This window comes from Cedecea davisae DSM 4568 (assembly GCF_000412335.2).
GTDB classification, from domain to species: domain Bacteria; phylum Pseudomonadota; class Gammaproteobacteria; order Enterobacterales; family Enterobacteriaceae; genus Cedecea; species Cedecea davisae.
Map to the genome: position 1 here is coordinate 91685 of NZ_KE161030.1, position 55646 is coordinate 147330.

Below are 55646 nucleotides of genomic sequence, written 5' to 3' on the forward strand. Positions count from 1 at the left end.
GTCAGCGCCGGAAGGGCCGCAGAACTGCAGGCAAAATTCTTTACCCTGGCCCGGCAGCAAGGACAGCAGGTATTCGGAGAACTCGTCTTTTAACGGGGTCGTCAGGTCGAGTGTATGTAACGGCAAGCCGCTGGTAATGACATTTTGGATGCTTTGCAGGATATCAGGATGGTTATGGCCAAGCGCCAACGTTCCCGCACCGGCCAGACAGTCGAGATAACGATTATTCTCAACGTCAATTATCCAGGCGCCCTGGGCTTTGGCTATAGCGAACGGTAATTTGCGCGGGTAACTTCTGACATTCGATTCGAATTCAGCCTGTCTTGCCAAATAGGTTTCGTTGGTAGCGTTTGCAGATTGTGCATCTAAAGTATCAATACGGACTTTATCCGTCATCATATCTCTCCTACAACCGTCGGCAGAAGCGCAACGGCTGAATTAAGTAAACTAAATGTTATTCAGGGTGCGTAAAACGCGGCCAATATATGGCTTTTTACCCCCCCGCTCAATCATTTATTTTCCTCGATATTTTTAATTTAAAATCAAATGGTTGATGACGCGTTTCGCAGATATCCAGACATCGGATCTGCCAACTATTGGCAATTGCAGGGAAAAAAGCCGCCGTAAGGCCTCTATTTTTCTCATTGCTTCAATCTGGCCAGACCAGATCAGGAGCTATCTGGAAACAATTGAGCACAAAAAGTTACCGGGGGAAATTCATCGGCAACAGAGGTTTTATTTTTGGCGTGCAGCGGGAAGCTATGGCGGCGTTTAGCGGTAAAAAATGGCTATACGTTCTTCGATAAGTTTGGTCAAAAAATCCAGCGTGGGCTTGTCACCGGACGAGCCATGTTGCAGGCAGAGGCCCAGAGCAGGGAGGCGGGGAAGGGTGTGGAGAACCGCTAAATCGTCAGGTTTACCCACCAGCGTACGTGCGGTAATCCCTAACCCGGCACGGGCTGCCGACCAGAGGCCATTAAGACTGCTGCTTGTGAATGCAATCCGCCAGCTAATACCGGCTGCATCCAGGGCTTCGAGGGCGCGGGTACGAAGTATGCAGGGGGCGTCAAAGAGCGCAAGGGGAAGCGGTTGTCCGGCGGCAAGGCACTCTGCTACTCGTTCGGCGGAACCTATCCAGTGCAGAGGGATTTTTCCCAACTCGTTCTGAAGGGAGCCGGTATTCGTTTGCCAAAGTAAAGCCATATCCAGCTGTGAACGCTGAACGGCCGATTCCAGCTCCGCATTGCGCGCAATTCTGGCTTCAACAATCACGGCGCTGTGAGCCCGGGTAAAGTCGCCCAGTATGTCGGTTAAAACACCTTCGCCAAAATCCTCCTGAAAACCCACCCGCACTTTGCCGCCCAGCCGTGCGCCGCTGGCGGCGACTATTGCGGCATCGTTGAGCGCCAGAAGGCGTTTTGCATAGCTAAAAACGATTTCACCTGTCGGCGTCAGCGTCAGGCCGCGGCCCGCCTTTTTAACAACCGGGGCACCAACCTGCTCCTCCAGTTTTTTGAGCTGGGCGCTGACCGCAGAGGTGGAGCGCCCGTGCCTGTCCGCTGCCCGCGAAAACGAGCCCAGTTCAATGCCGGAGACAAAGGTTCGCAGAACATCGAGATCTAAATGAGTCATCGCCATTGTTCCAAAAAACGGGATTGTTAGTAAAAAATTATCTGATTTTTGGAATGATAGTTGATGAGTATGCTCAGTTTGTCAACGCCAATAAGGAGACATCATGAGCGAGGAAATACAAGAGATTCAGAGGGTTTTGAGCAGGGCTCCTAAGCTTGCCAGCCTGAGTACCGAGTTGTTATTTAAAGATATATGGGAGCGACCGGAGCTTAACAAACGCGACCGCAGCTTGATAACCGTGGCGGCATTGCTGGCGCTTTACCGGCCTGAACAGCTTCCTTTTCATCTGAGCCTGGCACGTCAAAATGGTGTTCGTGACGAGGAAATCAGCGAGCTGATTACCCACCTCGCCTTTTATGCAGGCTGGCCCGCAGCGCACAGTGCATTACTAGCTTTTGATCGGCTGATTATCGCCGGTAGCAACGAGGAGAAATAATATGCCGATTATTCATCTCAGCTTACTTAAAGGGAAAACGACAGCACATCTGGATGCGGTTTCGGCCAGCGTGCAGCAGGCTTTGGTCGAGGCTTTTGACGTGCCTGCTGATGACCTGTTCCAGGTTGTCCATCAACTGGCTGAAACGGAACTGCGTTTTGACCGTCATTATATGGCTGGCCCGCGCAGTAATGCATGGTTGCTGGTTGAGATTACGGCGGGAAAGCCGCGCAATATCGAAACTAAAAAACGCTTCTATCAGGTGCTTACGGAGAGGCTGGCCGCCAAACCAGGGATCCATCCCAATGACGTTATGGTGGTTATCCGGCATAACAATCCGGAGGACTGGTCTTTTGGCGGCGGAACGGCAAGCCTGGTTCCGGCGTAGCCTCTACCCCTTAAAATCGCTGGGCGCGGGGGAGTCATCGCTGTATATTTCAATGCACAACGATTATCAGGACTCCCGCCGTGAACTTATTGACTCGCCGCCTGACTATAGGCGCTCTGTTACTGCTTTCCCCGCTCGCCGCGCTGGCGAACCGCACCATAACCGATCAACTTGGCCGCCAGGTGACTATTCCCGATGAGGTTGACCGCGTGGTGGTGTTGCAGCATCAAACCCTGAACCTGCTGGTGCAGATGAACGCTACCGACAAAGTGGTCGGCATTCTGGCTAACTGGAAGCAGCAACTGGGCGACGGCTATGCCCGGCTGGCTCCGGAGCTTGAGCATAAGGCTCAGCTTGGTGATTTGACCCACGTTGACGCGGAAAAACTGGTGGCGCTACATCCGCAGGCGGTCTTTGTCACCAACTACGCGCCGCAGGAGATGATCGACAGCATCAGCAAGCTCGGTATTCCGGTGATAGCGATCTCCCTACGGCACGACAAGCCGGGCGAGCAGGACAAGCTGAATCCTTCTATGGGCGATGAAGAGCAGGCCTATAACCTGGGTCTTAAAGAGGGCATCACGCTGATTGGCGAAGTGGTCAACAAACAGCAGCAGGCTAAAGAGCTTGTGGAGGCCACTTTCGCCGAGCGTAAGCTTGTCAGCGAGCGGCTGAAAGACATCCCTGAAAGCCAGCGCGTTCGGGCCTATATGGCTAACCCTGACCTGACGACCTACGGTTCCGGTAAATACACGGGCTTGATGATGGCTCATGCGGGGGCGCTAAACGTTGCGGCAGCCACCGTTAAAGGGTTCAAACAGGTTTCAATGGAGCAGGTGATCGCCTGGGATCCACAGACGATCTTCGTGCAGGATCGCTACCCGAAAGTAGTGAATGAAATCAAAAACGATCCGCAGTGGCAGACTATTGATGCGGTGAAGAACCACCGCGTCTGGCTTATGCCGGAGTACGCCAAGGCCTGGGGCTACCCGATGCCGGAGGCGATGGCTATAGGCGAGCTATGGATGGCGAAAAAACTCTACCCGGAAAAATTTCGCGACATTGATATGAAGAAAATCGCCGACAGCTGGTATCAGCGTTTTTATCGTACGCATTATGAGGGCGTTGAGTGATGGATTTGCAGGTGCTGGCGGCGGGAAGCCTGCGCCTTGCCTGGCAGCCGCTGATGGCGCAGTTCTGCCGTGAAACCGGCATCCATGTTGATACCCGGTTTGCTCCGGCAGGTATGCTGAGGGAACGTATTGAGGCTGGTGAATATTGCAGCCTGTTTGCCTCGGCGAATATGGCTCATCCTCAGGCGCTGCTGGAGCAGGGGATAGCTTCTGCGGTTCAGCGTTTTGCCGGGAACACGCTCTGTGTGACGGCGGCGGCGCAAGTGGTGGAGGAGAAGAGCGACTGGCTAAGCCTGCTGGCTAATCCCGCGCTTCGCATTGCCACTTCCACGCCCGGCAGCGACCCTTCAGGTGATTACACCTGGCAGCTATTTGCCGGGTTGCAGTCGCGATTTGGCGTTGAGCTACACCACCGGGCCATACCGCTGGTTGGCGGGCCGGACAGCAAACCGGTTCCGCAGGGAGAGCTTGCCGCCGCGTGGTTAATCGGCAGCGGCCAGGCCGATCTCTTTATTGGCTATCGTAGCTATGCCGGTGTTTTAAAACAGCATAAGGAGCTGAGAGTGTTTGAAATTCCTCAGCCTTATAATATTGAAGCGAATTACGGCGTGGCGCTGTGCGATGAACGGGCAAGGCCGCTGTGGGCATTTCTCGGCTCCGATAGCGCCCGGGGAATATTATTGCAGAGTGGTTTTAGCGCCTGAATAATAAAAAACCGCTGGCAGCAGCGGCTTTTATGGGTTCCCGTCAGGGCATCATGGTTGGCCATTCCGCCGGCATGCGTGAGATTACGTTCACCAGCAGCTGCTTAAAGGATGCCCAGATAAGCGGGAAATCCTCCAGCGTCAGGCCCAATAAACCCATAGCAAACCAGCATGACGCGGCGATGCCCAGCCCGCTGCAGGCAAATGCCAGTATCCGGTAGTCGGAGCGGCGAAACTGGATATTGAGGCTACTTGCCAGAAACATCAAAACGGCACTGACCAGCGGCCAGCGCAGCAAAAAAACGCCGGTAGTAATTGTTGCCATTCACCTTATTCCTCGAAAGCTGCAACTCTTCTGTTTGTTGCATCAATAATGTGAAGTCTATCACTATTGGGCATTTAATCACCAGTTTTGAGCGTGTTTTTCGTCGTTTTTATCGCCGGAAAGGCGTCTTTTTAGGCTGGAATTAGCCGCGCAGCGGTGAACATTTTGTTTATCTGACGTTTACCGCAATTTCGTTTAAATAATCATTCCCTGCTGCTTTAACCCCAGAAAAAATCATATTCACTCGGCAGGTCAAATCTTAAGCTAAACAGTCTCCCGATTTAACTTATCTTATTGTTGCGCAAATTAATTTTCGCTGAGTTAACGCCTGAATCCTATTGCTAAAACAGGCTTTATGATGCAACGTAATCGGCGGTCATCAGGTGGTTCCGGTAAGACATAAAAAATGAGCGGTTAATAGCAGGGACATGTGGGCATCATGGTGAAACGAGTCTATTTAAAGGTGTTGCGCACATCAGGATTTGTCCTGATGGTTTGCCTGCCGGTTATGCTGGCTATCTATTTTGCGCATATGCGCGCAACCAGCGACACCCAGCAGCATCTGCACTCTTTTGGCAAGCTGGTGATGGAAAAGACGGAAATTGTCATCAGCCACGTTAATGACGCCCGCAGCGAAGCCGAGAATTTTTCCGGAGATATATGTAGCCCGGAACATATGGCTAACATGCTGGATATTGTGCGCAGTAAACTTTTTGTCGCCGACTTAATTTACGCTAAAGGCAATCAGCTGCTTTGTTCTACCAGCTATAAACCGTTAAAACCCATTCCTGCCCCTCCGCCGACCTATACCCGCAAGCCGGATGTGGCAATTAACTATTATCTGGATACGCCTTTTTACGCCGGTCATAAAATGACTTATATGCGGCGTGGTAATTATATCGCGGTAATTAATCCGCTCACCTGGTCGGAAGTTTTGTCTGAGGACGATTCTTTGGTCTACGGCGTGTTTGATACCGTCACCAGGAGTTTCTTTTCTTTAAGCTCCGGCGCCGATAGCGATCTGCTGCACGGCTTTATTCTGCGTGGAGAGAAAACCTTTACCCACGATAACCGCTTTTACACCATTAACTATTCGGCAAAAAGACCGATAGCGGTCATTGTTTCGACTTCAGAAACGCTATTTAACCGCCAGTGGTATCACCAGCTGACGCTGACTTTGCCGCTGGGTGTTATTTGCAGTCTTATAATTCTTATGATGTGGTCACGAACCCGACAGCAGCTTAATTCACCACGTCGTATGCTGCAAAGAGCGCTGGCCAGAAAACAGCTTAAGCTTCATTACCAGCCGATAATTGATATTCAGAACGGCCACTGCGTTGGGGCAGAGGCGCTGCTGCGCTGGGTTAATTTTAACGGGCAGACCATCAGCCCCGGCACATTTATTCCGCTGGCTGAATCTGAAGGCTTGATTCAAAAAATATCAGACTATGTGGTGGATGCGGTATTTAAAGACTTTGGTGAGTTCCTCGCGGACCATCCGGGGCTGTACGTTTCGATAAATCTTTCGGCGGCGGATTTTCATTCTTCACGCCTGATTAATGTTCTCTCCGAACGCATTAAGACCTATAACATCAGGCCCGGGCAGATAAAAATTGAAGTTACCGAGCGTGGATTTATTGATGTTGAAAAAACCAGGCCGGTTATTCAGGAGTTTCGTAATGCCGGGTTTAAAGTGGCGATTGATGATTTTGGCACCGGTTATTCGAACCTGCACAACCTGCAATATTTAAACGTCGATATCTTAAAAATCGATAAAAGCTTTATTGATTCGGTCACCAGCGAGCGCGCCAGCCACTTACTGGTAGAACATATTATTGAAATAGCCCACAGCCTTAACCTGACGACTATCGCCGAAGGCGTGGAAACCGAAGCACAGCTTGCGTGGCTGGTGGAGCACGGCGTGGAGTTCTGCCAGGGCTGGTATTTTGCGAAGGCGCTTCCACCTCAGGAATTTATTGCCTGGCTGTATACGCCAGGCGGCATCAACCTTGCTTCCGGGCGAGCCACTCAGGCCTGATGGCGGTAGTCCGTTGGCGTGCGGTCGAATTCACGGCGAAACACGCGGGAGAAGGTTTGCTGCGAGACGTAGCCGTAGTCCATAGCGATATCAAAAATTGGCCGCTGAGTGGTTCTTAGCTCGGTAGCCGCCATCAGCAGGCGGCGCTGGCGAATATAGTCGCCCAGCGTTTGATGCATCACGGTGCGGAACATCCGCTGCAAATACCACTTTGAATAACCGGATTTTTTTGCCACCACGTCGATGTTAAGCGGCTGGTCAATATGTTCATCAATCCATTCAGTCAGCGTATAAATGATGTCCTGGTGAGCCATGAGTCGTCCTCATTTACGGGTTAGCAAGTTTCGTTGAGCCGGAGTATAATTCCTCAAGTTAACTTGAGGTAAAGAGCATTGTGGAAAAGAAAATCTCTCGACTAAAAACGTTGTTAACGCCGGGCGAAGTCGCAAAGCGCAGCGGCGTGGCGGTTTCCGCGCTGCATTTTTACGAAAGCAAAGGGTTGATTAAAAGTACGCGGAACGCGGGCAATCAGCGGCGCTACCAGCGCGATGTGCTGCGAACGGTGGCGATAATCAAAATAGCCCAGCGCATCGGCATTCCGCTCAGCACCGTAGGTGACGCCTTTGGCGTGCTGCCTGACGGGCATTCGATCAACAAAAACGACTGGAAGAAGCTCTCTTCGCAATGGCGTGAGGAGCTGAATCACCGCATTGCCACGCTGACCGCGCTGCGTGATGAGCTAAACGGCTGCATCGGGTGCGGCTGTCTGTCCGGGGTGGACTGCCCGCTGCGTAACCCTGGCGACAAACTCGGCGAGCAGGGCACCGGCGCCCGCCTGCTGGAAGACTAAATCTCTCACTGCATAAAAAACTAAAGCGCCACAAGGGCGCTTTAGTTTTATTCCCGGTCTTTGTCTTTCGCTCTATCCCGCTCTGGCAGGAGGGTTTCCCCCGACATCAACGCCCCTCAATTACGCTTTCTCAGGAGGTTCCGGTCTGCGTTGATAATTAAAGTGTAGGCCCCACCCCGAACTTCGCAAGGTCAATTTGCTCTTTTTTTGTACATTTTTTGACGGGCTTTTCGGGAGCGTGTTTCCTATAGTTACTCCATCAGGCTAAACAAAAGGTTACCGAATGCTGACGGTTCATCATCTCAATAACTCTCGCTCACAACGCGTTCTCTGGATGCTGGAAGAGCTGGAGCTGCCTTATCAAATCATTCGCTATCAGCGTGAACCGACCATGCTGGCGCCGGAGGCGTTAAAGAAAATTCACCCGCTGGGTAAATCGCCGGTGGTGGAAGATAACGGCCACATCCTCGCGGAGTCAGGCGCAATCCTCGAATACCTGCAGGAGAGTTACGACCAAGAGGGCCGCCTTAAGCCCGCAGAGATAAACGACAAGCTGCAATATCGATTCTGGCTGCATTATGCCGAAGGGTCGCTCATGCCGCTGTTGCTGCTGAAACTGGTCTTTAGTCGCCTGGGTAAAGCGCCGGTTCCCTGGCCGCTGCGTCCGGTCGGCAAAGCGCTGGGGCAGGGAGTGCAAAAGGCGTATCTCAATAAGCAAATTGCCACCCATGCTCGCTACATTGAAGGGCACCTGAGCCAGTTCCCGTGGTTTGCCGGGCAGCAGTTCAGCGCGGCGGACATCCAGATGAGCTTCCCGGTTGCCGCGCTCCTTGCTCGCGGGGAGGTGAATGATATGCCGCATACCCAGGCATGGATGAAAAACGTGCAAATGCGGCCTGCGTGGCAGCGGGCGCTGAACCAGGGTGGGCCGTTTGAGATCCCCGGCGACTAATTTTTGAATCGGGTGAAAACTGCGCCAACAGTTTGCTGTTTTGTTGCGAAATTGCGCATCGACGATAACGTTTGCGCATGATGCGGTGATTTATTCATCAGCTGGGCATATTTTCCACGAAAAGCGCAAAAGTTAGGTTGAAAATCCCGTAAGGAAGGCTGGATAATCGTTTGCCTTAATTCTGATACACCGATTTGTCTGTGCGGAGTTAAACGTTTGCTTTTTTGTGACACCCCTTTTGTCACAATCGTAGCGCAGGGAGACAACGTTTAACTGGCAGCGGGTTGTCCACCGCCCGGGCAAACGTCATTCTAAAAATCTCAGGGGATTTTTCACTATGTCTACACCTTCTCCGCGTGCCGGCGGCTCACTCGACGCCTGGTTCAAAGTTTCTGCACGTGGCAGTACCGTGCGCCAGGAAGTTGTCGCCGGTCTGACAACCTTCCTCGCCATGGTTTACTCCGTGATAGTGGTCCCGGGCATGCTCGGCAAAGCCGGTTTCCCTCCGGCGGCGGTCTTCGTCTCCACCTGTCTGGTTGCGGGCGTTGGCTCCATCGTGATGGGGCTGTGGGCAAACCTGCCGCTGGCCATCGGCTGCGCCATCTCGTTGACCGCATTCACCGCTTTCAGCCTGGTGCTCGGCCAGCACATCAGCGTGCCGGTTGCACTCGGTGCGGTATTCCTGATGGGCGTGCTGTTTACCATTATCTCCGCCACCGGCATTCGTAGCTGGATTTTACGCAACCTGCCAATGGGCGTTGCCCACGGCACCGGGATTGGCATCGGCCTGTTCCTGCTGTTGATTGCCGCTAACGGCGTGGGCCTGGTTATCAAGAACCCGCTGGACGGTCTGCCGGTTGCGCTGGGCCACTTTGCCAGCTTCCCGGTAATCATGTCGCTGATTGGCCTGGCGGTGATTATCGGCCTGGAAAAACTGAAAGTACCGGGCGGTATTCTGCTGACCATTATCGGGGTTTCGATCATCGGCCTGATTTTTGACCCGAATGTTCACTTCTCCGGTATCTTCGCTATGCCTTCCCTTAGCGATGATAAAGGCAATTCGCTGATTGGCAGCCTCGACATCATGGGCGCGCTGAACCCGATTGTGCTGCCAAGCGTGCTGGCGCTGGTCATGACCGCGGTATTTGACGCAACCGGCACTATCCGCGCGGTTGCCGGTCAGGCAAACCTGCTGGATAAAGACGGCCAGATTATCGACGGCGGCAAAGCGCTGACAACCGACTCCCTGAGCAGCGTGTTCTCAGGCCTGGTGGGTGCGGCTCCGGCGGCGGTTTACATCGAGTCAGCAGCGGGTACGGCGGCGGGCGGTAAAACCGGCCTGACAGCCATCACCGTTGGCGTGCTGTTCCTGCTTATCCTGTTCCTCTCCCCGCTCTCCTATCTGGTTCCTGCCTACGCAACCGCTCCGGCGCTGATGTATGTTGGCCTGCTGATGCTGAGCAACGTGGCAAAAATCGACTTTGCCGACTTCGTAGATGCGATGGCTGGCCTGATAACTGCGGTCTTCATCGTGCTGACCTGTAATATCGTTACCGGCATCATGATCGGCTTTGCTTCTCTGGTTATCGGCCGCGTAGTGTCCGGCGAATGGCGCAAGCTGAATATCGGCACCGTGGTTATTGCCGTGGCGCTGGTGGCGTTCTACGCCGGTGGCTGGGCAATCTGATTTTCAATTCGTGCGGGTTGCGTTCTGTAACCCGCCGCTTTTCCTCTCTTCGGGCATTTCCGGTTCCAATGTGGTGCAAAAAGTTGTTTTATTATTAAAACAACCTTCAAAGGTGGCACTTCACACATCGCTTACAAGGAAAACATGGAAATTTTCTTTACCATCCTCATTATGACCCTCGTGGTTTCGCTCTCCGGAGTGGCAACACGCATGTTGCCCTTCCAGATCCCGCTCCCTCTGATGCAAATCGCCATTGGCGCGCTGCTGGCGTGGCCGCATTTTGGCCTGCACGTTGAATTTGACCCGGAACTGTTCCTGGTGCTGTTTATCCCGCCGCTGCTGTTTGCCGACGGCTGGAAAACGCCGACCCATGAGTTTCTTAACCATGGGCGGGAGATTATCGGCCTTGCGCTGGTGCTGGTGCTGGTCACCGTGGTCGGGATCGGCTTCCTGATTTACTTCCTGGTGCCGGGTATTCCGCTAATTCCTGCTTTTGCGCTGGCGGCGGTGCTGTCGCCGACGGATGCCGTGGCGCTGTCTGGGATTGTTGGCGAAGGGCGCATCCCGAAAAAAATCATGGGGATTTTGCAGGGCGAGGCGCTGATGAACGACGCCTCTGGCCTGGTATCGCTGAAGATGGCGGTCGCCGTTGCCGTGGGTACAATGGTGTTCACCGTTGGCGGAGCATCGCTTGAGTTCTTTAAGGTAGCGATTGGCGGCCTGCTGGCGGGGATTGCCGTCAGCCTGCTGTACGGTAAGTCGCTGCGCCTGATGAGCCGCTGGAGCGGCGATGAACCGGCAACTCAAATTCTGCTGCTGCTGCTGTTACCGTTCGCCTCTTATCTGATTGCCGAACATATTGGCGTTTCGGGCATCCTGGCTGCGGTTGCCGCGGGGATGACCATTACCCGGTCCGGCGTATTACGCAGCGCACCGCTCGCTATGCGCCTGCGTGCAAACAGCGTCTGGGCGATGCTGGAATTTGTCTTCAACGGCATGGTGTTCCTGCTGTTGGGCCTGCAACTGCCCGGCATTCTTGAGACCTCCGTAGCGGCGGCAAATGCCGACCCGAACGTAGAGTTGTGGATGCTGTTCCTCGACGTGGGCATGATTTATTTCGCGTTGATTGCCGTGCGTTTCCTGTGGCTGTGGTCGATGAAGCGCATTAGCCTTCGCTTTATGAAAAAGCGCCCGCTGGAGTTTGGCTCGTTTACCACGCGTGAGCTGTGCATCGCCTCTTTCGCCGGGGTACGCGGAGCAATTACTCTCGCCGGTGTGCTCTCTATTCCGCTGTTCCTGGGAGACGGTACGCCGTTCCCGGCTCGCTATGAGCTTATCTTCCTCTCCGCTGGCGTTATCCTGTTCTCGCTGTTTGCCGGGGTCATTATGCTGCCTATCCTGCTGAGAAACGTCGAAGTGGGGGACAAAACGGTAGCGCGTAAGGAAGAGCGGCTGGCGCGTTCGGCAACGGCTGAAGTCGCGATCGTTGCCATTCAGAAAATGGAAGAACGCCTTGCAGCGGATAGCGAAGAGAACATAGATGACCAGCTTTTGAAAGAGGTCAGTTCAAGGGTTATCGGCAACTTACGCCGCCGCGCCGACGGGCGTAATGATGTTGAAAGCAGCGAGCTGGAAGAGAATCTTGAACGCCGCTTCCGCCTCACCGCGCTGCGTTCGGAGCGCGCGGAGCTTTACCATCTGCGTGCTACCCAGCAAATCAGCAACGAGACCCTGCAAAAGCTGCTGCACGATCTCGACCTGCTTGAAGCGCTGCTGATCGAACGTCAGTAAACCGCTTAGTTCTGGCCTGCCTCAAGCGCGGGCCAGAACTCTCTGCAACAATCTATCCACGCCTGCGCGCTCTGCGAAATATAAACCCCTTCGCGCCAAATCATGCCCAGTTGCCAACTTAAATCGCTGTTCAGCGGGAGCCACATCAGCGTGGTGTGATCCAGCTTCTGGCAAATTGGCTCGGGAAGGATGGCGATGCCCACGCCGCCCTGGACCATTGCGGCCAGGAAATCCCACTGCCCGCTGCGTACCGCGATGCGCGGCGTAAACCCGTGGGACTCAAAAAGCTGCATCAGCTGGCGGCTAAGGGAAAAATCTTCGTTGTAGATAAGCAGCGGGTGTTCGGCAAGTTCCGCCGGGTCAACGCTGGTGCGGCCCAGCCACGGGCCTGAGCGGGGCACCAGCACGCAAAGCGGGTGGCGAAACAGCGGCAGCACGGTGAAGACGCTTTCGTCCTCAACCGGCATGGCGGTGACCGCTAAATCCAGCTCGCCGTTAAGTACAGCCTGCTGGACAGTCAGGCCGCCAAATTCGGAGATTTTAAATTCAACGCCGGGATAACGATGCTGATAAACGCCAATCGGGCCGGTCATCAGGGTGCCGACCATCGGCGGAATACCCAGCCGTAATACGCCGTTGGTGAGCTGCTTGATGTCGTTAAGCTCGGCTTCCAGCTGGCGGAACTCGGCCAGAATAGCCAGCCCGCGCTGGAAGACCACCTGCCCGGTATCGGTAAGCAACAGGCGGCGGCCGTCGCGGATCAGCAGCGTGCAGTTCAGCTCATCTTCGAGATTACGCAGCATCTTGCTGATGGTCGGCTGCGTGACGAACATCTTCTCCGCCGCGCGAGTGAAGCTCTGCTGGCGTACCACTTCAACGAAGTAACGCAGCGTTCTGATGTCCATAACTATTCCTGTTGACTATGCATGCAATGATTTTAATTCATTTCAGTAGCGATTAACCGCTATCTATAATCGTGGCTGGTATTTTTGGAGAATGCATATCATGGCTCTGGCGTTAGGTCGTTTTACGCCTGCTGTAATTCATAGCCTGCGGGTTCCCGTCCAGGTCGCGCTGTACGCCGGGCTTTTTGTTTTTGCCGAACAGCTTGTGGCCTGGGGGCACTTGCCGCTTCCCGCCAACCTGGTTGGCATGCTGTTGTTACTGGCGTTGATTATTTTCCGCATCGTGCCGCTGAAATGGGTACGAGAAGGCTCAAAGTGGCTGCTGGCGGAAATGCTGCTGTTCTTTGTACCGGCGGTCGTCGCGGTAGTTAACTACGCCCAACTGCTTATGGTGGACGGCTGGCGCATCTTCGTGGTGATTGCGGTCAGCACGCTGCTGGTGCTCGGTAGCACGGCGTGGGTGGTGGAAAAAGTTTACCGCTTTGAACTGGCGCGCGAAGCCCGCAGGCAGACTAAACATGACTAATTTCCAGCTTAGCCTGCTGTGCCTGGCGGTGACGCTCATTTTCTATTTTGCCAACAAACGCCTTTACCGCCGTTTTCGCAAATTGCCGCTGATGCCGCTGGTTTTTACCCCGCTGCTGCTGGTGGCGATGCTGATTTTTGGGCATATCTCCTACAGCAATTATATGGGGGAGGCGCACTGGCTGCTGTGGCTGCTGGGGCCTGCCACTATTGCCTTCGCGGTGCCGGTCTATGACAACCTCAGGGTGATTAAACGCCACTGGATGTCGCTCACCGCAGGGGTGATGACTGCGATGGTTGTGGCGGTAACCAGCTCAATCTGGCTGGCGAGGCTGCTGACATTGCCGGACGACATTCAGCGCAGTCTTGCTGTGCGCTCTATTACCACGCCTTTTGCCCTTGCGGCGGCAAAACCCATTGGCGGAGAGCCAGAGCTGGTGGCGCTGTTTGTGGTCATCACCGGCGTATTTGGCATGGCGGTGGGAGACGTACTGTTTTTGCGCTTGTCGATTCGGGAAGGGATTGCTAAAGGTGCCGGGTTTGGCGCGGCCTCTCACGGGGCGGGAACCGCACGCTCTTACGAGCTTGGCCCTCAGGAAGGGGTGATTGCCAGCCTGGTGATGATGCTTTCCGGCGTGGTGACGGTGCTGGTTGCGCCGCTCGTTAGCCTGCTGATGTTTTAACCTACCGGGGCGAGTTGCCCCGGTAAGCGCTTACTTACTAATGGGCACGGCCCTGATCGATGCCGATGCCGGTCTGGGAACGAATAAACTGCGCACGGAATTTCTCGCGCTCAAGCTTACCTGCCGCCGTATTGTCGGTGATTGAGAACAGCCAGATCCCGACGAAGGCCACCAGAATAGAGAACAGAGCCGGGTATTCATACGGGAACAGCGCTTTCTCATGGCCGAGGATTTGCACCCAAATTGTCGGGCCGAGAATCATCAGCACCACCGCGGTCAGAAGACCCAGCCAGCCACCAATCATCGCGCCACGCGTGGTCAGCTTTGACCAGTACATCGACAGCAGGATAATCGGGAAGTTACAGCTTGCGGCAATCGAGAATGCCAGCCCGACCATAAAGGCGATGTTCTGATTTTCAAACAAAATGCCCAGCAGAATGGCGACCACGCCGAGCACCAGCACGGTAATTTTCGACACCTTCAGCTCGTCGCGCTCTGAAGCACCTTTGCGGAACACGTTGGCGTAAAGATCGTGTGAAACCGCAGAAGCACCGGCAAGCGTCAGACCCGCAACGACCGCCAGAATAGTGGCGAAGGCAACGGCAGAAATAAAGCCGAGGAACAGATTGCCGCCAACCGCATCGGCGAGGTGAACCGCCGCCATATTGTTACCGCCAATCAGCGCGCCAGCGGCGTCTTTGAACGCCGGGTTTGCGCCCACTAACATAATGGCGCCAAAACCGATAATAAAGGTCAGGATGTAGAAGTAACCCATAAAGCCTGTGGCATAAAACACGCTTTTACGCGCTTCACGAGCGTCGCTCACGGTAAAGAAGCGCATCAGGATATGCGGCAAACCGGCGGTGCCGAACATCAGGCCAAGGCCAAGAGACAGGGCGGATATCGGGTCTTTCACCAGCCCGCCGGGGCTCATGATGGCCGCACCTTTAGGGTGAACCGCCATGGCTTCGTTGAACAGGTTATTAAAGCTAAAGCCGACATGCTTCATCACCATAAAGGCCATAAAACTTGCGCCGAACAGCAGCAGCACCGCCTTGATAATCTGTACCCATGTGGTGGCCAGCATGCCGCCGAACAGGACATACATCACCATCAGGACGCCAACCAGCACTACCGCAATGTGGTAGTTGAGGCCGAACAGCAACTGAATGAGCTTACCGGCGCCGACCATCTGGGCAATGAGATAAAGCGCCACGACCACCAGCGAACCACAGGCGGAAAGCGTGCGGATAGGCCCCTGTTTGAGGCGGTACGAGGCAACATCGGCGAAGGTATAGCGCCCGAGGTTGCGCAGGCGTTCGGCAATCAAAAATAGAATAATGGGCCAGCCGACCAGGAAACCAAGCGAGTAAATCAGCCCGTCGTAGCCGGAGGTATAAACCAGCGCTGAAATCCCGAGGAACGAGGCCGCAGACATAAAGTCGCCGGCAATCGCCAGCCCGTTCTGGAAGCCGGTGATGTTCCCGCCAGCGGTGTAATAATCGCTGCGCGAGCGAACGCGTTTAGAAGCCCAGTAGGTAATGTACAGCGTGAAAGCGACGAATATCAGGAACATGATAATCGCCTGCCAGTTAGTTGGCTGGCGCTGAACGGCACCGGTTATGGCGTCGGCGGCTAAAGCGCCGGTGGGCAGCAGGGCAGTAGAAACCGCAAGTAAACGCTTCATTTAACCCCCGCTTCGCGCAGCACTTCTTTGTTCAGGCGGTCAAATTCGCCGTTAGCGCGCCAGACGTAAATACCGGTGAGCAGGAAAGAGATGACAATAACGCCTATCCCGATAGGGATGCCGCGCGTCACGCTGGTGCCCGGATGCAAGGGCGTACCGAGCCACGCTGGCGCAAAAGCGATCAGCAGAATAAAACCAACGTAAATCACTAACATAATTAGTGACAGGATGGCGGCAAACCGTTGCCTTTTAGTGACCAGCTCCCTGAAATGCGCACTGCTTTCTATCCGCTGATAAATGGTGTCATTCATCACAGAGTCTCCAGAGGTAAGGTAGGTAATTATTATTCCCTCTCCCTGAGCGGGAGAGGGTTAGGGTGGGGCGTTATGAAGGCATGGTTAAAGCCTGTTTTTCTTCCAGCAGTTTCTCGACCACGCCAGGATCGGCGAGGGTTGAGGTGTCTCCCAAATTGCTGGTATCGCCGGAGGCAATTTTGCGCAGAATGCGGCGCATTATCTTGCCGGAGCGGGTTTTCGGCAGCGAGTCGGTCCAGTGCAGTACGTCCGGCGTGGCAAGCGGGCCAATCTCTTTGCGAACCCAGTTGCGTACTTCGGTATACAGCTCCGGCGTCGGCTCCTCACCGTGGTTTAGCGTGACGTAGGCGTAAATCGCCTGGCCTTTAATGTTATGCGGGATGCCAACAACGGCGGCTTCAGCAATTTTAGGGTGCGAAACCAGGGCAGATTCGATTTCTGCAGTGCCCAGGCGATGCCCCGAAACGTTGAGCACGTCATCCACGCGGCCGGTTATCCAGTAATAACCGTCTTCGTCGCGGCGTGCGCCATCTCCGCTGAAATACATATTTTTGAAGGTGGAGAAGTAGGTCTGCTCGAAGCGCTCATGATCGCCAAACAGCGTGCGGGCCTGGCCCGGCCAGGAGTCGGTAATCGCCAGGTTGCCTTCGGTCGCACCCGGCAGCGGGTTGCCTTCGTTATCCACCAGAGCAGGTTGAACGCCAAAGAATGGCTGGGTCGCGGAACCGGCTTTCAGCTCGGTCGCGCCCGGCAGCGGGGTAATCATGAAGCCGCCGGTTTCCGTCTGCCACCAGGTGTCCATCACCGGGCATTTTTCATTGCCGATATGCTTCCAGTACCACTCCCAGGCTTCCGGGTTAATCGGCTCGCCTACCGAGCCAAGAATGCGCAGCGAGGAACGGTCGGTGCCTTCGGTTGCTTTATCACCCTCGGCCATCAGGGCACGGATAGCCGTTGGCGCGGTGTAGAGAATATTCACTTTGTGTTTGTCTACCACCTGGGCCATGCGGTTTGGCTTCGGCCAGTTTGGCACGCCTTCAAACATCAGCGTAATTGCGCCGCAGGCCAGCGGGCCATAAAGCAGGTAGCTGTGCCCGGTGACCCAGCCCACGTCGGCGGTACACCAGTAAACATCGCCCGGATGGTAGTCAAAAACGTATTTGAAGGTGGTTGCGGCGTAAACCAGATAGCCGCCGGTGGTGTGCAGTACGCCTTTTGGTTTACCTGTGGAGCCGGAGGTGTAGAGAATGAACAGCGGATCTTCGGCATTCATCTCCACCGGCTGATGCTGGTCGCTGGCGTTGGCGACCAGGTCGCTCCACCACAGGTCGCGATCCTGGTGCCAGTCAACTTTGCCGCCGGTACGTTTCAGGACCACAACGTGCTCAACGGTTTTGACGTTTGGATTTTTCAGCGCGTCGTCGACGTTCTTTTTCAGCGGGATGGAACGCCCCGCGCGAACACCTTCGTCGGCGGTGATAACCAGCTTCGAGCTTGAGTCGATAATACGCCCGGCAACCGCTTCAGGTGAGAAACCGCCGAAGATAACGGAATGCACCGCACCAATACGCGCGCAGGCCAGCATTGCTACGGCTGCCTCAGGCACCATTGGCATGTAGATAGCAACGACGTCACCCTTTTTAATCCCCAGATCTACCAAAGTGTTGGCAAAACGGCAGACATCGCGATGTAGCTCGCGATAGGTGATGTTTTTACTCTGAGTTGCGTCATCACCTTCCCAGATAATTGCAGTTTGATCGCCTCGTTCTTCCAGGTGTCTGTCGAGGCAGTTCGCCGCTAAATTGAGCGAACCATCCTCATACCACTTGATAGAGATGTTTCCCGGCGCGAAAGAGGTGTTTTTCACCTTTTTGTAGGGCTTTATCCAGTCGAGTATTTTGCCCTGCTGGCCCCAGAATTCATCAGGCTCCTGTATCGACTGCTGATACAGCTTTTTGTACTGCTCCGGATTTATCAGGCAACGGTCCGCAATGTTTGCGGGAATAGCATGTTTGTGTACTTGGCTCATGGCTTTTTTTCTCCTTTATGATGTTAATAATATGTCACACAAACGTTAATTGTAGGGGTATTGGCAGCTTTGTTTACTTTTTGGGCGGCAGATCACGCATTAAAATTATTGCGTAAAAAATGTTCAAACGGATGAATCGTAAGAAATAATTGCTTTTGATGATTATTGCGAAAATTGATAGTAAAACTTTTTCCATAACAATAAGTTATGACAATAAGCTCGATGAAAATCCTGTTTGTGTAAAGAATGTTAGTGTATAGCTCTGAAAATGAATGGTTGCATAGCATGCTATCGGGATGATACTGATACCGAGCTTTAAAAAACCCCACGTAACACCTGACGTTTGTCATACCCCCTTTCAGTTTGTGACGTTCTCCTTGGTCAACAGCATGGGAATGGCGCTTTTTTGAGGAACTGTAGTCGTTATGAAAAACTTTAAAATCAGCCTGGCCTGGCAAATTTTGCTCGCGCTGGTGTTGGGCATTATTCTAGGAAGTTTTCTTCATTATCAAAGTGATAGCCGAGAGTGGCTGGTTGCTAACCTGCTGTCACCGGCGGGTGATATCTTCATTCACCTGATCAAAATGATCGTCGTGCCGATTGTTATTTCTACCCTGGTGGTAGGTATCGCAGGCGTTGGCGACGCAAAACAGCTTGGCCGAATTGGGGCGAAGACCATCATTTATTTCGAAGTGATCACGACGGTTGCCATCATTCTGGGCATTACGCTTGCGAATGTGTTCCAGCCGGGTCACGGCATTGATATGTCGCAGCTTGCTACCGTGGATATTTCGAAATACCAGAGCACCGCCCAGGATGTTCAAAGCCACGCTCACGGCCTGATGGGCACCATTTTGTCTCTGGTGCCGACCAATATCATCGCCTCGATGGCGAAGGGTGAAATGCTGCCGATAATCTTCTTCTCGGTGCTGTTTGGTCTGGGGCTGTCATCGCTACCGGCGACCCACCGCGAACCGCTGGTCACGGTGTTCCGCTCTATTTCCGAAACCATGTTTAAAGTCACGCATATGGTGATGCGCTATGCGCCGGTCGGCGTTTTTGCGCTGATTTCCGTTACCGTGGCGAACTTTGGGTTCGCTTCGCTCTGGCCTCTGCTGAAGCTGGTGGTGCTGGTTTATGTCGCCATCATCTTCTTCGCGTTTGTGATACTGGGTGCGGTGGCGCGTCTCTGCGGGCTGAAAATTACTATCCTGATGCGCATTCTGAAGGATGAGTTGATTCTGGCTTACTCAACCGCCAGCTCGGAAAGCGTACTGCCTCGCATTATTGAGAAGATGGAAGCCTATGGCGCTCCGGCGTCGATAACGAGTTTTGTGGTGCCAACCGGCTATTCGTTTAACCTCGACGGCTCAACGCTTTATCAGAGCATCGCGGCTATCTTTATCGCCCAGCTGTACGGCATTGAACTGTCGCTGTGGCAGGAGATAATCCTGGTGCTGACGCTGATGGTGACTTCGAAAGGGATTGCTGGCGTACCGGGCGTTTCTTTTGTCGTGCTGCTGGCAACGCTTGGGAGCGTAGGTATTCCATTGGAAGGGCTGGCGTTTATTGCCGGTGTTGACCGAATTCTCGACATGGCGCGTACCGCGCTGAACGTGGTCGGGAATGCGCTGGCGGTGCTGGTTATTGCTAAATGGGAACACAAGTTCGACAGTAAAAAAGCCCGGGCCTATGAGCGCGAGCTTTTTGGTAAGTTTGACAGTAAAGCGAGCAGTTAAGTAAAACCCCTCACCCCGGCCCTCTCCCCAAAGGGGCGAGGGAGGAAAACATGTTCTTTATCCCCTCTCCCCTATGGGGAGAGGGTTAGGGTGAGGGGATGTATTATCCCCTCGCGCTCTCGCGCAGACGGGCCTTCAGTTTGCTGTACTCATCTATCACGTACTGCTCGGCGGCCTGCTGATCGGCAATCGGCTCAACGCGCACGGCGCAGTACTTGTACTCCGGCGTTTTGGTTATCGGGCTAAGGTTTTCCGCCACCAGTTCGTTACAGGCGCCAATCCACCATTGATAGGTCATATAAACGGCCCCTTTATTAGGGCGTTCACTGACCTCTGCACGGGTGATAACCCGACCTTTGCGCGAACTCACCCACACCAGCGCCTGATCCTCAATGCCCAGTCTTGCGGCATCTTCAGCGTGGATTTGGGCGTATCCCGGTTCGTCCGCCAGCGCCGCCAGAGCCGCGCAGTTGCCGGTCATCGAACGGCAGGAGTAGTGGCCGACTTCGCGCACCGTAGAGAGCACCATCGGATATTCTTCGCTAACGCGATCGATAGGCGGAGCCCAGTCGCAGGTGAAGAACTGGCCCAGGCCGTTAGGGCGCTCGAATTTGCTCTCATACAGATAAGAGGTTCCCTGATCCGCTTCGGACGTATCGCGGCACGGCCACTGGATGTAGCCCAGTTCGCCCATTTTCTCGTAGGTTGCGCCGTAGAAGTCCGGGCACAGGTGGCGCAGCTCATCCCAGATTTCCTGGGTGTTGCTATAGCTCATCGGGTAACCCATGCGGGTAGCGATTTCGCTGATAATCTGCCAGTCCGTTTTCAGATCCCACTTCGGTTCAACCGCTTTGAAGAAGCGCTGGAAGCCGCGGTCGGCTGCGGTAAACACGCCTTCATGCTCGCCCCATGAGGTTGACGGTAAAATAACGTCGGCCTCGGAGGCGGTTTTGGTCATGAAGATATCCTGCACAATCACCAGTTCCATGTCGGCAAAAGCCTGGCGCACGGCGGAAAGCTCGGCATCCGTTTGCAGCGGATCTTCGCCCATAATATAGGCGGCGCGAACTTCGCCGTGGGCGACCCTGTGCGGCATCTCGCTGATGCGGTAACCGTTCTGTTCCGGCAGAGCATCCACTCCCCAGGCGGCGGCAAATTTGCTGCGCGTTTCCGGGTCTCTGACGTACTGGTTGCCGGGGTACATGTCCGGCAGTGCGCCCATGTCGCATGCGCCCTGAACGTTGTTCTGGCCGCGAACCGGGTTAACGCCAACGTTAGGCTTGCCGAGGTTACCGGTCATTAATGCCAGGCTTGTCAGCGAGCGGACGGTTTCCACGCCCTGGTAGAACTGGGTTACGCCCATGCCCCAAAGGATGGTGGCCGTTTTAGCTTTGGCGTACATACGCGCGGCAGCGCGAATGTCTGCGGCGCTGATGCCGGTTATCTCTTCTACCGACTCAGGCGTATAGCCTTCGACGATTTTGCAATACTCATCAAAACCTTCGGTACGTGAAGCGATAAAGGCGCTGTCGTAGAGCTTCTCTTCAATAATGACGTGGCCCATCGCGTTGAGCAGCGCAATATTAGAGCCGTTCCGCAAGCGTAAATGCATATCGGCGATGCGCGAAGTTTCGATTTTTCGCGGATCGACAACGATAATCTGCGCCCCTTTCTGCTTCGCCTTAATCACACGATTGGCGACGATAGGGTGTGAAACTGCCGGGTTATACCCGAATACAAAGACTAAATCCGTATCCTCAATCTCGACGATTGAGTTACTCATCGCGCCATTTCCGACCGACTGGTGCAGACCTGCAACCGAAGGGCCGTGTCAGACACGTGCGCAGCAATCGACGTTATTGGTTCCAATAACGGCGCGCGCAAATTTTTGCATTACATAGTTGGTTTCATTCCCGGTGCCGCGTGACGAACCGGTCGTCTGGATGGCATTTGGGCCGTATTTTGCTTTGATTGCGCTCAGGCGTGAGCTGACGTAATCCAGGGCTTCATCCCAGGAAACGGCTTCCAGCTTGCCGCCGCGCTCGCGGCGAATCATAGGTGTTTTAAGGCGCGGAGTAAGAATTTTGGTGTCAGTGATAAAATCCCAACCGTAATAGCCTTTCAGGCACAGGTCTCCCCGGTTAGTTTTTCCCTGAGCGCCTTCCGCCCTGACGATTTTGCCGTTATCCACCACCAGGTTTATTTTGCAACCCGAGGCGCAATAGGGGCAAACCGTGACGACTTTTTCCATCATGTTGCTCCAGTCAGTGCTGTAATTTGAGTACGACGACGGGAACGCCGTCGCATCCGTGCACCTCTGAATGCATTATCTATGCCACAACAAGTAAAGGGCTATTGGGCGGCTGTTTCGGGGCCGATGGGTTAAAAATATGACGAAAGCAGGCTCGTCGTCAGAAATGACGTGTCGAAACCCCCGGCATTTGTGACAGTGATAGAAATTTCCACATGCGTCTGTGTTATTTCTCCGGCGCGCAATCAACAATCGCTCACACTTAGAAGAACGCTCACCTCCGGAGAAAATAATGAAACCTGCAATCCTGGTGGTGGATGACGATACGGCCATCTGCGACGTACTGCGCGACGTGCTTAATGAGCACGTTTTTGATGTGCTGGTGTGCCACACCGGAAACGAGGCCGTGGAAGCCGTTGCCGGGCAGCCTGCCATCGCGCTTATCCTGCTGGATATGATGCTGCCGGACACCAACGGTCTGCTGGTGCTCCAGCAGGTACAAAAACTGCGTCCGGCGCTGCCGGTCGTGATGCTTACCGGTATGGGAAGCGAGTCGGATGTGGTGGTAGGGCTGGAAATGGGCGCGGACGACTACATCGCAAAACCGTTTAATGCCCGCGTGGTGGTTGCCCGTGTAAAAGCGGTGCTCAGGCGCAGCGGGGCGCTGGCGCTGGAAAGCAGCGGCGCTAAAACCAGCGGCCTGCAATTTAACGGGTGGCGGCTGGACACCGGGCGCTGCCAGCTAATGAATGCTCAACAGCAGCAGGTTGATCTCACCCAGGGCGAATATGGGCTACTGCTGTCGCTGGTGCAGAACGCCCGCAAGGTACTTTCCAGGGAAAAACTGCTTGAGCTAACCCATAGCGAAAGCCTTGAGGTGTTCGACCGAACCATTGATGTGTTGATTATGCGGCTGCGGCGCAAAATAGAGGTGAATCCTCACCAGCCCACGTTAATCCGCACAATACGCGGAGTCGGATATGTTTTTGCCGCCGACATTATTCATACAGAAAATAACTTAGCGTAATAAGATGGGTGCTTAAGGCGTTCCCGTATTCCCGGCAGGTCGGGCGGAGAAAATAACTCCGCCCGGTTAGTCTTACCGAATAGAGCAGGCAAGCTTGGCTATTATTTCCTGGTTGTCGTTTTTCATTTTCACTTCACAAAGATCGCTACGTGATAATAAAGTTAGCGCTATTAACGTTATACAAATAATTAACAGGCAGCCGAAAACCAGTTCTCTGTGCTTCATGCCTTTTACTCCTTGCTTTGCAGCGGGTAAGAGGCTAACCTCAACTTGCTGGGTTGAGGGGTAGCCTCGGGTTAACGAAAGTTGCCCGGGGCTTTCTTTTATTCCCTCACTGATATTACTTTGCTCAGGACCGAAAGCCCTAAGCACCCGCCTGCTAGTTTACTGTTATTCTTATTTAAATCGCAGATGTAATTTGTTTTGGTGAAATTACATTTTTATGGAACAGAATTCGCAAAAAATAATTAACAGATAATTTAAATTAATCTATTTGCCAGTTTAACTCGCGACTTATTTAATTTCGTTAAATAAAGTGGCGATATTCATTGCAGAGTAATATTTCCGGCGGCTGGTCTTCGCTAAGTGAATTAAAGCGTTCGAGAGGCTCCAGAAAGCGGTTGTCGTGCTCGTCGTCGTTAACCATCGAAACCTCGCCGACCAGCACATCACCGTAGCCTGCCTCGCCCCAGAAACTGTGGTAAATCCCCGGCGGCAGGCTGATGCTTTCCCCCGGAGACAGGCGTAGCCGGCTGCCCGCGGCGTGCGTTTGGCTGCAACCGTCAATCACTACCGTGATATCCGACTCTTCGGGTTGTTCAAACGGGTCAGAATTCCACAGTTCGACGATAAGATTTCCGCCGCCGCGGTTGATGATGTCTTCCTGCTTGCACCAGTGGAAATGCATCGGCGTAAGCTGATTCTCACGGACGTGCATCACCTTTTCGGCGTAGGGTTTGGCATAAGGAGATCCTTCAGGCGAGCCGTTGCGCAGGGTAAAAAGCGTGAGTCCCATGGTGAGAAAGTCGCTGCCGCCGAAGGCGGTGATGTCCCATCCCAGTTTCAGGTCGAAAACTTCCTGCCAGCAGAGAGGGTCGAGCTGTTGCCACTTTTGCGGCGTGAAGCTGGCAAACGGAGGGAGCTGGATGTCGTGGCGCGCAAAAAATTGGCGGGTTTGAGTAAGAAACTGATTAACCTCGGAGCGTTTCATCTGGCCTCCCTTTGATATGGCCCTCACCGCAAGCCTGGAATGGTTACGGTGAGGGCAGGGGTGAGGGGAAAATTATTTCACCGTCCATCCTTTGTAAGTGCCGATGTTGTTCTTATCAATCATCGTCACCGGGATCAGCACCGGGCCTTTCGGCGCGGATTTGCCCTGCAGAATGTCGTAACCAATCTCTACTGCTTTTGCCGCCATCACCTGTGGATCCTGAGCCGGTGTGGCAACAAACAGCGAGCCGCCGCCGCGTTTCAGCGCTTCTTCGCCGTCCGGGCTGCCGTCCACGCCGACGATGAAGAATTCATTACGCTGCGCCTGCTTAGCCGCCAGATCGGCACCGATCGCCGTCGGATCGTTAATCGCAAATACACCGTCGATCTTCGGATTCGCCGCCAGCAGAGAAGTCATCACTTCGAGGCCGCCTTCACGGCTGCCCTTAGCATTCTGGTTGGAGGAAAGGATCTTAATGTCCGGGTGTTTTTTGAACTCGGTTTCACAGCCTTCAACGCGGTTCTGCACGGCGGAAACCGGCGGCCCGTTGATGATGACCACGTTGCCTTTGTCTTTCAGGCGGTCGGCTATGTATTTACAGGCCATTTGCCCCGCTTGGGTGTTATCCGAGGTGATCGTCGCATCGGCACCGTCTGCCGCTACGTCAACCGCCACAACCACGATCCCGGCTTCTTTCGCCCGCTTCACTGCCGGGCCGATGCCTTTAGAATCCGCGGCGTTCAGGATAATCATGTCCACCTTCGCGGCGATAAAGTTATCGATCTGTGCCACCTGCTGACCAAGATCGTAGCCGCTGGATACCAGCGTCACTTTAACGTTATCACCCGCCAGTTTTCGGGCTTCCAGTTCGGCACCTTTGGTTATCTGCACGAAGAACGGGTTGGCCAGATCGCCGACCGTCACGCCGATCGACTTTAACTCTTTCGCCTGAGCGAACGGTGCGCCAGCGATCATCGCACCAGCCAGTAACGCGGTAACTATCGGTTTCAAACGCATGCTGTTTTCCTCACTCGTAGGGTTTTGTTGTTATGCACTTTGATGGTGACGGGTACGGTATTTATCGATCAGCACCGCTATGATGATCACCGCCCCTTTGATCACCAATTGCCAGAAGTAGGAGACGCCCATCAGCGTCATACCGTTATTGAGAGTGGCGATGATCAGCGCGCCCACCAGCGTGCCGGTGATGGTGCCGATGCCGCCCACAAAGCTGGTGCCGCCGAGGATAACCGCGGCAATCGCGTCCAACTCATAACCCATACCGAGGTTGCCGTTGGCGCTATAGAGGCGCGAGGCGCTCATCACGCCGCCGAGGCCCGACAGTAGCCCGCTCATGCCGTAAACAAACAGCAGCACCAGCCAGACCTTGATGCCGGTCAGGCGGGCCGCCTGCATATTGCCGCCCACCGCGTAAATATGAACCCCGAGCGTGGTGCGGCGCAGAATGAACCAGCACACCGCAATAACCAGCAAGGCGATGACCACCAGCCAAGGGATGGGGCCAAGATAGGCGTTGCCGATCCACTCGAAGTTAATATTGGAGTTGATAACCGTTGTGCCGTCCGCCAGCAGGTAAGCGGCGCCTCGTAGCGCGGTATAAGTGCCCAGCGTGACGATGAACGGCGGCAGCCCGGCCCAGGCCACCAGCATGCCGTTAAACAGGCCAAGCCCGGTTCCCATCAGCAGCGCGGCCGGAATAGAAAGCCCTTCCCAGCCCGGCATCAGCGAAACCACCATCGCGGTGACCGCCGTGGTGCCCAGAATCGACCCCACGGAAAGGTCGATGCCGCCGGTGAGAATAATGAACGTCATCCCTGCGGCCAGCACGATGTTGATTGACGACTGCCGGGCGATGTTGAGCAGGTTAGACTCGGTAAAGAAGTTTGGCGCGATAAACCCAAAAACGGCGATGATCAGCACAAGAATTGGCAAAATGCCGACGGTTTGCAGCAAATCGCCAAACAGCGCCTTCTTCAGCGAGGCGGACTTAGCCGCCGGTTGGGTGCCTGAGTTAGTCATGATGAACCTCTTTCTTATGGGCCTCGGTCACGCCGGTAGCCAGCGTCATAATATTTTCCTGAGTAATGTCGTGGCGCAGCAGCTCTCCGGCGATGCTGCCTTCCCGCATGACGTATACCCGGTCGCTCATGCCGACCACTTCGGGCAGCTCGCTGGAAATCATCAGAATGGCAACGCCCTGGCGTGCCAGCTGGTTCATGATGCGGTAAATCTCGCTTTTGGCGCCGACGTCAACGCCGCGCGTTGGCTCATCGAGGATCAGGATTCGCGGGCCGATGGCGACCCAGCGCGAAATTAATAGCTTCTGCTGGTTCCCGCCGGAAAGGCCGCCGGCCCGTACCTGAGCATGCGGCACGCGGATGTTGAGCAGGCTGATGGCGTCATCGGAAATGGTTTGTGCTTTTTTACGGTCGAGCATGCCGTAGTGCGCGTCGCGCTCCAGCGTTGCCATGGTGATGTTGTCCTGCGCGGCGAGTTCGAGGAACAGGCCTTGCTCTTTACGGTTTTCGGTCAAAAAACCGATGCCGTGGCGAATCGCCTCGCGTGGAGAGTGAAGGTTGACCGGTTCGCCGTCGATCTCAATCGATCCGCCCGTTGCTTTGCGTACCCCAAAGATCAGCTGCGCCAGTTCCGAACGGCCTGCACCGACCAGCCCCGCCAGCCCGACGATTTCCCCCGAGCGTACATGCAGGCTGACGGGCTGGATCTTCCCGTTGTCCGTCAGGTGATGGACGTTAAGGCGCGGGCTGCCAAGCGGAATATTGTGTTCTTTATTAAACAAGTCGCTAAGCGGGCGGCCAACCATCATGCGCACCAGCTCGCTGGCATTGAGATTTTCACGCGTCAGGCTGCCGACATATTGCCCGTCGCGCAGCACGCTAACCCGGTCGGACAGCTCGTAGATTTCGGCCATGCGGTGGCTGATATAGATAATCGCCATGCCCTCATCGCGCAGCCGCAAAATAAGCTCAAACAGGCGGTGCGTTTCCCGGGAAGAGAGCGCCGCGGTGGGTTCATCCATCACCAGAATACGGCTGTTGCGGTGCAGCGCCCGGGCGATTTCGACCTGCTGCTGTTCGGCAATGGTCAACTTCATTACCAGGTCGCTGGCTTTGAACTGCGCGCCAAGGCGGTCGATAACAGCCTGAGCCTGGGTCAGCATCTCTTTACGCTGCACCAGCCCGCCTCGCGCCAGCTCGCTGCCGAGGAAAATGTTCTGTGCAACGGTCAGATTTGGGGCCAGCTGCATCTCCTGGTAAATAAGGGTGATACCGGCCTTCAGCGCGTCTTTTGGGCCTTTGATGGCATAGGGCTGGCCGTCAATCAGCACCTCGCCGCTGGTGGCGATATAGGCCCCGGCGAGGATTTTCATCAGAGTGCTTTTTCCTGCGCCGTTCTCGCCCATCAGAGCGTGGATTTCGCCGGGAAAGACCGTTAAGTCGACGCCTTTTAGCGCATAAAATTTGCCAAAAGATTTGGCAATATTGCGCATTTCCAGAATGGGGACTCTGCTCATAGCGCGCCGCCTGTTTTGATTATCGGGAGTTGCCAGTCAACCACACGTCGGTAAACACAAAATGTCAGCGGCCGTTCATAATTGTCATAGAGTTGAATAGTTAACCTGGATCACATTACCGTTGCGGAAATATTTATCAAAATCCGTGCAATGCTTAACTGGAGTGAATGCTTGACCCTCATCCCGGCCCTATCCCTGAAAGGGAGGGGGGAAAAGCGGCGCGCTAATCTTTCTCCACTTCGCCAGGGGAGAGGCAACCTCTTTTTTCCCCTCTCCCCCGGGGGAGAGGGTTAGGGTGAGGGGGCATAAACAACCACGGAGCCTCTATGACCCAAGCCCGCACCGCCTTTTTCGCCAGCGCCCGTGGCCGCCTGCTGTTTTTCAATTTGCTGGTGGTGGCGGTGACGCTAATGGTATGTGCGATGGCGGTTCTCGGCTTTGAGCACGCCAGCCGTATTCAGGAACAGGTGCAGGGGCAAACGCTGAGCGATATGTCGGGCAGCATGGAGCTGGCGCGTGATACGGCAAACGTGGCGACGGCGGCGGTACGGCTGTCTCAGGTTGTGGGCGCGCTGGAATACCAAAGCGAGGCCGCAAGCCTGAAGCAAACCCAGCTGGCGCTGCAAAACTCGCTCTCTCAGTTAGCCAACGCGCCGCTGGCCGCCCGCGAGCCGCAGCTGGTTAGCCGCATTATCGAACGCAGCAACGAGCTGGAAAGCAGCGTCACCAATATGCTGGTGATGGGCCATCGCCGCCATTTGCAGCGCAACCTGCTGCTGAGTGCGCTGTATCAAAATCAGAGCTACCTTGAGCATCTTCAGGAAGTTAACGAGCGTGAGGGGCTGAACGTGCCCGACGCCGACCTGCTGAAACAGATGGATCGCCTGCTGGTGGTAGCCATTCAATCTTCATCCCCGAGGCCCGCCGTGCGGCAGCTCAGCGAGGTCATGCGGCAACTGCCCGAACAGGCGTCGTTCCCGCTGGCGGACAAAATTCTTCAGCAGTTCAGCGCCGGTCTGCGCGAGCTGCCGCCGCTTTCGGTCCAGCTTGAGGAGAGCGACTTAGGCATCGCCTGGCATATGTACCACATCAAGGCGCTGGTGGCGTTTCTAAATCAGGACATCAACCTGTACGTGCAAAAAGTCGGGGAGGAGTCGCAGCAGCGCAGCCAGCAGAGCCATAAAGATTTGCAGTCTATTATCGCCTTTATCGGCCTGTTTGCCCTGCTGGCGCTGGTGATAACCGGGTTTGCAGGCTGGTATATCTACCGCAACCTTGGTTCTAACTTAACGGCGATTTCCCAGGCCATGACGCGGCTGGCAAAAGGCGAGAAAGAGGTGAGCGTGCCCGCCCAGCAGCGCCGCGACGAGCTGGGCGAGTTGGCCAGGGCGTTTAACGTTTTTGCCCGCAACACGGCTTCGCTGGAGCACACATCCCGGCTGTTAAAAGAGAAAAGCACCCTGCTGGAAACCACGTTCCACGCCATGCGTGACGGTTTTGCCCTGTTCGACAGCGAGGGTTTTTTAGTGGTCTGGAATCAGCAATATCCGCTGTTGCTGGGGCTTGAACCCCATCGCCTGCAGCGCGGGCAGCATTATCTTGGCTTGCTCAAACAGGTGAGACCGCTTCAGGAGCATATTCTGGGGAATCTCTCGCGGCCGCTGCCAAAACCGCAGGAGTTAAGGCTGGAGGATGGCCGCACTATTGAGCTGCGCTTCAGCCCGGTACCGGGGCGGGGTATGGTCAATGTGGTGCTTGAGCGCAGCGAACGCAAAGCGCTGGAAGAGGCGCTGGTTCATAGCCAAAAAATGAAGGCCGTGGGGCAGCTTACCGGCGGGCTGGCGCACGATTTTAATAACCTGCTGGCGGTCATTATCGGCAGCCTGGAGCTGACCGCTACCGATTCACCTGATGCGGTGCGCATTTCACGGGCGCTCAAAGCCGCCGAGCGCGGCGCACAGCTCACCCAAAGGCTGCTGGCCTTCTCCCGCAAACAGTCGCTTCACCCGCGGGCCGTGGCGATGAAAAGCCTGCTCGATAATCTCGACCCGCTAATGCGCCACTCGCTGCCCTCTCAGTTAACGCTAACGATTGAAGCCCAGCAGCCCGCCTGGCCCGCGTGGATAGACGTTAACCAGCTGGAAAACGCGATTATTAATCTGGTGATGAACGCCCGAGACGCGATGGAAGGGCGCAGCGGCGAAATTAAAATTCGCACCTGGAACCAGCGTGTGGTGCGGGGAGAAGGGCGCAAGCAGGACATGGTTGTGCTGGAGGTCGCAGACAGCGGCCATGGCATGACCGCGGAGGTAAAGGCTCAGGTATTTGAACCGTTCTTTACCACCAAGCAAACCGGGAGCGGAAGCGGGCTGGGGCTGTCGATGGTTTACGGCTTCGTGCGTCAGTCCGGCGGGCGGGTGCAAATAGATAGCGAACCGGGCAAAGGCACACAGGTTCGGCTGCAACTGCCGCGTGCGCCTTCTCTTGAGCTGGCGGAAGCGTTGCCCGCGCCGGGCAGGCTGGACGATATTTCTGACCAACTTGTGATGGTGCTGGAAGACGAGCCCGACGTGCGCCAGACCCTCTGCGAGCAGCTGCACCAGCTCGGCTACCTGACGCTGGAAGCGGGCGATAGCCAGCAGGCGCTGCGGCTGATGGCAGAAGTGCCGGACATCAGCATTGTTATCAGCGATTTAATGTTGCCCGGCGAGCTGAGCGGGGCCGATGTGCTCCACTCGGCCCGCGTCGCTCATCCCCACCTGAGCCTGTTGTTGATAAGCGGCCAGGATCTACGGCGCAGCGAGAAGCGGCTGCCCGACGTGGAACTCTTGCGTAAGCCCTTTACCCGAGCGCAGCTTGCTGAGGCGCTACATAAAGCGCGGGCAGGAAGCAGGAGCGGGCAAGCGTAGCCGCGCCCTGAGCGCCGTTAAACGACGACGATGAAGCATCAATAAAACACACGGAGTCGTGAGGCAGCGGGCGGCGCAGATGTTGTTTGATTTGCGCGACCAGCACTTCGCGAGGGAAAGCGGGCATATCCATTACGCCGCCGCCGAGGATAACCGCGTCCGGGTCAAACAAGTTGACGCTGGTGGCGATAGCGCGTGCGGCGTGGGCCAGCAGGGCAATGACAAAAGGCTCCTGCTGCGCGTGGCTAAACAGCTCGCCAATTTCATAGCCGCGCGGGCTGGCATCGTACCAGCGCTTCAGGGCAATCCCGGAGCAAACCGTCTCCAGGCAGCCTGCATTACCGCAGCCGCAGGTTAACTGCATATCGCCCTGCGGAATATGCCCCAGCTCCCCGGCCACGCCGTGCGCTCCGGTCCAGGGCGCGCCGTTAAGCCAGATGGCAAAACCCATGCCGGTGCCGAGGTAAGCGCCAAGTACCTGCTGGTGCTGAAGGCCATTCTGCGCGACGTCAAACGAGAGCTGCAGGTTCACATCACGTGAAAATTCAACCGGACAGTCGAGGGCATCCTCAAGCTTACCGGCCAGCTCGCCAAGTTCTGCGGGGCTAAGCGGCAGGTTGGGCGTGGAAATAATCGTGCGCCTGTCTTTGCCAACCAGCGCCGGAAACCCCATCACCATTCCCCGGCAGCGGGCGTTCAGCCTGTCGAGCTGAGCCCCCAACAGTTTAGCTATTCCGCACACCACGCCGCCCGCGATCACTTCTGCGGTACGCAGCTTTTCGCAGTGCAGCACCTCTCCGGCTTCATCTTGCAGGCAGAGCCGGATATGGGTGGCGCCCATATCCACTCCGGCCACCACATTAAGCGGTTTTGGCATGGGGCATAACCTCGTTTTTGGCCGTCAGGATTTGCTCGCTCATCACCTGCCAGGCCTCGTCGATATCCCGGGCGTGATTAAACAATCCGGAGGTGCCAACGATAAACACATCTGCCCCGGCGGCCATGAGTCGTTCATAGGTTGCCGCGTTGCAGGAGCCGTCAATCTCAATCTCGTAGCTCAGCCCTTCGCGCTCGCGCCAGGCCTTTAGCTCGGCCACCTTTTCCAGCATTTCAGGAATAAACGGCTGGCCTGCAAATCCCGGATCAACGGTCATCACCGTCACCTTGTCTGCCTTATGAATATAGTATTTCATCGCCTCGACAGGGGTTTCCGGGTTCAAAATAAGGCCGACTTTCATGCCGTGGCGGCGGATCTCTTCGATCAGGCGGAAGGCCTGGCCGTTAATGGTTTCCGGGTGCAGGGTAATAATGTCCGCCCCGGCCTGCGCCAGCTGGCTGATGTAATCCTGCGGGCGGGTCACCATTAAATGGCAGTCCAGCGGTTTGCTGGCAAGTTTCTTAACCTGACCGACGAAGAACGGGGACAGCGTCAGATTAGGCACAAAGTGGCCGTCCATAATGTCGATATGAAAGTAGTCCGCGTGCTGGTCGATAAAAGCTATCTGTTCCTGGAATTTCGCCAGATCCATGCACATCAAAGAGGGGGAAATTTTCACTATAAGCTCCTGTAATTCTATGGATTTCGGACGACAGAAAGGCGGCCAGGCTGCGAGTCCCCAGGAGCATAGCTAACTATGTGACTGGGGTGAGCTGATGCAGCCAACGCATCTGCCGTTCGAAAGACGACGAATTTACTTGCTGATTAACCGATCCAGGGCCACCGCGGCGATGATCAGCCCCCCCATCACCACCAGCTGGTAATAGGTTTGTACCTGGAGAATATTGAGGCCGTTGTTGATGGTGCCGATGATCAGGCCGCCTATCACCACCGAGAAGATGCGCCCTTTGCCGCCGAAGAAGCTGGTGCCGCCGATTATCGCGCTGGCGATGGCATAGGTTTCAAAGCCCATGCCTGCCAACGGCTCTGCGGCACCAAGACGCGCGGTAGAGACCACGCCAGCCAGCCCGGCGCAGATGCCGGAGATGATAAACACCACCAGCATGTGAAATTTCACGTCGATGCCGGAGTAGAATGCCGAGTTTTTATTGCCGCCGAGGGCGTAAATATTGCGGCCCAGGCGCGTTCGGGTGGTCAGGAACCACAGTATCCCGGCGACAATCAGCGAGAATATCACCGGCACCGGAATGCCTAACGGCGTGGCGGCGAAGAAGTTCACGAAGTCAAACGAGAAGCCGTAAACCGAGTTGGCATCTGAGATTACCAGCGTAATACCGCGGAAGATGGCGTTGGTGCCGAGTGTGATGATGAACGGATGCAGCCCCGTCCAGTTTACCAGGCAGCCGTTAATCGCCCCCAGCAGCCCGCCAACCAGCACGCCGCCGATCAGCGCCGCGAGAAACGGATCCACGCCGGCCAGCATCAGTTTGGCCGTCACCATGCCGGACAGCGCCAGAATCGCGCCCACCGACAGGTCGATACCCGCCACTAAAATTGCAAAAAACTCACCCATGCCAATCAGCACCGTGACCGAGCTTTGCACGAAGATGGCGCTGATATTGCTGGCCGTCAGGAAATATTCCGCCGACAGCGTGCCGAAGATACTGACGATGATCGCGAGGATGAAAAAGGTGCCGTACTTGTCCCAGAACTGCGCGAAATTAAACGGCTTTTTCTCGCTTTCGTCGCGCTTCATTCTTGTGGTAATGCCCATGCCATAATCTCCTCTTCGCTGATATCGTCGCGATTGCTCAGGATTTGCGTCAGTCGCCCTTCGCAGAACACGGCAATGCGGTCGCAGACGGCGATAATTTCGGGAAGTTCGGATGACACCATCAGGATGACTTTTCCGTCATCGGCCAGCTGGCGCATCACTTTGTAAATTTCAGCCTTAGCGCCCACGTCGATGCCGCGCGTTGGCTCATCGAAAATGAGAACCTCCGGGTTGCAGCATAACCATTTGGAAATCAGCACCTTTTGCTGGTTACCGCCGGAAAGTTCGGTGATATTTTGCTCTACGCTGTGGCACTTCAGCGCCAGCAGCTGCCGCTGTGCTTCGGCGGTTTTACGCTCCTCGGCTTCACTGAATAGCCCCATCGCGCCTTTGTAGCCGCCGTGCTTGAGGCTGCGGCTGATAGCCATATTTTGGGCTATCGAAAAGTTGGCGAAGAAACCGTTGTCGCGTCGGCTTTCGGTGATGTAGCCCATACCTTTTTTCAGGGCGTCCATTGGTGAACGCGGAGAAATGTTTTTGCCGTTAAGCAGAATTTCACCGCTGGCGCGTTTATCCACGCCAAACAGGCAGTCCATCAGCTCGGTACGCCCGGAACCTACCAGCCCGGAAAAACCGAGGATCTCGCCGCGATTCACGCTGAACGAAATGTCTTTCACCTTTTTACGGTCGCGGCTGGTGACGTTTTTCACCTCAAACACCGTGTCGCGCTCAACGTTTCCGGCGCTTTCTTTCATGGCGTTGAAGCGGTTTTGCAGCTCGCGTCCCACCATCAGACGTACGATATCGTCGTTAGAGACGTCGCTGACCATGCCGCTGCACACGCTGCTGCCGTCTTTCATTACCGTGTAGCGGTCGCAGATGCGGCGGATCTCTCCCAGCTTGTGGGAGATATAAACAATCGCCGTTCCCTCTTTGCGCAGCTGGTTCATTATCAGGAAGAGATAATCCACCTCTTTATTTGTTAAAGACGAAGTGGGTTCATCCATAATAATGACTTTGGCATCAAGCATTAAGGTCTTGGCTATTTCCAGCATCTGCTTATGGCTAATGGATAAATTTGCTACCTTTTCATCAAGGCTGACTTTTAACCCCACGCGCAATAACATCATTGCGGCGCGAATACGCATTTCATTCCAGTCCACAACATTGATGCCAAAAAATTTTTTAGTCGCGTGGCGGCCAATATAAAGATTTTCCAGCACGGTTAATTCATCAATAACGCTGAGTTCCTGATAAATAATGCCAATGCCGAGTTTTGCTGCCAGCTTATGGTCGAGTTTATCGTAATTAATTTCATTAATAACAATAGTGCCTTTGCTCGGCTCATGAATACCCGACAGGACTTTCATTAAGGTTGATTTACCTGCACCATTTTCCCCGAGTAAAGCATGGATCTCGCCGGGGAATATTGTTAAATCAACCGATTTTAATGCGTGAACCGGACCAAAGGATTTGCCGATCCCCGCCATTGAAATATATGGCGTGACCATGACGAGCCTCAATCATTTTTAGCGAAGGTTTCCCCTCACCCTAGCCTTCTCCTCATAAGAAGAGGGCTACCTTTTTTCCCCTCTCCCTGTGGGAGAGGGCCGGGGTGAGGGCACCAGACGACTCGGGTTTAAAACTATTTCGTCACCAGAACCGAGTCCACGAGGCTAAACTGAGGCGCTTTATCCTCGGCAATAACCTTCCCGGTCTTCGCCGCATCCACCAGAAGTTTCAGGCCCGTGGCACCAATATCCGCCGGGTTCTGGGCGACGGTGGCGGTCATCTGCCCGGCATCAATCATTTTGCGTGCTTCCGGGATGCCGTCGGTGCCGACTACCAGCACTTTCCCGGCTTTTCCGGCATTGGCAACCGCCTGGGCAACGCCCATTGCCATGGTGTCATTCGCGCAGTAGAAGGCTTTCAGGTTCGGGTTGCGTTGCAAAACGTTAGTGGCAACGTCGAGCGCTTTGATACGGTCCCAGTCGGCAGGCTGGCTGGCGACCAGCTTTATCTGACCCGCTTTTTTGAAGGCGTCGCTGGCACCTGTGCGGCGCGCTTCACCGGACGCGTTGCCCGCTTTACCTTCGATAATCGCCACTTCGCCGCCCTGGGCGCCGAGCTTGTCGATGATAAAGCCTGCACCTTTTGCCCCGACCGCGACGTTATCGGTGGTAACAAATGCTTCCACATTGCCGCCGGCTTTTTTCAGGTTATCCATATCGATTTTTTCATCGAGGTTGACCAGATAAATCCCTTTTTTCCAGGCGTTGGCAACCGGCACTACCAGGTTAACGGAAGAGAGCGGTGCAAAGGCGATGCCTTTATATTTTTTATTACTGAGATCTTCGAAAAGCTGTAGCTGGGACTGAAAATCACCTTCCGAAGGTGAAGCAAAAATATCGACGCTGACGCCCAGCGTTTTTGCTTCATTTTCTATCCCTTTTTTCATATCGACCCAGTAAGGGTTGGATAATGTTTTTAATATCACCGCATAATCGGCCGCTGCAAAAGCGCTGGTGGATAACATCAGGCCCATAGCAGCGCCGCTGAATATTTTCAGATATTTATTCATAATAATATTCTCAGTGTAGGGTACAGTCAGATCCCGCGATAACGGGATCTGTTATTTTTACTTCAGTGCGCCAGGTGAAAAGAAATCCACAATAGCGCCGGTCTTTTGCATATTTAAAGTTGCCTGCTCAATGTTTTGCTGGGCTACAGAAACAAAAAGTGCATCTAATAATGTTAGTTGTAATATACGCGCGGAAGCGTTTCTGCCCAGTAAAGGCGTCTCTGGTGCTGGCGAACAAATAATAAAATCAGCCAGGCGTGCAATCGGTGAATGGTAGCTGTGGGTAATACAAATAATTTTGGCCCCATTCTTTTTCGCCAGTTCCACCGCCGCTTTTAAATCGCTGGTGCGCCCGGAATGGGAAACCACTAGCACCACATCACCTTCTTTTAGCAACGACGCCGACATCATCATGATGTGCGCGTCCTGGTAGGCCTGGCAGCGCACGCCGATGCGCAGAAATTTGTGCTGAATATCGTCGCAGATGGCGTTTGAACCACCGACGCCGTACAAATCACGCTGTTTTGCCTTCGCGAAGTAGCGAGCCGCGCGGTGGATCTCGTCCACGTTAACGATCGACTGCCCTTCCATAATGGTACGCAGCGTGATGTTAAACACTTTGTTGACCACATCCTGCGGCGCTTCATCAAATGCCAGTTCGGTTGGCAGTACCTGCTCCGACTCGGAAAAATAGGCCACCAGCGCGCTGCGAAGATTACGAAACCCGCTGAACCCCAGCAGTTTTGAAACCTTAACGATCATTGCTTCCGACACGGAAAGCGCTTCGGCAACGTCTTTTATTGCCGGGGCATCACTCAGGTTGCCGGGCTTCAGCAGCCAGTCGACGATGCGGCTTTCGTTGTCCGTCATCCCTTCCTGCTTCATGCGCAGCCAGGGGGCGAGGCCGATGCCGTTCGGCAACTGTGAATCAATTTCAGACTGACTCATCATGTTCTCTTGATGTCCATAAAGTGAAGGCACAACTATAACATCACAGCGTGGACAGAAAATATGCTATCAACTTCACAAAAACAATTAATTCATAAAGTTTAATTTTTTGTGAAGTTTTACCTATCAAATAAATTGAAGTAACTACATGAAAATAAATAAGTTAATTTTATTTTGATGATGATTGCAACGCTGAGTGAATCACGTTTACTGGCAAAAATACCATTGCGCTGTAAAGCTCATCGGTGTAGAAATGTCCACGAACCCGGCGATTTTGCCGATAAATTGGGCAGTGAACCGGTCTTAAATCACAGAAGTTGCCGGGTTCGTAAAGTTACCCTAACTGTGAGGCTGACGATGAAAAAAATTGCGTTTGGGTGCGACCACGTAGGTTTCCTGCTGAAAGAGGAGATAGTCGCGCACCTGCTGGAGAAGGGGATTGAAGTGGTGGACAAAGGAACCTGGTCCGGGGAGCGCACCGACTATCCGCAGTACGCCAGCGCGGTGGCCGGGGCCGTTGTGAGCGGTGAGGTGGAAGGCGGAATTTTGATTTGTGGCACCGGCGTGGGTATTTCCATTACCGCTAACAAATTCCCCGGCATTCGCGCGGTGGTATGCAGCGAGCCTTACTCGGCGCAGCTTTCTCGCCAGCACAATAACACGAATATTCTGGCCTTTGGCTCAAGAGTGGTGGGCCTGGAGCTGGCAAAAATGATTGTGGATAGCTGGCTTGCCGGGCAGTTCGAGGGCGGTCGTCATCAGGCCAGGGTGGAGGCGATTAGCGCCCTTGAGCAGCCGCGAATTTGAGATTCCTCCGCTACTTCCCCCTGCGGCCGCTGTCTAACCTGAGGCCAGTCCAACCCAGAGACTGACCTCATGAAAAAATATACAACGGCGCTGCTGTTCGGCGTGCTTTATCTGGCGGCGCCTTTCGCTCAGGCGGATGCTATCGATGATGCTATCGGCAATATTCAGCAGGCGTTTAGCGACGCGTACAAACCAGGCGATGACCGCGTTTACCACGACGATCGCGATGACGGCGATCGGCAGGATCGTGCGCTAAGCCGTCAGAATGAAGAACGTTATCGGCAGCTGGAATCCCGCCGCCGTCAGCTTGACGACCGTCAGAACCAGCTCGATCGCGAACGCCAGCAGTTGGACGATGAAGAGCGGCGGCTTCAGGATGACGAAGACCGCTAATCCAGCACTATCTCCAGGCCGTCAAACCCCGCTTCAAAGCCCGCAGGCAGGTTATTGTGCATCAGCCATTCGTCGAACTGGTGGCTGATGTGTGTCAACACCACCCTCGGGCTGCCTATTTGCTCATTCAGCGCTATCACCGTCGATAAATCGCAGTGATTTTTTGGCGTTTCCGGCCTCGGTTCACGGCTGCAATCAATTACCACGACTTCCGGGCGGTTGGCGGCAAGAAACTTGAGCGTTTTCTCCGGCAGCCCGGCGGTATCGCTGAGCCACGCCAGCCTGCTGTAGGCCGTTTCAAAGAGGTAGCCGAAGGTCAGCTTGGAGTGGATAAGCGGCAGCGGCGTTACGCGCAAAGCCTGGAGAGTAAAGGCGACAAACGGCTCGACGGTGTGGCTGAAGTCCAGCATACCGGGGTGCTTAAACAGATCGTCGCACCCCTGCTCGTCGGGTGGGCCATAGACGGGGATTTTATCGCCCACGCCCCAGCGCAGCGGAAATAGCCCCTGCACATGGTCCATATGGTAGTGGGTAAGTAAAAACTGCTGAAATTCACCCGGCTGCCAGCTGTCCATCAGGCCGGGCAGCCCGGCGTCCAGCAGCGTGACGGCTTCGTTATATTTCACCACCGCGCTGCACGGGCGGCGGCGGTGAGCGGGAGTGTGGCGCGCGCGTGAACAGGCCGCGCAGCCGCAGCCCCAGGCGGGGACGAGCTGCGCTCCGCCGGTGCCGCTAAGCGTTAACTTCAGCGTCATTGGGGGTCTCCACCGGTTTGGTAAACCGCAGATGAGTTGCGCGGTAGCCTTCCCGTTCGTAGAAGCGGTGCGCGTCTTTACGACCGGTGCTGGTAGAAAGCTCGGTCAGCTCCGCATCGGCTTTTCGAGCCTGCGCTTCGGCCCAGGCTAGCAGCTGTTTGCCCACGCCGTGCCCGCGAGCCTCCTCCATGACAACCAGTTCCTGAATCTCGCCGATGCGGCGGCCATGATGCAGATGATATTGCAGATGCAGGCTAATCATGCCCAGCGCTTTATCGCCCAGCCATGCCAGCTGATAATAAATGTTTGGGTCGCGCAGGTTCTCGGCGAAGCAGGCGTTAAAGCCAGGGCGGTCGGCTTTGGCCTGCTTTAACTCGCAGATCATGCGGTAAACGGTATCACTGTCTTCGATAGCGGCGGCTTTTAACTTAACAACATCAGACATGGCGAGGCTCCTTGCGGTGGAGAGGGATGACGTTCGAGCGGTGCCGGGCCAGCAGCCGCATAAATAATTCGGCTGACTGTAGCAGACTCCCGTCGTTGTTGAGTACCAGACAATCATCCCCCTCCGGCGCGTAAAGTGCCGCCCGTTGCAGCCGCTGCTCGATTTGCTCCGCATTTTCCCGCCCACGCTGTTCCAGGCGATAGCGCAGAACGTCGGTAGAAACTTGCAGGCAAATCGGCACCAGCGCTTCCGCATAGCGCTCCCGAGCCTGTTGTAAATGCTGCCGGGAGCCGTTAACCACCACATCAAATCCGGCTTCGAGCCATATATCCATCTCCACGCCGACGCCGTATGACTGGTGATGCGCCTGCCAGCTCAGGGCAAACAGACCCTGCTGCTGGCGCTGGTCAAACTCTTTCGCGCTTAGCGCGACGTGGTTTTCGCAACCTGCGTCGGCGGCGCGCGTGATGTAGCGATGCGCCACCAACAGTCTTTCGTGCTCCTGCTGGCGCAGAGCGCTCAGCAGGCTGTCTTTGCCGGAGCCGGACGGGCCCATCAGCCAGATTAGTTTACTCATCAGAACACCCGAATTCCCTGGCGCCAGACGTGATCGACGTGGATGTGGTCGCCGTGCATATGCGCCAGCACCAAATCCGCCCGCTTCCCTTCCGCCAGCGTGCCGCGGTCCTTCAGATTCAGCGCCCGTGCCGGGTTGCGCGTCACCAGGTTCACCGCCTGAGCTAACGTGAAGCTATTGCCGTCGTCGTGTGCCACGCGGAATGCCGCATCCAGCAGGCTTGCCGGATAGTAATCTGAGGAGAGGATGTCCAGCAGCCCGGCCTGCGCCAAATGGCTGGCCGCCACGTTGCCGGAGTGGGAGCCGCCGCGCACGATGTTGGGTGCGCCCATTAATACGCTCATGCCGTGGCGGCGTGAGGCTTCGGCTGCTTCCAGCGTGGTCGGGAATTCAGCAATGACGCTGCCAATTTCATGCGACTCAACAACGTGTGCCGAGGTGGCGTCGTCGTGGCTGGCAAGCGCGATATTGCGGTCACGGCAGCGGGCGGCAATGGCCTGACGGTTTGGCTGCGACCAGCGTGCCGCCAGCGTCAGTTGCTCTTCCTCGAAGCGGTCCATCTGCTCGTTCGTCAGGTGATATTTGCCCTGGTAGTAATCGCGGTATTTCGACAGTTCGGCGTACTGGCGCTGGCCCGGCGAGTGGTCCATCAGCGACACCAGGGAAACCAGTTCGCGGTCGACCAGCTTGTCGAACAGCGGCAGCGTGGTGTGGTGCGGCAGCTCGCAGCGCAGGTGCAGGCGGTGCTCGGCGCGGTTGAGGCCGCGTTTTTGCGTGTCCTCCACGGCGTTGATCATTTTTTCGAGGTTTTCCAGCCTGTCGCCGCCGTCGCGCACGTCGCCAATGGCTACCGCGTCCAGCACGGTGGTGATGCCGCTGGCGACCATCAATGCGTCATGACTGCTCATTGCCGAGTGTGCCGGCCAGTCAACTTTTGGACGCGGGGTAAAGAATTTATCCAGATTATCTGTGTGCAGCTCAATCAGCCCCGGCAGCAGCCAGCCGCCGCCGCCGTCGTGTGCGCCCGGCAGCTGGCTCTGGGTTTCGGCAAAGTTGCGAATCACACCGTCGGCCACTTCCAGCGAGCCACTGACCACTTCATCTTCCAGTACCAGGCGAACGTTATTGACTATCATGTTGAGGCTCCATCGCTGTCATCTCATGCAGGCGGTCGGCCACCTGTTCACGCACTGCTTCGTCGTGGAAGATGCCGACGATGGCCGCTCCACGCGCTTTTGCCTGCTGAATTAAAGCCACCACGGCGGCGCTGTTTTTGGCGTCCAGCGAGGCGGTTGGCTCATCCAGCAATAAAATGGGGTAATCGACGATAAAGCCGCGAGCGATGTTGACGCGCTGCTGCTCGCCGCCGGAAAAGGTGGACGGTGCAAGGTGCCACAGGCGCTCGGGCACGTTCAGCCGGGTCAGCAGTTTGGCGGCTTTTGCCTCGCATTCTTCACGCGGTACGCCCAGATCCAGCAGCGGCTGCATCACCACTTCGAGCGCCGAAATACGCGGGATCACTCGCAGAAACTGGCTTACCCAGCCGATGGTCTGGCGGCGTACCGCCAGCACTTCCCGCGCCGGAGCCTGCACAATATCCAGCCATTCGCCGTCGTGCTTCACCCAGATGTGTCCTTCATCCGGCAGATAGTTGGCGTACAGCGAGCGCAGCAGAGTGGACTTGCCGCTGCCCGAGTGGCCGTGCAGCACCACGCATTCTCCGCCTTCAACTTCCAGCGAGGCGTTTGCCAGCACCGGCAGGCGAATGCCGTGCTGATGGTGCAGGACAAATGTTTTGCTCAGGTTTTGAACCCGTATTCTGGTCATAGTGAGTACCTAATTCTGAAGGACGGAGGACACCAAAAGCTGGGTATACGGATGATGCGGATCGTCCAGCACGCGGTCGGTCAGCCCACTTTCCACCACTTTGCCCTGCTTCATGACCAGCAGGCGGTCGGCCAGCAGGCGGGCAACGCCCAGGTCATGGGTGACAATCACCACGGCCAGGTTCAGCTCCATCACCAGGCCGCGCAGCAAATCGAGCAGGCGGGCCTGCACCGACACATCCAGCCCGCCGGTTGGCTCATCCATAAATACCAGCTTCGGGTGGGTGACCAGGTTGCGGGCGATTTGCAGGCGCTGCTGCATGCCGCCGGAGAAGGTAGTTGGCAGATCGTCGATGCGTGAGGCCGGGATTTCTACCTCTTCAAGCCAGCGCTGGGCGGTTGCACGGATATCGCCGTAGTGGCGCGCGCCGGTTGCCATTAAGCGTTCACCGATATTGCCGCCGGCAGAAACGTGGCGACGCAGGCCGTCCATCGGGTGCTGGTGTACCACGCCCCATTCGGTGCGCAGCAGGCGGCGGCGGTCGCCTTCCGACATCTCATACAGCGAGCGGTCGAGGTAAATCACTTCCCCTTCCTGCGGCGCGAGGCGGGCGGAGATGGCTTTTAGCAGCGTGGTCTTGCCGGAGCCGGACTCGCCGACGATACCCAGCACCTCGCCGGGCCACAGGTCAAACGACACATCCATAAAGCCTTTGCCGGGCGCATAGAGGTGGGTCAGGTTATTCACCGAAAGTAACGGGCTGGTCATGACTGAGAGGCCTCACTGTTCTGGCGGCAGTAGTCGGTATCGGAGCAAACGAACATGCGGTTGCCCGCGTCGTCGAGCACCACTTCATCAAGGTAGCTGTGGCGTGAACCGCAGATGGCGCACGGCTCTTCCCACTCCTGGACCTGGAAGGGATGATCGTCAAAGTCGAGGCTTTCTACGCGGGTAAACGGCGGCACGGCGTAAATACGTTTTTCGCGGCCTGCGCCAAACAATTGCAGCGCGGGAGACATATTCATTTTCGGGTTATCAAATTTTGGGATTGGCGACGGATCCATCACGTAGCGATGGTTTACCTTCACCGGGTAGGCGTAAGTGGTGGAGATATGGCCAAAGCGGGCGATATCCTCATACAGCTTCACCTGCATCACGCCGTACTCTTCCAGGGCGTGCATGGTGCGGGTTTCCGTCTCACGCGGTTCGATAAAGCGCAGCGGTTCGGGGATAGGAACCTGGTAAATCAGGATCTGGTCTTCCGTCAGCGGCGTTTCCGGGATGCGGTGGCGGGTTTGCACCAGCGTCGCGTCTTCCGTGCGTTCGGTGGTGTTTACGCCGGTTACGCGTTTGAAGAAATTGCGGATAGAGACGGCGTTGGTGGTGTCGTCCGCGCCCTGGTCAATGACCTTCAGCACGTCGGCTTCGCCAATCAGGCTGGCGGTCAGCTGGATGCCACCGGTGCCCCAGCCGTAAGGCATCGGCATTTCGCGGCCGCCAAACGGCACCTGGTAACCCGGGATCGCCACCGCCTTAAGGATGGCGCGGCGGATCATGCGTTTGGTTTGCTCGTCCAGATAGGCAAAGTTATAGCCGCTCAGGTTAGCCATTTGCTCGCTCCTTTATCAGGCGGTTAAGCAGCTCCAGTTCGGCCTGGAAATCCACGTAGTGAGGCAGCTTGAGGTGGGAAACAAAGCCTGCCGCTTCGACGTTATCCGCGTGGGATAACACAAATTCTTCGTCCTGGGCCGGGCCTGCGACGGTTTCGTCGTAGTCGGGAGCCTGGAGCGCGCGATCAACCAGCGCCATCGCCATGGTTTTGCGCTCGCTCATGCCGAATGCCAGACCGTAGCCGCGGGTAAAGTGCGGGGCTTCATCTTCGGGAGCGACAAAACCGTTCACCATTTCGCATTCGGTCATCAGCAGTTCGCCGATGTTCACCGCAAAACCCAGCTCTTCCGGCACAATTTCGAGATCTACATAGCCGCTGCGGATCTCAGCGGCAAACGGGTGGTTACGGCCATAGCCGCGTTGGGTCGAGTAGGCCAGCGCCAGCAGATAACCTTCGTCGCCGCGCACCAATTGTTGCAGGCGTGAAGAGCGCGAGCAGGGGTAAACCGGTGGATCACGGGTAATATCGTCCGGCTGCGCGCCGTTATCTTCTTCGGCTTTCGCCAGCCCCTGTTTAGCCAGCATGCTGAAAACATGCGGTGAGGGAGCGCTTTGCTCATCTGCGGTATCCAGCTCGGGCGCTTCGCCGTTCGCCAGCAGCGTGAAGTCCAGCAGCCGGTGGGTATAGTCGTAAGTCGGGCCGAGTAACTGGCCGCCCGGAACATCTTTATAGACGGCGGAAATACGGCGTTCGAGGCGCATTTCCGCCGTATTCAGCGGCTCGCTAACCGCAAGGCGCGGCAGAGTGGTGCGGTAGGCGCGCAGCAGGAAAATCGCCTCAATCATATCGCCGCTGGCCTGCTTGATAGCCAGCGCCGCCAGTTCGCGGTCGGCGATACCGCCTTCGGTCATCACGCGGTCAACGGCCAGGCCAAGCTGCTGCTCAATTTGCGCGACGCTGAGTTCTTTTAGCGTTTCATCGCCGCGTCGATTCTGCTCCTGCAGGGCATGGGCGGCGGAGATTGCCTTCTCGCCCCCTTTGACGGCAACGTACATCAGCACACCTCCACATGGGTGGTCCGTGGGATCGCCAGCAGACGATCGCCGCAGGTTAAAATCAGGTCGATGCCCAGCGGGAACGGGTGCGGGCGCTCGGTCAGCTCGTGCAGCACGCATTCAGGAAGCTGGGGGGCAATCATCCGCTCCTCGTTGATCCCGGCTCCGGTCAGGCGCAGCATGCGGCCTCCGCTGAGGCTGGAAACCTGCAGGACAAGCGTGGCGCTGGTGTCGGGAGCAATATCGCAGCCCTGAGCCAGCAGGTTCAACTGACTGGAAGAGATGGCCTCGCTCGCCACGGCAAATTGCGCCTGCTCGGGCTGCTCGCACAGCGGGGCGTTGGTATGGAAGCGAATATTCTGGATGGCAGATTCGTTGCTCAGCGCGTCGTCTATCCACACCGGCGTGTCGTTGTCGGCAAGGGTTAACAGCACGCTGGTGGTGGCAACGTTCAGAGGCTGCCAGCCCTGCTGTAGCGAGGTTAGCGCAACAATCACACCCGGCTCGCTCATCGCTTTTAGCAGGCGACGAAAACTCTGCTGGGCATCCTGCACCGGGAGGGTAAAAGCGGTCATTAGTGTCATGCGTTATCTCCGCGAACCAGCGTGAAGAAGTCCACGCGGCTGCTGTTAACTTCGGCGCGGCGGGCGGCAAGGCGTTGTTCACGATTGGCCGCCAGCGGTGCGATGAGGGTTTCTTGTAACGTCTGAAAGTGAGCGGATTCCTGCATCAGGGCGTCGATAACCGCGCAGCATTCGGCGTGTTTCTTGTCGCGGCCCAGCAGGTAGCTGTAGCCGTAGGTGCCGCTTGCCAGCTTCACCACCGTGCGGGTCAGCGTGGCGTCGCCGGTAAAAAAGCGCTGGCCGGTGCCGCCCATACGAGCCTGAACCTGCACCAGGCCGATTTCCGGGGCGCGAATAAGCGTGTACTCCGGGGCAATGTTCAGGCTATCCCAGCGCGCCTGTAGCTCGCTGGCCTGGCTGTGGGACAACACCGCCATCCACGCGCGGCGCTGTTCGGTGTTGAAATGGCTGGCGTCCATCTAGTGCTCCATTGTGAGTTCAATCATGTCGGCGCGGGTCAGGCTGACGGAGTATTCCGCCGGGCTGGCTTCGCCTTCACGATGGTTAAGGGTGCGTACGCAAAGCAGCGGAGCCATGTTGGGGATTTCCAGCAGGCGGCTCTCTTTAGCCTGGGAACGGCGGGCGCTGATGCGGGTTTGGGCGCGGGTTAAAGGCGTGCCCAGCTGGTCGTGAATAAAGTCATGCAGCGAACCGCTGTGGAAGCTTTGTAGAGCGGGCCACCAGTTCAGCTCGGAAAAATAGTGGTCGATGATGCACACCGCGATGCCGTTGACCCGGCGCAGGGTGCGCAGGTGGATAACGTTATTGCCCTCTGCAAGGCCAAGCGCGTCGGCTACGTCCTGAGATGCCGGGCGCAGTACCGCCAGCAGACGCTCGCTGGTCGGGTGGCTGCCCTGGTCAAGCAGGTTTTGGCTAAAGCGGGCCTGGGCGTTTAGCGGGTAGTCGAACGGGCGCATCAGCACCAGGACGCCAACGCCCTGGCGACGCTGAACCCAGCCCTTGTTCACCAGCTCATCGATGGCGCGGCGCAGCGTGTGGCGGTTGACTTCGTAGTGCGCGGCAAGCTGGCTTTCTGCCGGCAGATAGTCGCCGCAGCGGTAGTTGTTACGCAGCTCTTGCTCGAGCCGGGCGGCAATTTCTTGATAGCGGGTTGGGTAACTGGTCGGATGTCTGGACAAGTGCATCGCGGGCCTCCTTCAAAAGTTGCCTTATGGTGCAGGGGGAAAGTGACGGTTTTGTTAACGATTAGTTTCTGTCCGATGAAGAGTTAAAGTCAGCCGCCGCGGGCTTGAGTAATCAATCAGTTATCTGAATCACCGGAGAATGGAGGGAAAAAATGGAATGATGGAATAATAAATAGAGCATTTCTTGCATGATATATTCTATATCCTGGCGAATCGTAGTGCTTTCATTAAATAAATTTCACTATCACTTAAATAATAATTCCTCTGCTTAATACGCTAATAAAAATGTGCAGGTTGAGAATCATCCTGGCACCTTTTCATTGTTGCGGAATAAATGTGCAAGAAAGGAATAAATAAATTAACATCAAAAAAATGAATAAATAATGGCTGTTGATTTGCCTGGTTTTTTAATCCTGAAGAGAAAGAAAAGGCCCGGAGTTTCGGGCCTGAGATGAATAACAGAATAAACTATCTTTCTCTTTCGACATTGACCATCCACGGAATGCCGAACTTATCCGTCAGCGAGCCGTAGCCCTTCGCCCAGAAGGTTTCGCTCCACGGCATTGTTACCTTGCCGCCCACGGCCAGATTCTCGAACCAGCGCTTTCCTTCATCAACATCATGCGTGGCCAGGCACAACGCATAGCCGCTGTGGCGGGACTTTTCGCCGCCCATATTACCGTCGCTCATCATCAATTCGTTGCCGGCAATCCGTAAATTGGCGTGCATGATACTGTCGGCTGAATACTCGGCCGCGCCGCTGCACTCTTCCGGGTTACCCGCTTCTTTGGGCATTTCTCCAAAGGTGATTTTGAACGTCAATTCGGCGTTCAGGGCCTGCTGGTAGAAGGCAATAGCCTCGTTACAGCGGCCTTCTAATGAGATGTAGGGTGCTAAAGACATCGCTAAATCCTCTGCGTTGAGAGTACAGAAGAAGTGTAGGTGGTGCGGGAAAGGTAAGCCAGGCGGGGGCAGGCAGCAAAACGCTGCCTGCGGTGCAGAAATTAATTCTTCTTCACAAACTCGGATTTCAGCTTCATCGGGCCAAAACCGTCAATTTTACAATCAATGTTGTGATCGCCTTCTACCAGGCGGATGTTCTTCACTTTGGTGCCAATTTTCAACATCGAAGAGCTGCCTTTGACCTTCAGATCTTTGACTACCGTGACGCTGTCGCCATCGGCCAGCAGATTGCCGTTGGCATCTTTAACCACCAGCTGGTCGCTCTCTTCGCCAGCGGCGTTCGGGTTCCACTCATGAGCGCACTCCGGGCAGATAAGCATACTGTTGTCTTCATAGGTGTATTCGGAATTGCACTTCGGGCAATGAGGGAGCTGCATTATCTGATCCTCAAGGTAAGATAAATTAATGATAAATAGCGATTTGACGACGAAAGCGTACTGAATCGCGAAAAAGTGCCGGGATTATACATCAAAACCCTACATTTGCAGGGATTATTGCGACCCTTTCAGGCCCGCTGAGCCACCATCCTGCTGTTAATACGCAAAAATCATGTCATTCAAGAAAATAAGCGCCAAATTTAACTTAAAGTTCGGGCTTTAATTGCCGTTAAATAAGGCTAATTTAACTTAGTTTCATTCAGCTACGGGCCGCTATGCCAGCGTGGGCTGCTGCGCTATACCTGTTTGAAAAAATAAAAAAAAGCGTATTGCGCTGACACCTCCTGTCACTTGACAGGGGTATGGTTGGGCCTATGGATGTACCGATACAGAGGCAGGAACCGATGAGAATGAAAGGCGCAAAAGTAAAAGTTGCAGATCGACTGGCCGAAATCGTCTTAAGTCTTTATCAGGGGGAAACCCTTTCCGCTGATATTATCCGCCAGCGTTTTGATGTAGATATGCGAACTGCGTATCGTGATTTGAACCGGCTTGGTGCTATTCTGGAGGACGTCGGCGAGGGGAAAAAGCGTCTCTCTTCGCATTTAAAAGGACAGTTTAACGTAAACGACCTGTTACGCATTACCAAGCGCGTAGGGCTTGCTGCGTTTTATCCGTGGTACGACATAAAAAGCCATAATCACTTTATTACTCTGCGGGCTATTCCAGATTTATTGGTTGTAGGGTATGAATATGAAAATAGTCCTCAGCGAAAAGCTATTTTTTATCCATTAATTGATAACCAGGATGACCCTGGGGGCGAAAGGGTAAAAACTGAAGTATTGTTACAAGTTTCGGCTCAGGCAGCCGAACATTTCAAACAACGCAAGTTATTACCGTTTCAAAAGACCATCAGGGAACTCGATAACGGAGAGTTGCTTCTTGCAAGCCATATTGCTTCGCCCGAGCAATTGTTTCCGCTGGTGCAGTATTGGATACCGCATCTCACCATTATTTCTCCGCAGGTCTGGCAAAGTGACTTAAAAGCCAGGATCGCGGCATGGTGTAATGTTAATTAATAAATTATTTTCCTCACGTAATTATAAAAACCGGTATTGCCAGGATTACAAAAAAAGTTTGGCAGAGATAAACCGGGTAATTTGAGTTAAGGAAACATTTTTTATGCACACACAAACTGTTTTTGAATTGAGTCAGGAAGCCGAGCGGCTATTGCAATTAGCGCTGCAAAATCTTAACGCGCTCAAAGTCGCTCCGCTGGCTTTACAGAATGAAAAAAACAACTCTGTGGCGAACCCTGTGGCCAGCGTACATCCATTGAAGTTTAGCCCACGCGGTATCGAATTACAGAAAGATATGCTGCAAAACGAAAGGCGCAAAATAACCCAGCATGAAATGGTGCTGGCTATTGTGGGCACCATGAAGGCAGGGAAGTCGACCACCATTAATGCCATCGTTGGTACCGAGGTATTGCCCAACCGTAATCGGCCGATGACCGCGCTGCCAACGCTGATTCGCCATACGCCGGGCCAGCGCGAACCGGTGCTGCATTTTCCGCACGTTAAGCCGATTGAAAGCCTGATGGCGGAACTACAGGAAAAGCTGCTGACGACCGACCGCGAAATGCTGGCGGGCAAGCTGGAAATAGACCGTGATATGGATGCGCTAATCGCCCGTATTGCCAACGGCACCGGATTTGAACGCCACTATCTTGGCGCTCAGCCGATTTTTCACTGCCTGAAAAGCCTGAACGATCTGGTGCGGCTTTCCCGGGTGCTGGACGTTGCGTTCCCGTTTAAAGCTTACGCCGCGATTGAGCATGTGCCGGTTATCGAGGTGGAATTTGTGCATCTGGCCGGGCTGAAGAATGGCCACGGGCAGCTGACCCTGCTGGACACGCCGGGGCCAAACGAAGCCGGGCAGCCGCATTTGCAAAAAATGCTCAGGGAGCAGCTGGCGCAGGCCTCTGCTGTACTGGCGGTAATGGATTACACCCAGTTGAAGTCCATCTCTGATGAAGAGGTACGCCAGGCGGTGCTGGGCGTCAGCAAGTCGGTGCCGCTGTACGCTCTGGTGAATAAATTCGATCAAAAAGACAGAAATAGCGACGATGAAACTCAGGTCAAGGCGATGATTGCCGGGACGCTGATGAAGGGCAGCATCGACCCGGACAGAGTATTTCCGGTTTCCAGTATGTGGGGCTATCTTGCCAATCGCGCTCGTTACGAACTGGCTACCCATGGCCGCCTGCCGGACCCGGAACAGCAGCGCTGGGTACAGGACTTTGCCGAAGCGGCGCTGGGCCGACGCTGGCGCAGCGCGGATTTAGCCGATATAGAACACCTTCGCCATGCGGCCGATCTGCTGTGGGAAGACTCTATGTTTGAGTCGCCAATAGAAACTATTTTGCATGCCGCGCATGCCAATGCCTCGCTGTATACATTGCGCGCCGCATGCCACAAGCTGCTTGATTACGCCGACGGAGCAGAAAGCTATCTGAACTTCCGTTGCCAGGGATTGCAGGTAACCAACGATAGCCTGCATGAGAACATTCGGCAGCTTGAAGAGGATATGCAGCTGCTGCAAAGCACGCAGCAGTCGGTAAGCCTGGTGATTCAGGGGCAGGTATCCGGGGCGCTCGCCAGCATCGCGTCGTTCGTGCAGCGCTTTGAAACCCAGATCCATGCCGATCTGGATGAATACTTCCAGACCGGGCGGATCGGGGAGGGAAGGCTGCACCCGTTTTATTCACTGTCGCTTACCCGTAACGCGGATTTTGCGCCGGGTAGCGAAAAGTTAATGGGCGAGGATGAAAGCTCTGCTCGCCTGCTGTTGCATAAAGTTCGCGCCTCCAGCGAGAGTATTTTGCTGGCCGCCCAGGAGACCTTAACCGGGGAACTTAGCACCCTGCTCAGCAACCTGGAGGCGGGCTTGTGCCATACGTTGCGGGAAGCCCTGAAACCTGTAGAGCAGCGGGTGAGCGACGGGCTTTCGGTGGCGGGATTCCGTGCGCAAATAAGCCTTCCTGCGTTTAATGCCAACCAGCTCAGCTTTGATGCCCGGCAGGCTTTTAGCAATGTTATCGACCATCAGGAAGTGCTGATGTCGGAAATGCAGCCGCAAAGTGGGATGCGTGGCGTGCTTGCTCGCTGGCTGAACGGAGTGGACTGGGGCTGGGAAGATTATGCTGCCACCCACAGCCGCTATGTTATCGATCTGACCCGGCTTCAGCAGAAGCTTCACGCTCACGTTTCAACCATTCTGGCGCAAATTAACCAGGCGATTACGGCGCAAATCGACATTTCCGTAACCGCCGGTATGGCGACCTTTTTTGCCGACTTTTCCCAGGCACTGGATGCTATTCGCAGCAATTTGCAGCAAAGTCTTGCGGCGAGGCAGCAGAATGATACGGTGCTGATTTCCCTGCAGAGCCAGCTCGAACAAAGCGTCAGAACGGCTCGCTATATTCACGAGGATACCCGCCTGCTGCGGGACGATATCCAGACGCTTTTCACGGCGGAGCAATAATGAGCAGTCTATTAATGGAAGGGCCGGTAAGAACCCTCGGATGTATTAGCGAAAAATTTGCCGTCGATTTTGCACTGAGTATTGATGTGGCGCGGCAGCCGTGGCAAAGCCAGCAAAGCAAAGATTTTTATCAGCAGCTTACGGAGCTGTTCATGGGCGGCGAGCGCCTGCGCTCCGGGCTGGCGGGCATGCCGCCGCAGGATGAGCTGGAGGCCTCGCTGGCAAGGCTCGGAGTATTGACCGCCGATCGGGCAAAGAGCTATCTCGCCAACAGCCAAATTAGCGAGAGGATTGGGCAGCTGGAGCCGGTTTCTGCCCGCACGGCCCATCATTCTGCTGCGGCGCGTGAGCGACTGCTGGCTTTACGCCAGCAGCTTTCTTTGCAGCTAAGCAAAATGGAAGCGGAATTCCGGCAAACGGATCTGGTGCGCCAGGGTAAGGTTCACTGCGAGCAGATATTTACCCGCTGGCGCAGCGGGCATTATTTCTCGTTCTCCCCGGCCGCACGCTGCTACGTTGCGCTTGAAGAACTGCGCTGGGGAACCTTCGGCGATGCCGTGAGCCACGGAAGTTTGCCGCAGAAAGAAGAGCTGATTGAGCACCTGCGCAGCCTGGCGATTGGCCGTCTTGCCGAGGATGTTAACGCCTCGGCACGTACCCGCCATTATTATCATGACTGGCTGGCAGCCCCCACTTCACCGGGCCTGCTGGAGCATAAAGACGCTCTAATCTGGCTCGGCGATGGGTGCGATACGCAGCGGCAGCCGGTGAGTTATTCCATCACGCAAAGCTGGCAGGGCGTGGCGCTGGGTATGCCGCGTATCTGCTCGGCTATGCGCCTTGCCAGCGCGCTGGTCGACGAAGTGTTCGGCTAGTTCATTTCACATTCTCAGGGACGAGATTGTTCCATTTCCCCGGCGTTTTCCGTCATCCATTCGGCAAGTGAATCGAGCGTAGGGCGCAGAGATTTTCCCAGCGCCGTAATCTGGTATTCCACGCGCGGCGGGACTTCGGCGAAGACCTGCCTGACTACTAATCCCCGTGCTTCAAACTGGCGCAGCTGGCGCGTCAGCTCTTTCTGGGTGATGGGGTGAACCGCTCGCTGTAAGTCGCTAAAGCGCACCGCCTCGTCTATCACGATCAGGCGATAAAGGATCGGGATTGCCCATTTCCCCGAAACGAGATTCACGAAGCTCACCATCGGGCAACTGCTGCCTGCCTGAGGCAGGGGCGAAATATTTTTTGTCATGCTCACTCCCGTCGCGCGTTAATGCGCTCAACTTGGTGCTTTAGTATCCATTTGGTGCCTACTACCCAAAGGATACTATAGCGGAAATAATGGCTTCACCAATGATTAAAGAGGTGAAGATGATGGGCAGACTAAACGGCAAATACGCTTTAATTACCGGCGGTACCAGCGGCATTGGCCTTGAGACGGCGCGGCAGTTTATTGCCGAAGGCGCAACGGTGGCGATAACCGGGCGCAGCGAGCGGGGCCTGGCCGATGCCAAAGCGCTGCTGGGCAATGTGCATATCATCAAAAGCGACGCTGGCGATGTTGCCGGGCAGCAGAAGGTGGCCGACGAGCTAAAGCAGCTTTGGCCGCAGATTGACGTGCTGTATATCAACGCCGGAGATGTGACCCATCATCCTCTGGAAGAGTGGGACGAAGACGCCTATGACCGGCTGATGAATACCAATCTCAAAGGCCCGTTTTTCCTGCTTCAGGCGCTTCTTGCGCAGCTTGCCAACCCTTCGTCGGTGATTGTTTGTGGCTCGGTTAGCGCCCGTATTGGCCTGCCGCAAACCAATGCTTATGCGGCGAGTAAAGCGGGTCTTCTCTCCCTGGCGCGTACGCTCTCAGGGGAGCTGCATCCGCGAGGCATCCGCGTTAACGGGCTTAGCCCCGGCCCGACCGAAACGCCCGCTCTGGGCAAGTTAGGAAACGGCCTGGGAGCAGATGCCCTGAGAGACGAGATCCGCGCTCTGGTGCCGATTGGCCGCCTGGGCACCGCGCTGGAACTGGCGAAAGCGGCGGTATTCCTGGCTTCCGATGAGTCGGCCTTTGTGGTGGGCACGGATTTGCTGGTCGATGGCGGCGTGGGGAATTTATAACCCCTCACCCTGTCCCTTTCCCGCTGGGGAGAGGGACATTGATGGATTGAAAACATGGAGGAGTAAAAGCACAGGGCAGTTTATTACCGCAGCCATCAAAACTGAGATACAGCAATACCAGCAAGAAAAAAGACTGATGGTAAAAGCTAAACATCATCCCTCTGGCATCGACACATCAAGGCAACATGTACATTTTTCCCCATTTTTTAAACATGTCATCGAAATATGTCGATGGCATCGACATGTTTTGGCGATATGTACATATTTTCAATTTTTTTAAACATATCGAGAGAAACGCGTCGTGCGGTTTTCTATCTGTGACGACACCGCCATTCTTGCCAATAAAAGTGGCCTGGTGGGCGCGTAAAAGCTGAAAAGTAACAGCCTTATTTCTTTGTTTATTAAATACAATTCTCTTTAAATCACACATTCCCGCCAAAAGTACCAGCCGTTAAAAACGAATCTGTGTTGCCCCTCTCTTGTGGCTTTTTTAGCCACTACCCAGAATATATTTTGCCGCGTGTTGCGGACACCGCGTTGATTCTCTGAGGGAAAAGTGATGAAAAAAATCTTCTTATGCTGTGCCGCCGGTATGTCTACCAGCATGTTAGTGGAAAGAATGAAGCAGTCTGCGAGCAGTCGCGATATTGAGGTGGAAATAACCGCCGTGCCTGTTTCGGACTTTGAGCAGATAGTCGGCGAGGCGGACGTCATCCTGCTGGGGCCGCAGGTCAAATTCCAGCTGCAAAGCCTGAGCGCCGCTGCTGCGCCTCACGGCGTGCCGGTTGCCGCCATCGATATGATGCAGTACGGCGCGATGCAGGGCGACAAAGTGCTCGACCATGCGATTTCGCTGCTGAAAAGCGCATAACGGGAGGTCTGATGGATTACCGATTTCCTGAAAATTTCTGGTGGGGCACCGCGACCAGCGCCACGCAGTCTGAGGGCCGGGTCGAGGGTGACGGCAAGGGCGATAACATCTGGGATCACGCCTCGCACCAGTTTAATGAGCGCTTTTATAACGGCGTGACCTCCGACGATACTTCAACGTTTTATCAGCGCTGGAAGGAAGATATCCAGCTGGCGAAAAATATCGGCCTTAACTCGTTCCGCACCTCGATTTCGTGGTCACGCCTGATCCCGGACGGCGACGGAGAAGTAAACCCGCAGGCGGTACAGTTTTATAACGATGTGATTAACGAGCTTACCCGTCAGGGGATCGAACCGTTTATCAACCTCTACCATTTCGATATGCCGATGGCCTTGCAGGAAAAGGGCGGCTTTGAAAACCGCGAAGTGGTGGATGCTTTTGCCCGTTATGCCGGTATTTGTTATCGGCTGTTTGGCGACCGCGTGCGCTACTGGTTTACCTTCAACGAGCCGCTTATACCTGCGGAAGCGGGCTATCTGCATCCCCGCCATTATCCCTATGTCACCGATTTCCGCCGGGCGACTCAGGTGCTGCACCATATCGTTATGGCTCACTGCAAAGCGGTTGCCGCCTGGCGAGAACAAAATCTTGATGGCCAGATAGGCATCATTATGGACGTGATCCCGGTTTACCCGCGCAGCGATAGCGAGGAAGACCGGCATGCGGCGGAGATGGCCGACCTGTTCTATACGCGCAGCATAAACGAGCCGATGCTGCTCGGGCGCTACCCGGACGAACTGATTGCCCTGCTGAAAGAGCATGATTTGATGCTGGAGTTCCTGCCGGGCGACTGCGAGCTTATTGCCGCAACGCGCGTCGATCTATTGGGGATTAATTACTATCGCCCGCGGCGAGTTAAAGCGCGTGAAACGCTGCTTGAGGAACCGCACGGCTTTGTGCCAGAGCGTTTCTTTGAAGAATACGTGATGCCGGGGCGGCGCATGAATACCTCGCGCGGCATAGAGATTTATCCTCCGGCGCTCTACGACATTGCGATGCTGGTAAAAGAACGTTACGGCAACCTGCCGTGGTTTGTCTCTGAAAACGGCATCGGCATTATGGACGAAGAGCAGTTTATGGTGGACGGCGAAGTACAGGACGATTACCGGATTGAGTTTCTGCAGGAGCACCTGAGCTGGCTGCACCGCGCCATCGCGGACGGGAGCCATTGCCTCGGGTATCAGATGTGGACCTTTATCGACTGCTGGTCCTGGCAGAACGCTTATAAAAATCGCTATGGTTTCTACCGTCTCGAGCTGGCAACGCAGCAGCGTTCGCTGAAAAAATCCGGGCGCTGGTTCCGCGGTGTCATTGAGAATAATGGGTTTGAGGGGGCTGACCATGTCTAGCTTTGACAGGCTGGCCGAAAAGCTGATGCCGGTGGCTAACGCTATCGGCAACCAGCGGCATATGCAGGCGATCCGCAACGGGCTTATCTCTATTTTGCCGCTAACCATCGTCGGATCTTTCTTCGTTATTTTGCTGAATATCCCAATCAAGGGC

57 protein-coding genes (2 of these 57 running past the window's edge) are annotated in these 55646 nt (G+C 55.2%); 23 read left to right on the forward strand and 34 right to left on the reverse strand.

Annotated elements, in window-relative coordinates:
- Together HMPREF0201_RS00405 and HMPREF0201_RS00410 are read right to left on the reverse strand one after the other, a co-directional pair.
- Positions 1-396, reverse strand: partial view of a diaminobutyrate--2-oxoglutarate transaminase gene (locus HMPREF0201_RS00405; RefSeq protein WP_039897806.1) — the 5' portion only. It extends 987 nt beyond the left edge of the window; the window shows 396 of its 1383 coding nt (coding positions 1-396); its start codon is at positions 394-396; its stop codon lies off the left edge, out of view.
- A 375-nt stretch (positions 397-771) separates the two neighbouring features.
- Positions 772-1638, reverse strand: a complete 867-nt coding sequence (locus HMPREF0201_RS00410; protein ID WP_016517449.1) for a LysR substrate-binding domain-containing protein — start codon at positions 1636-1638, stop codon at positions 772-774.
- Positions 1639-1735: 97 nt separating this feature from the next.
- On the opposite strand from HMPREF0201_RS00410, the gene HMPREF0201_RS00415 reads away from it, so the two are divergent.
- From HMPREF0201_RS00415 to modA, 4 genes are all read left to right on the forward strand, one after another.
- The gene (locus HMPREF0201_RS00415) at positions 1736-2068 is read left to right on the forward strand and encodes a carboxymuconolactone decarboxylase family protein (RefSeq protein ID WP_016517450.1); all 333 of its coding nucleotides are present in this window, start codon (positions 1736-1738) and stop codon (positions 2066-2068) included.
- Between the two features lies 1 nt (position 2069).
- Positions 2070-2456, forward strand: coding sequence for a tautomerase family protein (locus tag HMPREF0201_RS00420; RefSeq protein WP_016517451.1), 387 nt, complete (start codon positions 2070-2072; stop codon positions 2454-2456).
- 80 nt (positions 2457-2536) lie between these two features.
- Positions 2537-3589, forward strand: coding sequence for an ABC transporter substrate-binding protein (locus tag HMPREF0201_RS00425; RefSeq protein ID WP_016517452.1), 1053 nt, complete (start codon positions 2537-2539; stop codon positions 3587-3589).
- Positions 3589-4293: a molybdate ABC transporter substrate-binding protein gene (modA, locus tag HMPREF0201_RS00430; protein WP_016517453.1), complete on the forward strand. Its 705-nt coding sequence runs from the start codon at positions 3589-3591 to the stop codon at positions 4291-4293. The genes HMPREF0201_RS00425 and modA overlap by 1 nt, the downstream gene beginning before the upstream one ends.
- Positions 4294-4336: 43 nt before the next feature.
- Here the strand turns inward: modA and HMPREF0201_RS00435 are convergent, their stop codons facing one another.
- Positions 4337-4618, reverse strand: a complete 282-nt coding sequence (locus HMPREF0201_RS00435) for a YjcB family protein (RefSeq protein WP_016517454.1) — start codon at positions 4616-4618, stop codon at positions 4337-4339.
- Positions 4619-5057: 439 nt separating this feature from the next.
- On the opposite strand from HMPREF0201_RS00435, the gene HMPREF0201_RS00440 reads away from it, so the two are divergent.
- On the forward strand, positions 5058-6656 hold the full coding sequence (locus tag HMPREF0201_RS00440; RefSeq protein ID WP_016517456.1) for an EAL domain-containing protein: 1599 nt from the start codon (positions 5058-5060) through the stop codon (positions 6654-6656).
- On the opposite strand, the gene soxS is transcribed toward HMPREF0201_RS00440, so the two are convergent.
- The gene (soxS, locus tag HMPREF0201_RS00445) at positions 6647-6970 is read right to left on the reverse strand and encodes a superoxide response transcriptional regulator SoxS (protein WP_016517457.1); all 324 of its coding nucleotides are present in this window, start codon (positions 6968-6970) and stop codon (positions 6647-6649) included. The genes HMPREF0201_RS00440 and soxS overlap by 10 nt on opposite strands.
- Before the next feature lie 80 nt (positions 6971-7050).
- Between soxS and soxR the strand changes: the two genes are divergently transcribed.
- The 4 genes from soxR to HMPREF0201_RS00465 all read left to right on the forward strand — a co-directional run bounded on the left by soxR (position 7051) and on the right by HMPREF0201_RS00465 (position 11936).
- Positions 7051-7506, forward strand: coding sequence for a redox-sensitive transcriptional activator SoxR (gene soxR / locus HMPREF0201_RS00450; protein ID WP_016517458.1), 456 nt, complete (start codon positions 7051-7053; stop codon positions 7504-7506).
- A 283-nt stretch (positions 7507-7789) separates the two neighbouring features.
- Positions 7790-8458, forward strand: coding sequence for a glutathione S-transferase family protein (locus HMPREF0201_RS00455; protein ID WP_039897808.1), 669 nt, complete (start codon positions 7790-7792; stop codon positions 8456-8458).
- A 337-nt stretch (positions 8459-8795) separates the two neighbouring features.
- Positions 8796-10145 (forward strand): guanine/hypoxanthine transporter GhxP, encoded by a 1350-nt coding sequence (ghxP, locus tag HMPREF0201_RS00460; RefSeq protein ID WP_016517461.1) that lies wholly within the window; start codon positions 8796-8798, stop codon positions 10143-10145.
- 144 nt (positions 10146-10289) lie between these two features.
- Entirely contained in the window at positions 10290-11936 is a 1647-nt protein-coding gene (locus HMPREF0201_RS00465; protein WP_016517462.1) for a Na+/H+ antiporter, read from the forward strand.
- 5 nt (positions 11937-11941) lie between these two features.
- Here the strand turns inward: HMPREF0201_RS00465 and HMPREF0201_RS00470 are convergent, their stop codons facing one another.
- On the reverse strand, positions 11942-12841 hold the full coding sequence (locus tag HMPREF0201_RS00470; RefSeq protein WP_016517463.1) for a LysR family transcriptional regulator: 900 nt from the start codon (positions 12839-12841) through the stop codon (positions 11942-11944).
- A 100-nt stretch (positions 12842-12941) separates the two neighbouring features.
- Between HMPREF0201_RS00470 and HMPREF0201_RS00475 the strand changes: the two genes are divergently transcribed.
- Both HMPREF0201_RS00475 and HMPREF0201_RS00480 read left to right on the forward strand, forming a co-directional pair.
- Complete coding sequence (locus HMPREF0201_RS00475; RefSeq protein ID WP_039899072.1) at positions 12942-13367, forward strand: CidA/LrgA family protein; 426 nt, start codon at positions 12942-12944, stop codon at positions 13365-13367.
- Positions 13360-14049: an LrgB family protein gene (locus HMPREF0201_RS00480; protein WP_016517465.1), complete on the forward strand. Its 690-nt coding sequence runs from the start codon at positions 13360-13362 to the stop codon at positions 14047-14049. The genes HMPREF0201_RS00475 and HMPREF0201_RS00480 overlap by 8 nt, the downstream gene beginning before the upstream one ends.
- Before the next feature lie 37 nt (positions 14050-14086).
- On the opposite strand, the gene actP is transcribed toward HMPREF0201_RS00480, so the two are convergent.
- The 3 genes from actP to acs form a co-directional block, all read right to left on the reverse strand.
- Positions 14087-15736, reverse strand: coding sequence for a cation/acetate symporter ActP (gene actP, locus HMPREF0201_RS00485; protein WP_016517466.1), 1650 nt, complete (start codon positions 15734-15736; stop codon positions 14087-14089).
- Positions 15733-16047, reverse strand: coding sequence for a DUF485 domain-containing protein (locus HMPREF0201_RS00490; RefSeq protein ID WP_016517467.1), 315 nt, complete (start codon positions 16045-16047; stop codon positions 15733-15735). The genes actP and HMPREF0201_RS00490 overlap by 4 nt, the downstream gene beginning before the upstream one ends.
- A 73-nt stretch (positions 16048-16120) precedes the next feature.
- Positions 16121-18079, reverse strand: coding sequence for an acetate--CoA ligase (gene acs, locus HMPREF0201_RS00495; RefSeq protein WP_016517468.1), 1959 nt, complete (start codon positions 18077-18079; stop codon positions 16121-16123).
- A 425-nt stretch (positions 18080-18504) separates the two neighbouring features.
- Here acs and gltP point away from each other — a divergent pair, with 425 nt between their 5' ends.
- Positions 18505-19818 (forward strand): glutamate/aspartate:proton symporter GltP, encoded by a 1314-nt coding sequence (gene gltP / locus HMPREF0201_RS00500; RefSeq protein WP_016517470.1) that lies wholly within the window; start codon positions 18505-18507, stop codon positions 19816-19818.
- Positions 19819-19921: 103 nt separating this feature from the next.
- Here the strand turns inward: gltP and fdhF are convergent, their stop codons facing one another.
- A complete protein-coding gene (fdhF, locus tag HMPREF0201_RS00505; protein WP_083478377.1) occupies positions 19922-22069 on the reverse strand; it encodes a formate dehydrogenase subunit alpha in 2148 nt (715 codons plus the stop codon).
- A 292-nt stretch (positions 22070-22361) separates the two neighbouring features.
- On the opposite strand from fdhF, the gene HMPREF0201_RS00515 reads away from it, so the two are divergent.
- Positions 22362-23096 (forward strand): response regulator, encoded by a 735-nt coding sequence (locus HMPREF0201_RS00515; protein ID WP_016517473.1) that lies wholly within the window; start codon positions 22362-22364, stop codon positions 23094-23096.
- Positions 23097-23168: 72 nt separating this feature from the next.
- Here HMPREF0201_RS00515 and HMPREF0201_RS23495 read toward each other — a convergent pair whose 3' ends face one another.
- The 5 genes from HMPREF0201_RS23495 to HMPREF0201_RS00535 all read right to left on the reverse strand — a co-directional run bounded on the left by HMPREF0201_RS23495 (position 23169) and on the right by HMPREF0201_RS00535 (position 27862).
- The gene (locus tag HMPREF0201_RS23495; RefSeq protein WP_071704069.1) at positions 23169-23321 is read right to left on the reverse strand and encodes a Hok/Gef family protein; all 153 of its coding nucleotides are present in this window, start codon (positions 23319-23321) and stop codon (positions 23169-23171) included.
- A gap of 301 nt (positions 23322-23622) precedes the next feature.
- The gene (locus HMPREF0201_RS00520) at positions 23623-24306 is read right to left on the reverse strand and encodes a D-lyxose/D-mannose isomerase (RefSeq protein WP_016517475.1); all 684 of its coding nucleotides are present in this window, start codon (positions 24304-24306) and stop codon (positions 23623-23625) included.
- Between the two features lie 72 nt (positions 24307-24378).
- Entirely contained in the window at positions 24379-25323 is a 945-nt protein-coding gene (locus HMPREF0201_RS00525; protein WP_016517476.1) for an ABC transporter substrate-binding protein, read from the reverse strand.
- A 30-nt stretch (positions 25324-25353) separates the two neighbouring features.
- Positions 25354-26346 (reverse strand): ABC transporter permease subunit, encoded by a 993-nt coding sequence (locus HMPREF0201_RS00530; protein WP_016517477.1) that lies wholly within the window; start codon positions 26344-26346, stop codon positions 25354-25356.
- Positions 26339-27862: a sugar ABC transporter ATP-binding protein gene (locus HMPREF0201_RS00535; RefSeq protein ID WP_016517478.1), complete on the reverse strand. Its 1524-nt coding sequence runs from the start codon at positions 27860-27862 to the stop codon at positions 26339-26341. Before HMPREF0201_RS00535 ends, HMPREF0201_RS00530 begins: the two co-directional genes overlap by 8 nt.
- A 326-nt stretch (positions 27863-28188) precedes the next feature.
- Here HMPREF0201_RS00535 and HMPREF0201_RS00540 point away from each other — a divergent pair, with 326 nt between their 5' ends.
- Positions 28189-30771, forward strand: coding sequence for an ATP-binding protein (locus tag HMPREF0201_RS00540; RefSeq protein ID WP_016517479.1), 2583 nt, complete (start codon positions 28189-28191; stop codon positions 30769-30771).
- On the opposite strand, the gene alsK is transcribed toward HMPREF0201_RS00540, so the two are convergent.
- From alsK to HMPREF0201_RS00570, 6 genes are all read right to left on the reverse strand, one after another.
- Positions 30704-31648: an allose kinase gene (alsK, locus tag HMPREF0201_RS00545; RefSeq protein WP_016517480.1), complete on the reverse strand. Its 945-nt coding sequence runs from the start codon at positions 31646-31648 to the stop codon at positions 30704-30706. The genes HMPREF0201_RS00540 and alsK overlap by 68 nt on opposite strands.
- Entirely contained in the window at positions 31632-32327 is a 696-nt protein-coding gene (gene alsE / locus HMPREF0201_RS00550) for a D-allulose 6-phosphate 3-epimerase (RefSeq protein ID WP_039897812.1), read from the reverse strand. The genes alsK and alsE overlap by 17 nt, the downstream gene beginning before the upstream one ends.
- 135 nt (positions 32328-32462) lie before the next feature.
- Positions 32463-33443, reverse strand: a complete 981-nt coding sequence (alsC, locus tag HMPREF0201_RS00555) for a D-allose ABC transporter permease (RefSeq protein ID WP_039897813.1) — start codon at positions 33441-33443, stop codon at positions 32463-32465.
- Positions 33422-34954 (reverse strand): D-allose ABC transporter ATP-binding protein AlsA, encoded by a 1533-nt coding sequence (gene alsA, locus HMPREF0201_RS00560; protein WP_039897814.1) that lies wholly within the window; start codon positions 34952-34954, stop codon positions 33422-33424. The genes alsC and alsA overlap by 22 nt, the downstream gene beginning before the upstream one ends.
- A 134-nt stretch (positions 34955-35088) precedes the next feature.
- The gene (alsB, locus tag HMPREF0201_RS00565) at positions 35089-36024 is read right to left on the reverse strand and encodes a D-allose transporter substrate-binding protein (RefSeq protein WP_016517484.1); all 936 of its coding nucleotides are present in this window, start codon (positions 36022-36024) and stop codon (positions 35089-35091) included.
- A 57-nt stretch (positions 36025-36081) separates the two neighbouring features.
- The gene (locus tag HMPREF0201_RS00570; protein WP_039897815.1) at positions 36082-36972 is read right to left on the reverse strand and encodes a MurR/RpiR family transcriptional regulator; all 891 of its coding nucleotides are present in this window, start codon (positions 36970-36972) and stop codon (positions 36082-36084) included.
- Between the two features lie 357 nt (positions 36973-37329).
- On the opposite strand from HMPREF0201_RS00570, the gene rpiB reads away from it, so the two are divergent.
- Together rpiB and yjdP are read left to right on the forward strand one after the other, a co-directional pair.
- Complete coding sequence (gene rpiB, locus HMPREF0201_RS00575; RefSeq protein ID WP_016517486.1) at positions 37330-37779, forward strand: bifunctional allose-6-phosphate isomerase/ribose-5-phosphate isomerase RpiB; 450 nt, start codon at positions 37330-37332, stop codon at positions 37777-37779.
- Between the two features lie 69 nt (positions 37780-37848).
- Positions 37849-38172, forward strand: a complete 324-nt coding sequence (yjdP, locus tag HMPREF0201_RS00580) for a DDRRRQL repeat protein YjdP (RefSeq protein ID WP_016517487.1) — start codon at positions 37849-37851, stop codon at positions 38170-38172.
- Here the strand turns inward: yjdP and phnP are convergent.
- The 13 genes from phnP to HMPREF0201_RS00645 all read right to left on the reverse strand — a co-directional run bounded on the left by phnP (position 38169) and on the right by HMPREF0201_RS00645 (position 47551).
- Positions 38169-38927, reverse strand: a complete 759-nt coding sequence (phnP, locus tag HMPREF0201_RS00585; RefSeq protein WP_039897816.1) for a phosphonate metabolism protein PhnP — start codon at positions 38925-38927, stop codon at positions 38169-38171. The genes yjdP and phnP overlap by 4 nt on opposite strands.
- Positions 38905-39372, reverse strand: a complete 468-nt coding sequence (gene phnO / locus HMPREF0201_RS00590; protein ID WP_016517489.1) for an aminoalkylphosphonate N-acetyltransferase — start codon at positions 39370-39372, stop codon at positions 38905-38907. Before phnO ends, phnP begins: the two co-directional genes overlap by 23 nt.
- On the reverse strand, positions 39365-39952 hold the full coding sequence (gene phnN, locus HMPREF0201_RS00595; RefSeq protein ID WP_227318494.1) for a ribose 1,5-bisphosphokinase: 588 nt from the start codon (positions 39950-39952) through the stop codon (positions 39365-39367). The genes phnO and phnN overlap by 8 nt, the downstream gene beginning before the upstream one ends.
- Entirely contained in the window at positions 39949-41085 is a 1137-nt protein-coding gene (gene phnM / locus HMPREF0201_RS00600; protein ID WP_016517491.1) for an alpha-D-ribose 1-methylphosphonate 5-triphosphate diphosphatase, read from the reverse strand. Before phnM ends, phnN begins: the two co-directional genes overlap by 4 nt.
- Positions 41072-41776 carry a phosphonate C-P lyase system protein PhnL gene (gene phnL, locus HMPREF0201_RS00605; RefSeq protein WP_016517492.1) on the reverse strand — a complete coding sequence of 235 codons (705 nt, stop codon included), beginning with the start codon at positions 41774-41776 and terminating at the stop codon, positions 41072-41074. The genes phnM and phnL overlap by 14 nt, the downstream gene beginning before the upstream one ends.
- 9 nt (positions 41777-41785) lie before the next feature.
- Positions 41786-42544 (reverse strand): phosphonate C-P lyase system protein PhnK, encoded by a 759-nt coding sequence (gene phnK / locus HMPREF0201_RS00610; RefSeq protein ID WP_016517493.1) that lies wholly within the window; start codon positions 42542-42544, stop codon positions 41786-41788.
- Positions 42541-43386 (reverse strand): alpha-D-ribose 1-methylphosphonate 5-phosphate C-P-lyase PhnJ, encoded by an 846-nt coding sequence (gene phnJ, locus HMPREF0201_RS00615; protein WP_016517494.1) that lies wholly within the window; start codon positions 43384-43386, stop codon positions 42541-42543. Before phnJ ends, phnK begins: the two co-directional genes overlap by 4 nt.
- Complete coding sequence (locus tag HMPREF0201_RS00620) at positions 43379-44443, reverse strand: carbon-phosphorus lyase complex subunit (protein ID WP_016517495.1); 1065 nt, start codon at positions 44441-44443, stop codon at positions 43379-43381. The genes phnJ and HMPREF0201_RS00620 overlap by 8 nt, the downstream gene beginning before the upstream one ends.
- Complete coding sequence (phnH, locus tag HMPREF0201_RS00625) at positions 44443-45027, reverse strand: phosphonate C-P lyase system protein PhnH (protein WP_016517496.1); 585 nt, start codon at positions 45025-45027, stop codon at positions 44443-44445. The genes HMPREF0201_RS00620 and phnH overlap by 1 nt, the downstream gene beginning before the upstream one ends.
- On the reverse strand, positions 45024-45485 hold the full coding sequence (phnG, locus tag HMPREF0201_RS00630) for a phosphonate C-P lyase system protein PhnG (protein WP_016517497.1): 462 nt from the start codon (positions 45483-45485) through the stop codon (positions 45024-45026). Before phnG ends, phnH begins: the two co-directional genes overlap by 4 nt.
- Positions 45486-46211, reverse strand: coding sequence for a phosphonate metabolism transcriptional regulator PhnF (gene phnF, locus HMPREF0201_RS00635; RefSeq protein ID WP_016517498.1), 726 nt, complete (start codon positions 46209-46211; stop codon positions 45486-45488).
- A 468-nt stretch (positions 46212-46679) separates the two neighbouring features.
- Complete coding sequence (yjdN, locus tag HMPREF0201_RS00640; RefSeq protein WP_016517499.1) at positions 46680-47114, reverse strand: VOC family metalloprotein YjdN; 435 nt, start codon at positions 47112-47114, stop codon at positions 46680-46682.
- A 101-nt stretch (positions 47115-47215) separates the two neighbouring features.
- The gene (locus tag HMPREF0201_RS00645) at positions 47216-47551 is read right to left on the reverse strand and encodes a zinc ribbon domain-containing protein YjdM (RefSeq protein ID WP_016517500.1); all 336 of its coding nucleotides are present in this window, start codon (positions 47549-47551) and stop codon (positions 47216-47218) included.
- Between the two features lie 410 nt (positions 47552-47961).
- Here HMPREF0201_RS00645 and HMPREF0201_RS00650 point away from each other — a divergent pair, with 410 nt between their 5' ends.
- From HMPREF0201_RS00650 to HMPREF0201_RS00660, 3 genes are all read left to right on the forward strand, one after another.
- On the forward strand, positions 47962-48630 hold the full coding sequence (locus tag HMPREF0201_RS00650) for a WYL domain-containing protein (protein ID WP_115586368.1): 669 nt from the start codon (positions 47962-47964) through the stop codon (positions 48628-48630).
- 103 nt (positions 48631-48733) lie between these two features.
- Positions 48734-51097 carry a clamp-binding protein CrfC gene (crfC, locus tag HMPREF0201_RS00655; RefSeq protein WP_016517502.1) on the forward strand — a complete coding sequence of 788 codons (2364 nt, stop codon included), beginning with the start codon at positions 48734-48736 and terminating at the stop codon, positions 51095-51097.
- Positions 51097-51972, forward strand: coding sequence for a diguanylate cyclase regulator RdcB family protein (locus tag HMPREF0201_RS00660; RefSeq protein ID WP_016517503.1), 876 nt, complete (start codon positions 51097-51099; stop codon positions 51970-51972). The genes crfC and HMPREF0201_RS00660 overlap by 1 nt, the downstream gene beginning before the upstream one ends.
- Before the next feature lie 14 nt (positions 51973-51986).
- Here HMPREF0201_RS00660 and HMPREF0201_RS00665 read toward each other — a convergent pair whose 3' ends face one another.
- The gene (locus tag HMPREF0201_RS00665) at positions 51987-52346 is read right to left on the reverse strand and encodes a winged helix-turn-helix transcriptional regulator (protein WP_072145784.1); all 360 of its coding nucleotides are present in this window, start codon (positions 52344-52346) and stop codon (positions 51987-51989) included.
- A gap of 122 nt (positions 52347-52468) precedes the next feature.
- On the opposite strand from HMPREF0201_RS00665, the gene HMPREF0201_RS00670 reads away from it, so the two are divergent.
- From HMPREF0201_RS00670 to HMPREF0201_RS00690, 4 genes are all read left to right on the forward strand, one after another.
- Positions 52469-53212 carry an SDR family oxidoreductase gene (locus HMPREF0201_RS00670; RefSeq protein WP_039899074.1) on the forward strand — a complete coding sequence of 248 codons (744 nt, stop codon included), beginning with the start codon at positions 52469-52471 and terminating at the stop codon, positions 53210-53212.
- A gap of 559 nt (positions 53213-53771) precedes the next feature.
- Entirely contained in the window at positions 53772-54083 is a 312-nt protein-coding gene (locus tag HMPREF0201_RS00680) for a PTS sugar transporter subunit IIB (RefSeq protein ID WP_039897817.1), read from the forward strand.
- An 11-nt stretch (positions 54084-54094) separates the two neighbouring features.
- On the forward strand, positions 54095-55492 hold the full coding sequence (locus HMPREF0201_RS00685; protein ID WP_016517509.1) for a glycoside hydrolase family 1 protein: 1398 nt from the start codon (positions 54095-54097) through the stop codon (positions 55490-55492).
- A protein-coding gene (locus HMPREF0201_RS00690) for a PTS sugar transporter subunit IIC (RefSeq protein WP_039897820.1) crosses the window boundary here: on the forward strand, positions 55485-55646 show its 5' portion. Its footprint extends 1164 nt past the window's final position; 162 of the gene's 1326 nt are visible here — the first part of the coding sequence; it begins with the start codon at positions 55485-55487; its stop codon lies off the right edge, out of view. The genes HMPREF0201_RS00685 and HMPREF0201_RS00690 overlap by 8 nt, the downstream gene beginning before the upstream one ends.

Excerpts from the sequence above, each read along its gene's own strand:
- HMPREF0201_RS00410 (WP_016517449.1), bottom strand. The coding sequence starts at position 1,638 with ATGGCGATGACTCATTTAGATCTCGATGTTCTGCGAACCTTTGTCTCC.
- HMPREF0201_RS00415 (WP_016517450.1), top strand. The coding sequence starts at position 1,736 with ATGAGCGAGGAAATACAAGAGATTCAGAGGGTTTTGAGCAGGGCTCCT.
- HMPREF0201_RS00420 (WP_016517451.1), top strand. The coding sequence starts at position 2,070 with ATGCCGATTATTCATCTCAGCTTACTTAAAGGGAAAACGACAGCACAT.
- modA (WP_016517453.1), top strand. The coding sequence starts at position 3,589 with ATGGATTTGCAGGTGCTGGCGGCGGGAAGCCTGCGCCTTGCCTGGCAG.
- HMPREF0201_RS00435 (WP_016517454.1), bottom strand. The coding sequence starts at position 4,618 with ATGGCAACAATTACTACCGGCGTTTTTTTGCTGCGCTGGCCGCTGGTC.
- HMPREF0201_RS00440 (WP_016517456.1), top strand. The coding sequence starts at position 5,058 with ATGGTGAAACGAGTCTATTTAAAGGTGTTGCGCACATCAGGATTTGTC.
- soxS (WP_016517457.1), bottom strand. The coding sequence starts at position 6,970 with ATGGCTCACCAGGACATCATTTATACGCTGACTGAATGGATTGATGAA.
- HMPREF0201_RS00455 (WP_039897808.1), top strand. The coding sequence starts at position 7,790 with ATGCTGACGGTTCATCATCTCAATAACTCTCGCTCACAACGCGTTCTC.
- ghxP (WP_016517461.1), top strand. The coding sequence starts at position 8,796 with ATGTCTACACCTTCTCCGCGTGCCGGCGGCTCACTCGACGCCTGGTTC.
- HMPREF0201_RS00465 (WP_016517462.1), top strand. The coding sequence starts at position 10,290 with ATGGAAATTTTCTTTACCATCCTCATTATGACCCTCGTGGTTTCGCTC.
- HMPREF0201_RS00470 (WP_016517463.1), bottom strand. The coding sequence starts at position 12,841 with ATGGACATCAGAACGCTGCGTTACTTCGTTGAAGTGGTACGCCAGCAG.
- HMPREF0201_RS00475 (WP_039899072.1), top strand. The coding sequence starts at position 12,942 with ATGGCTCTGGCGTTAGGTCGTTTTACGCCTGCTGTAATTCATAGCCTG.
- HMPREF0201_RS00480 (WP_016517465.1), top strand. The coding sequence starts at position 13,360 with ATGACTAATTTCCAGCTTAGCCTGCTGTGCCTGGCGGTGACGCTCATT.
- actP (WP_016517466.1), bottom strand. The coding sequence starts at position 15,736 with ATGAAGCGTTTACTTGCGGTTTCTACTGCCCTGCTGCCCACCGGCGCT.
- HMPREF0201_RS00490 (WP_016517467.1), bottom strand. The coding sequence starts at position 16,047 with ATGAATGACACCATTTATCAGCGGATAGAAAGCAGTGCGCATTTCAGG.
- acs (WP_016517468.1), bottom strand. The coding sequence starts at position 18,079 with ATGAGCCAAGTACACAAACATGCTATTCCCGCAAACATTGCGGACCGT.
- gltP (WP_016517470.1), top strand. The coding sequence starts at position 18,505 with ATGAAAAACTTTAAAATCAGCCTGGCCTGGCAAATTTTGCTCGCGCTG.
- HMPREF0201_RS00515 (WP_016517473.1), top strand. The coding sequence starts at position 22,362 with ATGAAACCTGCAATCCTGGTGGTGGATGACGATACGGCCATCTGCGAC.
- HMPREF0201_RS23495 (WP_071704069.1), bottom strand. The coding sequence starts at position 23,321 with ATGAAGCACAGAGAACTGGTTTTCGGCTGCCTGTTAATTATTTGTATA.
- HMPREF0201_RS00520 (WP_016517475.1), bottom strand. The coding sequence starts at position 24,306 with ATGAAACGCTCCGAGGTTAATCAGTTTCTTACTCAAACCCGCCAATTT.
- HMPREF0201_RS00525 (WP_016517476.1), bottom strand. The coding sequence starts at position 25,323 with ATGCGTTTGAAACCGATAGTTACCGCGTTACTGGCTGGTGCGATGATC.
- HMPREF0201_RS00530 (WP_016517477.1), bottom strand. The coding sequence starts at position 26,346 with ATGACTAACTCAGGCACCCAACCGGCGGCTAAGTCCGCCTCGCTGAAG.
- HMPREF0201_RS00535 (WP_016517478.1), bottom strand. The coding sequence starts at position 27,862 with ATGAGCAGAGTCCCCATTCTGGAAATGCGCAATATTGCCAAATCTTTT.
- HMPREF0201_RS00540 (WP_016517479.1), top strand. The coding sequence starts at position 28,189 with ATGACCCAAGCCCGCACCGCCTTTTTCGCCAGCGCCCGTGGCCGCCTG.
- alsK (WP_016517480.1), bottom strand. The coding sequence starts at position 31,648 with ATGCCAAAACCGCTTAATGTGGTGGCCGGAGTGGATATGGGCGCCACC.
- alsC (WP_039897813.1), bottom strand. The coding sequence starts at position 33,443 with ATGGGCATTACCACAAGAATGAAGCGCGACGAAAGCGAGAAAAAGCCG.
- alsA (WP_039897814.1), bottom strand. The coding sequence starts at position 34,954 with ATGGTCACGCCATATATTTCAATGGCGGGGATCGGCAAATCCTTTGGT.
- alsB (WP_016517484.1), bottom strand. The coding sequence starts at position 36,024 with ATGAATAAATATCTGAAAATATTCAGCGGCGCTGCTATGGGCCTGATG.
- HMPREF0201_RS00570 (WP_039897815.1), bottom strand. The coding sequence starts at position 36,972 with ATGAGTCAGTCTGAAATTGATTCACAGTTGCCGAACGGCATCGGCCTC.
- rpiB (WP_016517486.1), top strand. The coding sequence starts at position 37,330 with ATGAAAAAAATTGCGTTTGGGTGCGACCACGTAGGTTTCCTGCTGAAA.
- yjdP (WP_016517487.1), top strand. The coding sequence starts at position 37,849 with ATGAAAAAATATACAACGGCGCTGCTGTTCGGCGTGCTTTATCTGGCG.
- phnP (WP_039897816.1), bottom strand. The coding sequence starts at position 38,927 with ATGACGCTGAAGTTAACGCTTAGCGGCACCGGCGGAGCGCAGCTCGTC.
- phnO (WP_016517489.1), bottom strand. The coding sequence starts at position 39,372 with ATGTCTGATGTTGTTAAGTTAAAAGCCGCCGCTATCGAAGACAGTGAT.
- phnM (WP_016517491.1), bottom strand. The coding sequence starts at position 41,085 with ATGATAGTCAATAACGTTCGCCTGGTACTGGAAGATGAAGTGGTCAGT.
- phnL (WP_016517492.1), bottom strand. The coding sequence starts at position 41,776 with ATGACCAGAATACGGGTTCAAAACCTGAGCAAAACATTTGTCCTGCAC.
- phnK (WP_016517493.1), bottom strand. The coding sequence starts at position 42,544 with ATGACCAGCCCGTTACTTTCGGTGAATAACCTGACCCACCTCTATGCG.
- phnJ (WP_016517494.1), bottom strand. The coding sequence starts at position 43,386 with ATGGCTAACCTGAGCGGCTATAACTTTGCCTATCTGGACGAGCAAACC.
- HMPREF0201_RS00620 (WP_016517495.1), bottom strand. The coding sequence starts at position 44,443 with ATGTACGTTGCCGTCAAAGGGGGCGAGAAGGCAATCTCCGCCGCCCAT.
- phnH (WP_016517496.1), bottom strand. The coding sequence starts at position 45,027 with ATGACACTAATGACCGCTTTTACCCTCCCGGTGCAGGATGCCCAGCAG.
- phnG (WP_016517497.1), bottom strand. The coding sequence starts at position 45,485 with ATGGACGCCAGCCATTTCAACACCGAACAGCGCCGCGCGTGGATGGCG.
- phnF (WP_016517498.1), bottom strand. The coding sequence starts at position 46,211 with ATGCACTTGTCCAGACATCCGACCAGTTACCCAACCCGCTATCAAGAA.
- yjdN (WP_016517499.1), bottom strand. The coding sequence starts at position 47,114 with ATGTCTTTAGCACCCTACATCTCATTAGAAGGCCGCTGTAACGAGGCT.
- HMPREF0201_RS00645 (WP_016517500.1), bottom strand. The coding sequence starts at position 47,551 with ATGCAGCTCCCTCATTGCCCGAAGTGCAATTCCGAATACACCTATGAA.
- HMPREF0201_RS00650 (WP_115586368.1), top strand. The coding sequence starts at position 47,962 with ATGAAAGGCGCAAAAGTAAAAGTTGCAGATCGACTGGCCGAAATCGTC.
- crfC (WP_016517502.1), top strand. The coding sequence starts at position 48,734 with ATGCACACACAAACTGTTTTTGAATTGAGTCAGGAAGCCGAGCGGCTA.
- HMPREF0201_RS00660 (WP_016517503.1), top strand. The coding sequence starts at position 51,097 with ATGAGCAGTCTATTAATGGAAGGGCCGGTAAGAACCCTCGGATGTATT.
- HMPREF0201_RS00665 (WP_072145784.1), bottom strand. The coding sequence starts at position 52,346 with ATGACAAAAAATATTTCGCCCCTGCCTCAGGCAGGCAGCAGTTGCCCG.
- HMPREF0201_RS00670 (WP_039899074.1), top strand. The coding sequence starts at position 52,469 with ATGGGCAGACTAAACGGCAAATACGCTTTAATTACCGGCGGTACCAGC.
- HMPREF0201_RS00680 (WP_039897817.1), top strand. The coding sequence starts at position 53,772 with ATGAAAAAAATCTTCTTATGCTGTGCCGCCGGTATGTCTACCAGCATG.
- HMPREF0201_RS00685 (WP_016517509.1), top strand. The coding sequence starts at position 54,095 with ATGGATTACCGATTTCCTGAAAATTTCTGGTGGGGCACCGCGACCAGC.